This is a genomic window from Curtobacterium sp. PhB172 (assembly GCF_003752545.1).
Classification (GTDB): domain Bacteria; phylum Actinomycetota; class Actinomycetes; order Actinomycetales; family Microbacteriaceae; genus Curtobacterium.
The window spans coordinates 1-54,680 of record NZ_RKIF01000005.1; the positions used below are offsets into that span (position 1 = coordinate 1).

The window sequence follows — 54,680 nt, forward strand, 5'->3', positions numbered from 1 at the left end:
TTCTCGTCGGTCGCGGCGAGCGTGCGCTCGACGATGGGACGGACGTTCTCCGCCTCGTCGTAGGTCGGGATGATGACCAGGGTCTCGCTCATGGTCGTTGGTCCGCGTTCACGCCAGGAAGAGTACCGGGCACACGCCTCAGTGCGACTGAGTGGATTCGGTGCGCGCAGGTGAGGGTTCGAGCACACCACCACGTTCCTGGAGAGCGCCGCCCTTCGGGATCCACACTTGCAGCTCGTCGACGGTGAAGTACTCGAGATCGTCACGGTGGGCACGGAGGAAAGAGGAGACGCCTGGTTTCATCGGGAAGCGGCTGTCGACGCCCTGGACGACGGCGGTGATGTCGTCGGCGTCGGGCTCCCAGGTGCCCCGCGGGAAGAAGTAGGGCTTCCACGCGACGAAGTTGTACCCGCCGAACAGGATGGTGCCGCCGTCGACTCCGCGGGCGCGCAGCTCCGCGTCGAGCCTTGCGATGCCAGCCGGACGGGCGTGGGCAACCGCGGCGCCGAGCCGGACCACCGGGGCGACGGCGAGGAGGAGCACCAGGCCCACGCCCGCGACCCGCAGGGTGGCCTGGCGCCGGCCGGGACTTCGCGCCGGCCAGCCCGCGCGACCGAAGCCGACACCGGCGAGGGCGATGAGGAGCGGCATCCAAGCGTAGTAGTAGTGGGCCAGCGCAACGTCGGACGAGGTCAGGAACGCGACTTGCGCGCCGAGGCCGATGCTCAAGTACGCCACCAGGCGGTCGGGTCGGAACACGAAGGCCGCGACGAGGCCGATGATCAGGACCAGCACGATCCAGCGGCTCGTGCCCTGCGAGAAGTACACGAAGTTCGCCCACCACGGGGCGAACTGGTACTCGCGCCCGAGCAGTTCGATCGTGTGGCCGGTTGTCGAGTGCTCCGTCTGGAACTGGAGCATGTGGAGGAAGCCTCGTTCGAACCCCACCGGCGCGTACAGCAGGACGAAGGCGATGACGAACGTCCCAGCGGCGATGAGCCCGCCGGTGAGCAGGTCCGACCACCGGCGGAACAGGATCGGCAACGCGATGATCGCGATCACGAGCACCGCCGAGGTCACCTTCGAGGTCACCGACAGCGCGAGCAGCAATCCGGACGCGCTGGCCCAGAACCACCGTCGGCGATCGGAACCGTTGATCCACCGCCACGCCGCGTACATCGCTGCCACGGCGAAGAACACCATGACCGGTTCGAGCAGGGCGGTGCGGTCCATCCTCGTCGCCACGCCGGAGCCCGGGTCTGACCAGGCGATCCCGTTCGCCCGCGGGGTGAGCCACCAGAGCGCAGCGGTGATCAGTGCCGCCCAGAACCCAACGGATCGCCGGAACCACAGGAAGAAGATGAGTCCGGTGCCGAACGAGGCAGTCGCGGCGACGTACCGCGGACCGAGCGGCCCCGGTGCCCCGAGCACGACTTCGGCGAGTCCGAACAGGTACTTCGCGGTCGGCGGGTGCTCGAGGTTCCGGATGAAGACGCCGTGCAGGTACTCCCACCCCGAGACCACGTACACGTCTTCGTCGACGTCCACGCGCTGCCGACCGACGTGCCAGTAGGCGAAGACCAATGCTGCGACGACCACGATGGTGAACGCGATGACGCGCACGGTCTGAGGACGGTCAAGCGATCGGCGAGCACCATGAGAGACCGTCACGGACGACAAGTCTCACACATGCGGTCCGCCGACGCCGTCAACCGTTGGGGCATCCACACCTGCAGCCCTGAGTCTTGCCGCACGAGGGAAGAGCGTGACCACCGTCATCATCGACGAAGGCCCCCGGGATGCTCCCGGGGGCCTTCGTCGTGGGGTTCACGAATCCCGAGAATGTCTTCATCGAGATCCGTGAATCGCCCTGTGGCGGTACCGGTGGGATTTGAACCCACGGTGGAGTTGCCCCCACACATGTTTTCGAGACATGATCCTTCGGCCGCTCGGACACGGTACCGGGAAAGAGTTTACACGATCCGGGAGGCCCGTCACGCCACCCGACGTCGGCTCGCCCTCCACAGGCGGTCACCTCCACGGCTCTTCCCACACCCACAGGCCGCCCACGTCGTCGACTCGGCCTGCGGGCGTACCGTCCACGACATGAAGACCCGCACGCTCATCGCACTCCTGACGTCCGTCCTCGGTGGGGCTGGTGTCCTCGGGGCAGCCGCCGTCGGGGCCCGGGCCGGCGTCAAGGGCCAGCGGGCGGCCGCGCAACGGGTGGTCGACATGCTGCCGATCCACGCCGACTGGTGGCACGAGCGACAGCAGCACGAGGGGCAGCTCCTGTACGTGGCGATCGGCGACTCGGCGGCCCAGGGCGTCGGCGCGACGGTGCCGTCGCGCGGGTACGTGGGTCTGTTGGCGCGCCGGATCCGGCATCGTTCCCACGAGTCGGTGCGGGTCGTGAACCTGAGCGTCTCGGGCTCGACGACCTGGGGTGCCAAGCGCGACCAGTTGCCGAAGCTCCGGCAGTACACGCCGGACATCTGCACGGTGTCGATCGGGGCGAACGACATCGCGGACTTCGACCCGGACAAGTTCGAGCGGAACATCCGGGCGATCTACGGCGCGGTGCCGTCGCACGCCGTGGTCGCCGAGCTGCCGTGCATGTTCGTGCCGGACCGTGAGCGCAAGGTGGCGGTGGCGAACGAGATCGTGCACCGGGTGGCCGCGGAGTTCGGGCTGACGGTGGCGCCGCTGCACACCATCACGAAGCGGGTCGGGGTCCGCCGCACGTTCTTCAACAGCTACGGCGACCTGTTCCACCCGAACGATCGGGGGTACGAGGTCTGGGCGAGCGCGTTCGAGCCTGCGGTGGACGCCCGGGTCGACACAGTGGCGGCGATCCGGCACTACCTGTCCGCGCGTGAGGCGGAGAACCTCGGGCGAGAGGCCGGCGCCGTCGCGAACGCCCGGGCTGAGCAGGACACCGACGGCGCCGAGGCACTCGACCACGCCAACCGACCGAGTCCCGTCGAACGGATCCGCAACCGGATGACGGGGTCGATCGCCCTGCCCGACGAGCCGGTGCACCGCTCCGGCGATGTCGGCGGCACGGCCTAGCCTCGACGACATGGCGCGCCCGCAGTCCCTCTACCGATGCACCGAGTGCGGCTGGACCAGTGTCAAGTGGGTCGGCCGGTGCGGCGAGTGCCAGACCTGGGGCACGGTCGAGGACTCCTCGGCGGTCTCGGCGAGTACTCGTGGCACCGCGGCCGTGGCCGTCACCGGTGCCCGAGCGGCGCGGCCCATCACCGAAGCCCGCGGCACGACGGTGCAGCGGTGGCAGACCGGCATCGGCGAGTTCGACCGCGTGCTCGGCGGCGGGGTGGTGCCCGGTGCCGCGGTCCTGCTGTCCGGCGAACCCGGCGTCGGCAAGTCCACGCTCCTGCTCGAGGTCGCTTCACGGGCGGCAGCTTCCGGCAAGCGTGTTCTCTACGTCAGTGCGGAAGAGTCCGTCGACCAGGTCCGGCTGCGTGCCGAGCGCACCGGCGCGATGCACGACGACCTCTACCTGGCGAGCGAGGTCGACCTCGGCGTCATCATCGGCCAGATCGACCAGGTCAAGCCGGACTTGCTCATCGCCGACTCCGTGCAGACCATCTCGTCGAGCTCGATCGACGGCATCGCAGGTGGGACGTCGCAGGTGCGCGAGGTCGCCTCGACCCTGATCCGGATCGCGAAGGACCGCGCCCTCCCAGTCCTGATCGTCGGCCACGTCACCAAGGACGGCACGATCGCCGGGCCGCGTCTCCTCGAGCACCTGGTCGACGTCGTCTGCCACTTCGAGGGCGACCGGCAGACCGCGCTCCGCTTCGTCCGGGCGTTGAAGAACCGGTTCGGTCCCACGGACGAGGTCGGGTGCTTCGACATGGGCGGGGACGGCATCCACGAGGTCCCGGACCCGAGCGGCCTCTTCATGTCGAAGAACGCGACTCCGGTCTCCGGCACGTGCGTGACCGTCGCGCTCGAGGGGCGCCGGGCGCTCCCGGTCGAGGTCCAGGCGCTCATCGTCCCGAGCTCGGCACCGCAGCCCCGCCGGGTCGTGAACGGCGTCGATGCGTCACGCGTGGCGATGCTGCTCGCGGTGCTCGAACGCCGAGCCGGTCTCAAGCTCTCCGATGCCGACGTCTACGTCTCCACGGTGGGCGGCATGAAGCTGACCGAGCCTGGCGCCGATCTGGCGATCGCCCTGGCCCTGGCGAGCGCGGCACGGGACCGTCCGTACCCGCACACGCTCGCGGCCGTGGGCGAGATCAGTCTGGCGGGCGAGATCCGTCCGGCCACGGGGACCAAGCAGCGGGTGAACGAGGCGAGCCGACTCGGCTTCACGACCGTCCTCGGCGCCGACTCCGGGCATCTGCGCGAAGCACTCCGAGTGGCGTTCTCGATGACGCAGTCCGCCCGCGAGCGCGAACTCGACCGCGCGTTCTGATCGACTAAGCGCGCAATGCGGCCAGCAGGTCCTCCGGCGTCGCCTGCATGGTGTTCGGCCCGGCGATGTCGAAGAACACGCCCTCGAGCATGTCGAGGTGGGCGGCCAGGAACTCTTCGAGTCGCGGTCCGTCGTAGACCATGACCTGCCGGATCTTCTCGTCCGGCACCATCGCCGTGTAGGCGTCCGCCGACGAGAACAGCAGCAGGATGCGCTGTTCAGAGCCTTCGCGCCCGAAGACCCGCACCTGCATGTCCTTCTTGCCGGTCACGAGCCGGGGGACGATCACGATGTCGTTGCGCAGCGCGAACGCCACCGCAGCGACGTCCTGCTTCGCGAGGGCTTCCTCGAGTTGTTCACTCCGGAAGCGCTGTTCCTTGTCTGCCATCTGAGCAATTCCACCAGATTTTCGTCGTTCAGTGACGCACGGGTAGCCAGTCGGCCCAGAGCACGCTAGCCTGATGGAACCGCTTCGGCGGCGCTCAACGTTCGAGCGAGGTGGTTTGCCCCTCAACTCGGACTACCAGGGTCACTGGCCATCAGGCCTGACCCCGAACCCGTCCCGCCGGCACCTGCCCGCGTGGCGCATCACCCCCGTCGACGTACGTCGGGGCTCCGCAGGTGCGATCGCACCATGGCGGAACGCAAGAAAGCTAAGGAAACGCCATCATGGCATCTACCGGTACCGTCAAGTGGTTCAACAACGAAAAGGGCTTCGGCTTCATCGCCCCGGACGACGGAAGCGCTGACGTCTTCGCGCACTTCTCCGCGATCGCCGGCAACGGCTACAAGTCGCTGGAGGAGAACCAGAAGGTGGAGTTCGACATCACCGAGGGCCGCAAGGGCCCGCAGGCGGAGAACATCACCGTCCTCGGCTGATCACATCAGCTTCGAACGGCCCCGTCGTCCACTGGACGGCGGGGCCGTTTGCTGTCCACTGATATGTTGGACCGGTGCGCAGTGGATACATCGTCTACGTCGACGAAAGCGGAGATCACAGTCTCACGCGCATCAATCCGGACTACCCGATGTTCGTGCTCGCGTTCTGCATCTTCCCCGTCGACGTCTACGTCGACCGGATCGTTCCGCTCGTCCAACGCCTCAAGTTCGACTTCTTCAACCACGACATGGTCGTCCTCCACGAGCGGGAGATGCGTCAGTCAGCTCCGCCGTTCGACATCCTCCTGAACGCCTCCGTCCGCAGCGACTTCATGGCAAGAGTCGACGCCGTGTTCGATGAGCGCTTCGGGGTGGTTGCATCCGCCATCCGGAAGCACGAGTTCGTCCGCCGGGTCGGGGAGGACACGAGTCCGTACCACGTCGCGCTCGAGTTCGGGCTCGAACGGGTCTTCTTGCAGCTCCAGGATCGAGGAGCGTCCCGGTGCGAGACGTTCGTGGTCTTCAAGAGTCGGGGCCGCTCCGAGGACCGGGAGCTGGAGGCCGAGTTCGACCGAATCATGAGCACCACGAAGATGCGCGGGATGGCCGAGACCTTCCGTTTCAAGATCGCGAGCAAGCAGACGAACAGTGCCGGGCTCCAGATCGCCGATCTCGACGCTCGTCCGATCGGCACACATCTCCTCAAGCCCGAGCAGCCCAACCGCGCGTGGGACCGGATCCTCGAGCGCATGCCGAAGTCGCCGTCTGGTTCGGTGAAGTGGGGCCTGAAGGTGTACCCGTGAAAGCGAGAACCCCCGGGGGTTCCGGGGGTTCGACGCCGATCGGGCATTCCCAATCCACTTGGATCGAGGCTACCAGCCCGCGCGACGCCCGGGCTACTGCAGGATGAACTGCACCGAGGCCTTCGACTCGAGGTTCCCCACCTCGACCTGCAGGTGGTAGCTCGCCCCGTCGGCCGACACCGCCGGGCGGGACGCATCGCACGTCGTGGTGGACGACCGGGTGCGGTCCCAGGCGATCGCGGGCGTGGTCAGGGTCTGCCCGGACTTGATCGTGACGTCCTGGTTCGTGCCGCCGGTCTGGCAGTCCTTCGACGACCAGTACTGTTCCTCGCCCGAGCTGATCGTCAGCACCTGCTGCGCTGACCCGAGGTCGAGGTGGCACGAGTTCGTGCCGGTGTTCTTGATCGACATGGCGATCTTCGGGTCCTCGGTGGGGCCGTACGCCTCCTTGTCGAGCACGGGCGTCAGGACGACCTGGTCCTTGCTGCACGTCGACCCGTCGGCAGCGCCCGACGCAGACGCCGACGCAGATGCCGACGCCGAACGGGACGGGGCAGCGGACGACGCACCACCGGCCGAAGCCGAAGCCGAAGCGGACGGCGAGGACGTGGGCGCTGCCGTCGGGGTCGACGCGCTCCCCCGTCCGACGACGATGAGCACGATCACCACGACGATGATCACGAGTGCGCCGAGCACGGCTGCACGACGGCGCCAGTACACGACCGGCTTCTCGGGCCCGACGGGGTGACGCAACGACGACATGCGCACAGGGTAGACAACCGCGGATGCCCGGTGCGGGACCCCCGCCGGCCGCGCGAAAGCGTCAGAGGATCTTCAGCATGCGGGTGTTGCCGAGGGTGTTCGGCTTGACCCGGGCGAGGTCGAGGAACTCCGCGACCCCTTCGTCCGACGACCGCACCAGCTCGGCGTAGACCGCCGGTTCGACGACCTGCTCGCCGATCTCCAGGTACCCGTGCTTCGCGAAGAAGTCGACCTCGAACGTCAGGCAGAAGATCCGCGCGACGCCGAGTTCGCGGCCGTCGTGTTCGAGCGCCTCGAGCATCCGGTGTCCGACGCGCTTGTGGATCCAGTCGGCGTCGAGGGCGAGCGTGCGCACCTCGGCGATGTCGTCCCAGAAGACGGCGAGGGCACCGCAGCCGATCGGGACGCCGTCGGGACCCTCGGCGATCCGGAACTGCTGGATCGAGCCGTACAGCGCGACGTTCTCCTTGCCGAGCAGGATGCGCCGGTCGACGTAGGGGGCGATGAGCCGCTGGATGTGCGGGACGTCCGAGGCAAGTGCCGGACGCACCAGGATCCCGTGCTCGTCACGTTCGTGGAACGCGTGCTTCCCGTGCTCTGTCATCCCGACAACCATAGCCGGGCGCGGACGAGCGGCACCCGACCGCTCCGGGGGACACCCCGCTGTGCTGCGCCCAGGCGTGGCCGCCTACCGTCCACACCATGCCTCAGATCATCGAAACCGTCGACGTCAACGTCCCCGTCTCAGCAGCGTACGGTCAGTGGACCCGCTTCGAGGAGTTCCCGCACTTCCTCGACGAGGTCGAGAAGATCGTCCAGGTCGACGACAAGACCACCGACTGGACCGTGAAGGTCGCCGGCCAGGAGCGCGAGTTCCGCGCCGTCATCACCGAGCAGCACCCCGACGAGCGGGTCGCCTGGGCCGTGAAGGACGGCGAGACCGACCACGCCGGCGTCGTCACCTTCCACAAGCTGTCCGACAACGAGACGCGCGTGACCGCGCAGATCGACTGGGAGCCCTCCGGCTTCCTCGAGAAGCTCGGCGCTGCGGTCGGCGTCGGTGGCCACGCCATCAAGAAGGACCTGCAGAACTACAAGGAGCGCGTCGAGTCGGCTCCGACCGACACGGGCTGGCGCGGCGACGTGCAGGCGTGATCACGGCCTGACACGTCCGCACACGGACAGACGGGAGGCCCGGTGCCAGCTGGCACCGGGCCTCCCGTCTGTCTGGTGTCGGGTCCTAGGACTCGATCTCACCCTGGGGCGCGTCGGTCGCGGTCTCGACCGCGGCTGCGCCAGCGAGGACCTCTTCGCGGCCCGGCTGACGCCCGGTCTCGAAGTGGAACGCACCGTCGACGAAGTCGACCTTCACGTGGTCACCGGCGGTGAGCTCACCCTGCAGGATGTGCTCGGACAGCTGGTCCTCGACCTCGTGCTGCATCGCGCGACGCAGCGGGCGTGCACCGAGGGACGGGTCGAACCCGACCTTGATGAGCTGCTCCTTGGCGGGGAGGGTGAGCTCCACCGTCATGTCACGGTCGAGCAGACGGTCGGCCAGGCGCTTCACGAACAGGTCCACGATCTGCAGCAGCTCGGGCTGCGACAGCTGCGGGAACACGATCGTGTCGTCGACGCGGTTCAGGAACTCCGGCTTGAAGTGCTTCTTGAGCTCCTCGTTGACCTTGCCGCGCATGCGGTCGTAGCCGACGGCCGAGTCACCCTCGACCTGGAAGCCCACCGGGCCACCGGCGATGCCCTGCGAACCGAGGTTCGTGGTCATGATGATGACGGTGTTCTTGAAGTCGACCACGCGGCCCTGACCGTCGGTGAGACGGCCTTCCTCGAGCACCTGCAGCAGCGAGTTGAAGATGTCCGGGTGGGCCTTCTCGATCTCGTCGAACAAGACCACGGAGAACGGCTTGCGGCGCACCTTCTCGGTGAGCTGGCCGCCCTCTTCGAAGCCGACGAACCCGGGAGGGGCACCGAACAGACGCGAAACGGTGTGCTTCTCACCGAACTCCGACATGTCGAGGGAGATCAGTGCGCCCTCGTCGTCGAACAGGAACTCGGCGAGCGCCTTGGCGAGCTCGGTCTTGCCGACGCCCGTGGGCCCGGCGAAGATGAACGAGCCCGAGGGGCGGTTCGGGTCCTTCAGACCGGCACGGGTCCGGCGGATGGTCTTGGACAGGGCCGAGATGGCCTCTTCCTGACCGATGACCCGCTGGTGCAGTGCCTTCTCCATGAAGACGAGACGCGAGGTCTCCTCTTCGGTGAGCTTGAACACCGGGATGCCCGTGGCCTGCGCCAGGACCTCGGCGATGATGCCCTCGTCGACGGTGCCGGACGCGGCGACGTCACCGGCACGCCACTGCTTCTCGAGGCGGAGACGCTCACCCAGGAGCTTCTTCTCCTCGTCACGCAGGCTGGCGGCCTTCTCGAAGTCCTGCTCCTCGATGGCGGCTTCCTTCGATCCGCGGACCGTCGAGATCTTCTCGTCGAACTCGCGGAGCTCCGGGGGCGCCGACAGGATCGAGAGGCGCAGGCGTGCGCCGGCCTCGTCGATCAGGTCGATGGCCTTGTCCGGCAGGAAGCGGTCCTGCACGTAGCGGTCCGCCAGGTTGGCGGCCGAGACGATCGCACCGTCGGTGATGGACACCTTGTGGAACGCCTCGTACTTGTCGCGCAGGCCCTTGAGGATGTTGATCGTGTGCGGCAGCGACGGCTCGTTGACCTGCACCGACTGGAAGCGACGCTCGAGTGCTGCGTCCTTCTCGAAGTGCTTGCGGTACTCGTCGAGCGTGGTGGCACCGATGGTCTGGAGCTCACCGCGGGCGAGGAGGGGCTTGAGGATCGACGCGGCGTCGATCGCACCTTCGGCAGCACCGGCACCGACGAGCGTGTGGATCTCGTCGATGAAGACGATGATGTCGCCGCGGGTGCGGATCTCCTTCGTGACCTTCTTCAGGCGCTCCTCGAAGTCACCGCGGTAGCGCGACCCGGCGATGAGCGAGCCGAGGTCGAGCGAGTAGAGCTGCTTGTCCTTCAGCGTCTCGGGCACGTCGCCCTTGACGATCGCCTGGGCGAGGCCCTCGACGACGGCGGTCTTGCCGACGCCGGGCTCACCGATCAGGACGGGGTTGTTCTTCGAACGGCGGGAGAGGATCTGCATGACCCGCTCCATCTCCTTCTCGCGCCCGATGACGGGGTCGAGCTTGCCGTCGCGCGCGGCCTGGGTGAGGTTCCGACCGAACTGGTCGAGGACCTGCGAACCCTGCTGCGCGTTCTGCTGCTGCTCGCCGCCGACGGCGACCGCTTCCTTGCCCTGGTAGCCGGACAGGAGCTGGATGACCTGCTGGCGGACCCGGTTGAGGTCGGCGCCGAGCTTCACGAGAACCTGGGCTGCGACGCCCTCGCCCTCGCGGATCAGGCCGAGCAGGATGTGCTCGGTACCGATGTAGTTGTGGCCGAGCTGCAGCGCTTCGCGCAGGGACAGCTCGAGCACCTTCTTGGCACGCGGCGTGAACGGGATGTGCCCGGTCGGCTGCTGCTGACCCTGGCCGATGATGTCCTGGACCTGCTCGCGGACGGCGTCGAGCGAGATGCCGAGCGACTCCAGCGCCTTGGCAGCAACGCCCTCGCCCTCGTGGATCAGGCCGAGGAGGATGTGCTCGGTGCCGATGTAGTTGTGGTTGAGCATCTTCGCTTCTTCTTGAGCGAGGACGACAACACGACGGGCTCGGTCGGTGAATCTCTCGAACATGTGCTCTCCCTTGGCCCTTTCTGACGGAGCCGACAGCTGGTCCGGTCTCGTCTGAGTCCGGTCACGTACTCCGAGAGTAACCAGCGCTCCCCGTGCGGGCTGCCCCTGTTCGCCGTGGGCGTGACCTCACTGCGCGATGTGCGCAGTGAGCGAACGGAACAGACGACGGGAGGCCCGTGGCGGCGTCCGCCACGGGCCTCCCGATCGCTCCTGGGTCGCGTGTCAGGCGCGGCGCGCTGCCCGGCGCAGGGCACGCCGGAAGCGGCGCGGCTCAACGCCCAGGGCGTCGAGGACGTCGTGCGCCGACCCCATGAAGGGGTCGTCGACGCCGGCGAGGACGGCCAGCACGACGTGGACCGGGCGGACACGTTCGGCCGGACCAGCGAGGACGGCTGCTCGTGCGAGGACCCGGGCGGCCGCCGGTGTGCAGGCGACCCGATCGTGCTCGTCGGGGCACGCCGCCCGCGCACCGACGAAGACGCTGATCTCGGAGCGGACGGCTTCGGGGCTGACCCCGTGCGCCTCGAGGACCGGGCGGAACCGGGGCATCCCGTTGCAGAGGGTGACGGCGGCGAGCAGGAGGTGCTCCGCGTCGACGAAGCCGAAGCCGGTCTCGTGGGACTCGAGGTCGGCGAGCAGCACGATCTCGCGACCCTGCCGGACGGTGGGGAGGGCGACGGACAGCTGAGCGATCTGCATGTATTCAGAATATCGCATGCGATGGCAATTGAACAGCCCTCGGTTCAGCGCGGCTCGGTACCATCCGGTCATGGATCAGCCCGTCGTCGGCCTCGTCGTCCACCCGACCAAGAACGTGCAGGAGTCCGTCACGACCTTGCAGCGATGGAACGCGTCCGGCCGGGGCGAGCTCGTCGCCCGCCGAGCCGATGCACAGCGGATCGGCGGGGGCATCACCGCGGTGGAGGACGACGACTTCACCGCACGCGTCGACCTCGTCGTGGCCCTCGGCGGCGACGGCACCATGCTCGGCGCCATGCGACTCGTGGCGAAGCGCCCGGTCCCGGTGCTCGGCGTGAACTACGGCAACGTCGGGTTCCTGGTGGAGATCGAGCCGCCCGAGCTCGAGGCAGCGCTCGACCGACTGTCGGCCGGCGAGTACCAGCTCGAGCCGCACCACGCGCTCGAGGCCCGGCTGTCCTGGAGCGGCGCACGCACGGACTACCTGGCGTTCAACGACCTGACGATCGTGCGGCGCCCCGGTTCCGGTCAGGTGTCGGCGGACCTCAGTGTCGGCGGGCTCGGCTACGGCTACTACCGCGCCGACGCCATCGTCGCCGCGACCCCGGCCGGCTCCACCGCGTACAACTACGCCGCGGGTGGCCCGGTGCTCTCCCCCGCACTCTCCGGGTCCGTCGTCACCCCGGTCGCCCCGATGGCGGGCATCGACCGCGCCGTGGTGCTCGCCGCGCGCGAGCGCTACCGGTTCGACATCGCCGAGGGCACCAGGAGCGCCGCACTCGAGGTCGACGGGCTCGTCGTCGGCGAGGTCGCCACCGGCGCGCAGATCGACGTCCGACTCCGCAAGGACGCCGGCAGCGTCGTCCGACTCGACGCCGAGCGGCACGGACGCACCGGTCGGGTGAAGCTGAGCCTGCTCGACCTGCCGGTCCGGCCCGACCAGCTCATCGAGCTGATCCCGAGCGACCTGCGGCAGAAGCTCGGGCGCGAACTCGACCAGTAGCGGTCCGGCCGGCGTCCGGCGCCCACGAACGTGAATGGCCCGCTCGAGCAGTGCTCGAGCGGGCCTTCCCATCACCCCACCGGATCGTCTTCCCACAGACCGACCCGGGTTCCCCTGCCGACGCGAGCGCCGGCCGAAGCCTGCTGACCTCAGTCGGTCAGGTACAGCTGCATGTCCTGCGAGACCGCCTTGGCGAACAGGCGCAGCTTGGCGCGCGACTCCACCCGGCTGACGGCCTGGCGGGTCGTGTGCACGATCTTCGAGATCTCGTCGAGCGTCATCGGCTTGTCGTCGTCGAGGCCGTAGCGCATGCGGATCACGTTGGCTTCCTCGCTCGGCAGCTCGGCGACGATCGAACGGATGTCGCGGTGCAGGAGCGTGGTCTCGGTGAGCTCGTTCGGGGACGCAGCGTCCTCGTCCTCGATGAAGTCACCGAGCTCGCTGTCGTCCGAGTCGCCGACCACGGTGTGGATCGAGACCGGCTCGTGCGAGCGACCCTTGAGGTCGACGAGCTCTTCCACCGTCATGCTCAGCTCGGCGGCGACCTCGTCGGGCATCGGCGCGCGGCCGAGGTCGACGGTCAGGTCGCGCTCGGTGCGGGAGATCTTGTTGATCAGCTCGACGGTGTGGACCGGGATGCGGATCGTGCGGGCCTTGTCGGCGAGACCACGCGAGATCGCCTGGCGGATCCACCAGGTGGCGTAGGTCGAGAACTTGTAGCCCTGCGTGAAGTCGAACTTCTCGACCGCACGGACCAGGCCGAGGTTGCCCTCCTGGATGACGTCCATGAACGGCAGGCCACGCTGCGAGTAGCGCTTCGCGATGCTGACGACCAGGCGGAGGTTCGAGGTGATCATGCGCTCCTTGGCGCGCTCACCGTCGCGGACGAGCCAGCGGAGTTCACGCTGCAGGGTCTTCGCGAGGCCCTTCTCGGTCGCGAGCTTCTCTTCCGCGAACAGGCCGACCTCGATGCGACGGGCGATCTGCGCTTCTTCCTCGGCGGTGAGGAGCGAGAGGCGACCGATGTGGCGCAGGTAGTCGCCGACCTGGTCGACGGAGGCACCGCGGACGCCGGCGAGCTGCTCGTCGGCCTCGACCTCGGTGTCGAGGGAGGTCGTCGTGGACTCGGCGGCCTGGGTCTTCGATGCCGCTGCCTTCTTCGTGGTGGCGCGGCGGGTGGTGCTCGGTGCAGCCGGTGCGATCGTCATGGTGTTGCTCCCTGCGTTCGGCGGTGATGGCTTCGTGCGGTGGTGCTGGGGGTGTTGCTGGGGGTGTTGATGAGTAAAGCGGTCCGGAGGTGTACCCCACAAACCGATCGGAATGATTCTCAGGCTTCTCCGTGCTTCGTCATCGAAACCGTCCCCCGTGGGGTACAGCGATGCTGCCAGTGTGGTGCCCCGAACTGCCGCGGATCAAGGGTGTGACGTGATGTTTCCGGCGTTGCAGGAGTGTTTCTCACGCGTTTCCGAACCTGTACCCCGTGCCGCCGCGCCTTCCGGACATGCAAAAGGGGTACGTCCGGCCGGATCGATGCGATCCGGCGGTCGTACCCCGAAAACCGAGTGGGTGGGGGTCACCAGGAGGGTTCGAGCCACCCGTCCCGGCGCTTGGACGCCTCGAGGTCGGCGTCTCGGTCGAACTCGTCGTACTCGCTCTCGATGTCACCGACGAGGCTGCGGCCCGTGAAGGGATGTGTGGTTGCCATGCGGACGATGCTCACCCCGGCGCGCGACGGCGAGGTGAACGGGGCGTGACGGGTCGAGGGCGCACAGCCGTCGAGCGGGCACAGCCGTCGAGGGGGCGCGAACGATGAAGGCCGCCGTCCGCGGTGCGGACGACGGCCTTCGGACGGTACGTGGGTCGGGCGGCGCTACTCGGCCGAGGCCGGCGCTGGCGCGGGGACGCCGTGCTCCCGCTCGAACCGGGCACGCTCCTCGGCCTCGACCTTGGCGTACGCGGCACGCTCGGTGCGGTCGGCCCGCATGATGGCGCGCATCACGAACCAGAAGATGAGGCCGACGACGATGGTCGGCGTCAGGGCGAAGATGATCCCGGTCACGACTCCATGCGGCACCGGAGCATCGTACCCCGGGGAGCCGGGACTTACTTGACCAGGGGGAACAGGATCGTCTCGCGGATGCCGAGGCCGGTGATCGCCATGAGCAGGCGGTCGACGCCCATGCCCATGCCACCCGACGGGGGCATCGCGTGCTCGAGGGCTCGCAGGAACTCCTCGTCGACGCGCATCGCCTCGGGGTCGCCGCCGGCTGCGAGCTTCGCCTGCTCGACGAAGCGCTCCCGCTGCACGACCGGGTCGACGAGCTCGGAGTACGCCGTCGCGAGCTCGAAGCCGCGGACGTACAGGTCCCACTTCTCGACGATGCCCGGACGGGTGCGGTGCTCGCGGGTGAGCGGCGAGGTGTCGACAGGGAAGTTCATCACGAACGTCGGGCGGTCGAGCGAGTCGATGACGAAGTGCTCCCAGAGTTCTTCGACGTACTTGCCGTGCGTGGCGTGCGCGACCTCGACGCCCTCGGCAGCGGCGAGCTCCTGCAGCTCGGACAGCGGGGTCTCCGGGGTGATGTCGCGACCGGCAGCCTCGGACAGCGAGCCGTACATGTCGATGCGCGGCCACTCGCCGCCCAGGTCGTACGTGCTGCCGTCGGGCAGGGTGACCTCGAGCGAGCCGCCGGTCACGGCCCGCGCAGCGCGCTGCACGAGCTCCTGCGTCAGGTCGGCCATCTGCTCGTAGTTGCCGTACGCCTGGTACGCCTCGACCATCGCGAACTCGGGCGAGTGCGACGAGTCGGCACCCTCGTTGCGGAAGTTCCGGTTGATCTCGAACACCCGGTCGATGCCGCCGACGACGGCGCGCTTCAGGAAGAGCTCGGGCGCGATGCGCAGGAAGAGCTCGGTGTCGAAGGCGTTCGAGTGGGTCACGAACGGACGAGCCGAGGCGCCACCGTGCTGGGTCTGCAGCATCGGCGTCTCGACCTCGAGGTACTCGTGCTCGGTGAAGGTCTGGCGGAGCGAGGACATCACGGCGGCACGCGCGCGGACGGTGGCGCGTGCTTCGTCGCGGACGATGAGGTCGAGGTAGCGCTGGCGGACCCGCGTCTCCTCGTTCAGTTCGTTGTGCAGGTTCGGCAGCGGCAGGATCGCCTTCGCCGCGATCGCCCACTCGTCGACCATGATCGACAGCTCACCGCGGCGCGAGGAGATCACACGGCCGTGCACGAACACGTGGTCGCCGAGGTCGACGAACTCCTTCCAGCGCGCGAGGGACTCGTCTCCGACCTCGGCGAGGGACACCATCGCCTGGATGCGGGACCCGTCGCCGGACTGCAACGACGCGAAGCAGAGCTTCCCGGTGTTGCGCGAGAACACGATGCGGCCGGCGACACCGACGACGTCCTGCGTCTCCTCGCCGGTCTCGAGGTGCGCGTACCGGTCGCGGACCGCCGGGATCGTCGTCGTGATCGGGAGCTCGGCGGGGTACGCCTCGATGCCGGACTCGAGCAGCTTCGCGCGCTTGTCGAGCCGGACCTGTCGCTGCTCGCTGGTCTCCTGCTCGGCCAGTGCGGCGGCGTCGGCGATCGCGGTGTCGGTGGTGGCGGTCTCGTCGGTCATGCGGGTGCGGCTCCGATGGTCGTGGGGGTCGGGGGAAATGCTACCCGCGACGCGCGCCCGCCCCCGAACCGGCGGCCACCCTCGCTACAGCGTGGACTGCCCGTCGGCGGCCGTCAGTGCGTTGTCGACGGCGGAGCGGACGAGCGCACCGAGCACCCGGCCGGGGTGGTCGACGCCGATGCCGGAGAGCGTGCCCGCCGACTGGTCCACGATCGCGGTCGAGAAGCTCACGGCGGCGCGGACGGCGTCGGCGTAGGCGGACCGGTCCCCCTCGGCGATGACGAACGGCTCGGCGCCCATCTCGACCACCAGGGCCTGCGCGATGGGCAGCACGGGTGAGGGAGCGGTGACCGCGCAGTAGGCGTCACGGAGCCGCGACAGGTCGACGCTGGTGCCGGTGAACGCCATCGCGGGGTGGATGGCGAGCGGGATCGCGCCGGCCGCCATCGCGGGGGCGAGGATGCCGACGCCGTGGTCCGGGCTGGTGTGCACGACGAGTTGTCCGGGCTGCCAGATGCCGGCGTCCGCCAGGCCCTGCACGAGCGAGGCCAGCTGGTCGTCCGGCACGGCGAGCAGCACGAGTTCGCTCCGCTCGACCAGGTCCGGCGTCGCGAGCACGGGAGCGCCGGGCAGCATCGCCTCGGCACGGTCACGGCTCTCGGCGGACACGGCGGTCACCCCGACGACCGCGTGTTCCGCGTTCGCGAGTGCGGCGCCGAGCACGGGTCCGACCCGTCCGGCACCGACGACGCCGACGCCGAGGCGCCCGGCCCTCATCGGACGGCCCCGGTGGGCGGGACGTCGCTCCACCCCGGGCCGGGAGGCACGGTGCCGGGCCGGTGGTCGGCGTCGGGCCCGGCAGGGGCTCCGGTCCCGGGCCACGGCACGTCCGCAGCGTGCCTGGCGGACGCGGGACGGGCCTCCCGTTCGCGCCACCGGTGGGACGTGTCGACCGCAGCGGCCTCGACGGCGCGCTGGGTCGTCTCGGACCACAGCCGCTGCGCGTCCCGCGCGTCGAGCGCACCGACGCGGGCCGAGACCGGCCCGGCGACGGTGTGCACGTGGACGGCGGCGAGCCGCAGGGCACGCTCGAGCGGACCCTGCTCGACCTTGACGCTCTGCACCCGGGGCAGCGGCACGATGACGAGCGACCGCCAGACGGCGCCGAGCCGGAGCAGCACCGCGCCCTGCACGAACCGGTACCCGTTGCGCCGGAACGCGAACGGGCGGAGCCACGCACCGCGGCGCGGGGAGTGCACGAAGCCGCCCTCGTCGCCGCTCGTGGTGAGGCTGTCGTCGACGACGCTGACGGCCTCGGCGGAGCCTTCCCGCAGGGCCTCCTGCGAGGCCTCGGGGCCCGCGACGGCAGTGCCGACCAGGCCGGGCAGGATGATGTCGAGGACCTCGCGGACGTCGGCCGCGGTGCCGACGGGCAGCACGATGGCGGAGGCCTGCTGGTTGCTCGATGCCCCGTTGCCGGCGTTCGTCGCACGGTTGATCCGGACGTCCCACCAGCCGAACGGTCGCCAGAGCAGCGGCTGCGCGACCTTGACGGCGTGGATGCGGCCCGGGGGCAGCGTCTCGTTCGAGGTCGACACGAGCCCGAACCCGATCCGGATGCCGTCACGGGTCTCGGCGATCGTGTACTGCAGCGACCGCGAGAACTTGCGGACGTAGTAGCTGCCCGCACCGATCACGGCGGGGAACAGACCGAACAGGATCCCGTACTCGCCGGTGAGCGCGACACTGACGATCATCGCCGCCACGGCCAGGAGGATGAAGACGGTGGTGCCGGAGAGCAGCATCGACGCGATCAGCCGGCCGGGCTTCACCTTGACGATCCGGGTGGCCTGCACCGCGGCGGGGTCGAGCTCGGGCGAGAACATCTCGTCGACGCGGTCCTGCAGCACACCGTTCGACGCGCGCGCCGGACCACTGCCACGGTCGTCGTCCTTCGCACCCGAGGCGAGCACGAGGATGCGCAGCCGCAGGTCGTCGGCGGCCTTCACCCCGAGGTACGCGAGCTGCACGTTGGCGTCGTTGCCGGCCTGGGCGATCTCGAGCTTCGCCGTGCCGAACACCCGCGGGATGAGCGGACGCGAGATGTTGATGCCCTGGATCCGGTCGAGCCGGGCCTTGCGGTGGTTCCGGAACAGCACGCCCGAGCGGACTTCGACGATCTCGCCAGTGACCCGGAACTCGTGCATGCGCCAGGACAGGTAGAAGAGCCCGATGAGCACGAGCAGGAACACCGCGACGCCGAGCAGCACCCAGCCGACGACGCCGTGCTCGTAGACGTAGCGGACGGGGTCGCCGTCCTGCTGCTCGCCGCCGGGGATGAAGAACTCGACGAGCTGGTCGCGCAGGCTGTTCAGCACGTAGCCGAGGATGACGATCAGGAAGATCCCGCCCTTGAGCAGCGGGGTCAGCGGGTGCAGGCGGTGCCACTCGCCGTCGGTCAGGGGCGCTGCGGCAGCGGCGTTCCCGCGCGTCGGCGGGGCGGGCGGCGGCGGGCCGGGTCGGAAGGTCACCGCGACCCCCTACAGCCCGGCGCGGCGGGACTCGGCGAGCTCGACGAGCCGGTCGCGCAGTTCGTCGGCGTCGGTCGCGGGGATACCGGGGATGCGGACGTTCGTGGCGGCCGCGGCAGTCACGAACTTCAGCTCGCTCATGCCGAGCGCCCGGTCGAGCGGACCGCGCGCCACGTCGACGAGCTGCATGCGCCCGTACGGCACCGCCGTGAAGCGCTGCCACATCAGGCCGCGGCGGACCACCAGGTCGTCGTCACGCAGGGCGTAGCCGATCGCACGGACCCGGCGGGGCGTCAGCGCCGCGGTGACGAGCGTGATGACGAGCACCACGATGCCGATGAGCAGCCAGACGGTGCCGGCGCCCGAGCCGAAGCCGTCGTTCACGATCCCGATCAGGACCAGGCCGGCGGTCACCACGAGGCCGATCACGAGGGTCGTGATGAGTTCGGTCCACACGAGCTTCGCGGACACCCTGGTCCAGTCGATGCCGGTCAGGCCGAGGCCCGGCTCGTCGAGTCGTTCACGCGCCATCGCGGGCCTCCAGTGGGTGTGCTCGGGTCAGTTCGCCGTCGTGCCGTTCCGGGGGTCGCCCGGCTCGTCGTCGTCGCTCGGAGGAGCGATGCACATGCGCTCTGCCACGAGTGCGCAGACCGTCAGCACGATCCCGCCCCCGACGGCGACCACGTTCGACAGGGTCGAGCCTAGCGAAGGCGTCACCGAGCGGGTCAGGAGGTACACGACCAGCCCGATCGCGAAGCCGCCGAACAGGACGCCGCAGATGCTCGAGGCCTTCGCCAGCACCACGACACGCGTGGCGTAGAGCGGGTCGACCGGGCGCTGCCGGCCCGCGCCCTCGCGGGCGTGCCGGCGGACGGGTCGCGCCATGAGCACGACGGCGACGCCGATGAACGCGAGCGTGATGCCGAGCGGCACGGCGAGCAGCAGCGTCGGCGACTGTCGCGACGCGAGCACCGCGTCGAACGCGAAGCCCGCCACCGCGGTCACGACGGCGATGCTGAGCAGGGTGGAGGGACGGGTCGGCTTCACGGCTGGGTCACGTTCCCTTCGGTGGTGGCCCGGGAGGCGCGGGGCACGTCCGCGAACAGGCGCGGCTCGTCGACGCGCTCGGTGTCGTCCCCCACGGCGGCGAGCAGGTCGGCCACCGGTCCGGCGCCGGGCAGGACGGCCGCGGGGTCGGCGTCGAGCCACGGTGCGAGCACGAACGCGCGCTCGGCGGCACGGGGGTGCGGCACGGTGAGCGTGGCGGTGTCGATGCGCAGGTCGTCGATGGCGACGACGTCGAGGTCGATGGTCCGGTCGCCCCAGCGGACGTCGCGGGTGCGGCCGTGCTCGTCCTCGATGCCGTGCAGTGCGTCGAGGAACGCCTGCGGCTCGAGGTCGGTGTCGACGACCACGACGGCGTTGCGGTACCGCGGCTTGGTGTCGTCGCGGCCGTCCAGGGTGACGGCGACCGACTCGACCTCGTGGCTCGACGCCACCGGGTGGACCCCGGGCAGCGCGGCGACCGCTCGGGCAGCGGCGCGGAGGGTGCTCCCCCGGTCGCCGAGGTTGGCGCCGAGCGCGACGACGACGCGGCTCACTCTTCTTCCTCGTCCGGCACGGTCGCCCCGCGGGCACGGCGGATGGTGATCGAGACGTCGGTGAACGGCACGGTGATGGGCGCCTGCGGCTTGTGCACGGTGACCTCGGTCGCCAGGGCCGCACGGTGGGTGAGCACCGCGGCCGCGATGCGCTCCGCGAGGGTCTCGATCAGGTCCACCGGGTCGCGTTCGATCTCGGCGACGACCTGCTCGGCGAGGACGCCGTAGTGCACGGTGGCGTCGAGGTCGTCGCTGCCCGAGGCCGCGCGGGCGTCGAGCTCCACGGCGACGTCGACGACGAAGTCCTGACCGTCGGCACGTTCGTGGTCGAAGACGCCGTGGTGGCCGCGCGCGCGGACCCCGACGAGGCGGATGGTGTCGTTCACGAGCGAGCTGCCCTCCAGGCGTCCCAGACGTCGAGCACGGCACGGGTCGGTGCCGGGTCGTGCACGCGCACCCCCCACGCACCGCGTTCGGCGGCGAGCAGGCTGATGGCGGCGGTGGCGAGGTCGCGGTCCTTCGGCGGGGCACCCTCGGGGCTGCCCACTCCGTCCAGGAACCGCTTGCGTGATGCGGCGACGAGCACCGGCAGGCCGATCGAGGCGAACCGTTCGTAGCCGGCCAGGATCTCCCAGTTCTGCACGCCCTGCTTGGCGAAGCCGAGGCCCGGGTCGATCACGACCTGTTCCTGGCGCACCCCGAGGACGATGAGCTCGGCGACCCGCATCTCGACCTCGCGCCGGACCTCGTCGACGGCGTGCACGTACTCGGCGTTGCGGTACATCCGGTCGCTGTGGCCACGCCAGTGCATGACCACGAACCCGACCCCGGTCGACGCGACCACGCGGGCCATGTCCGGGTCGGCCAGGCCGCCGGACACGTCGTTGACGATCGCGGCGCCGAGTTCGACGGCCCGTTCGGCGGTCGAGGCGTTCATCGTGTCGACGCTCACCGGGATGCCCTCGGCGAAGAGCTGCCGGACGACCGGCAGCACACGCTCCTGCTCGACCGGCACCGGCACGCGCTCCGAGCCCGGCCGGGTCGACTCCCCACCGACGTCGATGATGTCGGCACCCGCGGCGACGAGGTCACGCGCGTGCTGCACGGCGGCGTCGTAGGCCTGGTGCAGCCCGCCGTCGCTGAACGAGTCCGGCGTCACGTTGAGGATGCCCAACACCCGCGTGCGGTCCGGTGTCGGACCGCCGCGGGTGTCGAGCCGACGAGCACGTCTCGTCGGCAGGTCGGTCATGCCGGCCCCCTACGCCGGGGCGATACCCGGGTTGCCGAAGGGGCGACGACGGGGCTTCGAGGTCGACTCGCTGTCCGACTGGTCCGCTGCGGTGGCGGCGGCCTGCCCGGGCACGTCGATCGCGGGCAGGTTGCTCACCGGACGCTTGTCGCTGGAGAGCCACTGCGGGCGCTCCGGCAGCTTGCGGACGTCCTTGAAGATCTCCACGAGCTCCGGGGCGTCGAGCGTCTCCTTCTCGAGGAGCTCACCGGCCAGGCGGTCGAGGATGTCGCGGTTGTCGTTGAGCACCTGGTAGGCCTCGTTGTGCGCGGCCTCGAGCAGCGCACGGGTCTCGGCGTCGACCGTCTGGGCGATGTTCTCCGAGTAGTCGCGCCCGGTACCACCGCTCATGTCACGGCCGACGAACGGCTCGCTCGACCCGGAACCGAGCTTGACGGACCCAACGGCCTGGCTCATGCCGTACTCGGTGACCATCTTGCGGGCGGTGCCGGTGGCCTTCTCGATGTCGTTCGAGGCGCCGGTGGTGGGGTCGTGGAACACGATCTCCTCGGCGACGCGTCCACCCATGGCGTAGGTGAGCTGGTCGAGCAGCTCGTTGCGGGTGACCGAGTACTTGTCCTCGAGCGGGAGCACCATCGTGTACCCGAGGGCACGGCCGCGCGGCAGGATCGTGATCTTCGTGACCGGGTCGGTGTGCCGCATCGCCGCTGCCGCCAGGGCGTGGCCGCCCTCGTGGTACGCGGTGATCAGGCGTTCCTGGTCGGACATGATCCGGGTCCGACGCTGCGGGCCCGCCATGACACGGTCGACGGCCTCGTCCAGCGCGCGGTTGTCGATGAGCTGCGCGTTCGACCGGGCGGTGAGCAGCGCGGCCTCGTTCAGGACGTTCGCCAGGTCGGCGCCGGTGAAGCCCGGCGTCTTGCGGGCGAGCAGCTCGAGGTCGACGCTCGCGGCGAGCGGCTTGCCCTTCGCGTGCACCTCGAGGATCTGCTTGCGGCCGGCCATGCCCGGGGCGTCGACACCGATCTGGCGGTCGAAGCGGCCCGGACGCAGGAGCGCGGGGTCGAGCACGTCGGGGCGGTTCGTCGCGGCGATGAGGATGACGTTCGTCTTGCCGTCGAAGCCGTCCATCTCGACGAGCAGCTGGTTGAGCGTCTGCTCGCGCTCGTCGTTGCCGCCGCCGATGCCGGCACCACGGTGACGACCGACGGCGTCGATCTCGTCGATGAAGACGATGGCCGGCGAGTTCGCCTTGGCCTGCTCGAAGAGGTCACGGACACGGCTCGCACCGACACCGACGAACATCTCGACGAAGTCCGAACCGGAGATCGAGTAGAACGGCACACCCGCTTCGCCGGCGACGGCGCGGGCGAGCAGGGTCTTGCCGGTTCCGGGAGGGCCGTACAGCAGCACGCCCTTCGGGATCTTGGCGCCGACGGCCTGGAACTTCGCCGGCTCCTTCAGGAACTCCTTGATCTCGTGGAGTTCCTCGATCGCCTCGTCGGAGCCCGCGACGTCGGCGAACGACACCTGCGGGTTCTCCTTGTTGTTGATCTTGGCCTTCGACTTGCCGAACTGCATGACCTTCGAGCCGCCGCCCTGGGCGCTCGAGAGCAGGAACCAGAACAGGGCACCGATGATCAGGAAGGGGAGCAGGACGCCGAGGAGCGACAGGAACCAGTTGCCCGTGTTCACGTGGTCGTCGTAGCCCTTGGGCAGGTTGGCGTCGTTGACGGCCTGGATGACCTCTTCGCCACGGGGCGTGGAGTAGTAGAACTGCTCCTGCTTGTCGCCGTCGCGGGTGATCATGTCCACCCGCTGCTCGGTGGAGTTGACGATGACGGACGAGATCTTGCCGTCGGCGAGCTGCTCGAGGCCCTTCTGGGTGCTGACCTCGGTCGTGCTGCCCTGGCTGATGACGCTCCAGCCGATGAAGATGCCCGCCAGCGCGATCAGCACGTAGAGGTACGGGCCGCGGAAGATGCGCTTGAAGTTCATGTGATCCGGGCGCGAGTGCCCGACACCTTTCTCTGCCGAAGTTGCGTGCAGGTCAGCATACGGCCGCGATTCTGTGGCGAGAATGGGTGTCCTCTGCGGGCGAACTCCACCCGAGGCATGTACCCCCTGGACGGGTTACGAGTACACGTGCGGCGCCAGGACGCCGACACCGCGCAGGTTCCGGTAGCGCTCGTCGTAGTCGAGGCCGTACCCGACCACGAACTCGTCGGGGATGTCGAAGCCCACGTACTTGACGTCGACCTCGACCTTGGCGGCCTCGGGCTTGCGCAGCAGGGCGACGATCTCGACGCTCGCGGCACCGCGGGACTGCAGGTTCTGCTTGAGCCAGGACAGCGTCAGACCGGAGTCGATGATGTCCTCGACGATGAGGACGTCGCGGCCGTGCAGGTCGGTGTCGAGGTCCTTGAGGATCCGCACCACACCGGACGACTTCGTGCCGGAGCCGTAGGACGACACCGCCATCCAGTCCATCCGCGCCTGCATCTTGAGGTGCCGCGAGAAGTCCGCCATCACCATGACGGCACCCTTCAGGACACCGACGAGCAGGGGGTCGCGGCCTGCGTAGTCGGCGTCGACGACCGCCGCGAGTTCGGCGAGCTTGTCGTCGATCTGCTCGGGGGTGAAGAGGACTTCGGACAGGTCTGCCTGGACGTCGGAGAGTTCCACCGGTCCAGCCTAACCGGCACTGAACGACAGGCGGTCACCGGATCGCGACGCCCGGACGCCCGGCAGGTCGATCGGCCCCTGTCCGCTCCAGTCCGTGACGAGCCGGCAGACCTCGAGCGTCTGCACGCGCGACAGCGTCACGCCGAACTCGCTCTCCACCGCCAGGCGCACGAGTCGCTGCCGGAGCGCCGGCGGGTTCGCCCCGAGCGCCCGGACGGACAGCGAGATGCCGGCCTCGGAGTGCTCGGCGATGTCCTCCGCCAGTTCCTCGGCGAAGTGGTCGAGTGCCGCCGAGTCCTCGCGCAGCTGGTCGGCCGTCCGCGCCAGCGCCTCGGGCACCCCGGCTCCGAGCTCGCGTTCGAGCACCGGCATGAGCGCGTTCCGGACCCGCACCCGGGTGTACGCCGGGTCGTCGTTCTGCGGGTCGTGCCACGGCGCCAGCCCGGCGGCGGCGCACGCCTGCCGCGTGGCGTGCCGACGCACGGTGAGCAGCGGGCGGCCGTAGGCCGGCCCCTGGTCGCGCCGTGCGAGCGGCAGCATGCCGGACAGGCTGTCCGGCCCGCTGCCGCGCAGCAGGCCCAGCAGCACCGTCTCGGCCTGGTCGTCCAGGGTGTGCCCCAGCAGCACGAGACGCGACCCGGTGGCGGAGGCGACCTCGGCGATCGACGCGTGGCGGGCCTCCCGGGCGGCGCCCTCCGGACCGCCGTCGGAGCCGACCGCGACCCTGCGGACCTCGACCGGGTCCAGACCCAGCTCGGATGCCTGCCGGGAGGCGCGGCTCGCGACCGCCTCGGAGCCCGCCTGGAGCGCGTGGTCGACGACCACTGCCCCGGCTCGGAGCCCCTGCTTGCCCGCCTCGAACGCGGTGGCCGCGGCGAGCGCGAGCGAGTCCGGTCCGCCGCTCAGCGCGACCAGCACGAGGTCACCCGCGGTGACGACGCCGTCGTCGAGCGCGGTGGCGAGCAGGTCGCGGACCGCCAGGCGGGTCTCGGCGATGGCAGGGTCCAGCCGGGGACGCGGAGAGTTCACCCGGTAACGTTAGCCGCGCTCTCGGGACCACCGACAGCCCCACCGACACACCAGGAGTACAGACATGGCCGCGTACGACGTCGTCGTCGAGATCCCCAAGGGCAGCCGCAACAAGTACGAGGTGGACCACGAGACCGGTCGTGTCTACCTCGACCGCGTGCTGTTCACGTCGTTCGTCTACCCGACCGACTACGGCTTCTTCGAGAAGACCCTGGCTGACGACGGCGACCCCGTGGACGCGCTGCTGCTCCTCGAGTTCCCGACGTTCCCCGGCGTGGGCGTCAAGGTCCGTCCGGTCGGCGTCTTCAAGATGAGCGACGAGGCCGGCAAGGACGAGAAGGTCCTCGTGGTTCCCGCGAAGGACCCGCGCTGGACGCACATCCAGGACATCTCGGACGTCGACGAGCAGACGAAGGCCGAGATCGCGCACTTCTTCGAGCGCTACAAGGACCTCGAGCCGAACAAGTGGGTCAAGGCCGAGGGCTGGGGCGACGCCGCCGAGGCCGAGGCGATCGTGCAGGCCGGCCAGGCCGCGTACGTGCCCGCTGGTCACTGACGCTCCGCACATACTCGAACGGCGCCCGCTCTCCATCCGGAGGGCGGGCGCCGTTCTGTGTTCGTGGGGGCGCGCCGTGTGGGTTCGGGCGGTGGGGGGCTTGCTGTGCCGTGCGGGTTCGGGCGTACCTGGTGGGAACGGGCGTACCTGCTGCTCTGATCCGGGCAGGTATGCCCGATCCCGCTTGCTACCGCAGCCGTTCTGGGAACGATCGGGCACACCGGGAAGGGGCTACAGGGAGCCGCTCGGGCGGGCGACGTAGGGCAGGAGCTGACTCGGCGTCCAGACCGCCCGCTCGACCACGCCGACGCCCGGTCTGGCTGCTTCGACCATCATCCCGTTGCCGGTGTAGATCGAGTCGTGGTAACCGCCTGAAGCGGTTCCGTTCGACGAGTAGAAGAGGATGTCGCCGGGCTGGCGCTGCGAAAGCGGCACGAGGCGACCGATCGAGCCGAAGTAGTTGTACTGCCAGACGACGTTGTGGCCGCCGGTCGCGATGCCCTGCGAGCTGTACGCCATCATCACGAGGCCGGAGCAGTCCCAGGTGCTCGGGCCGGCACCACCGAGGACGTAGGGCTTGCCGAGCTGCCCGCGGGCGTACGAGATCGCACCGGCGGCCTTCGAGGGGCTGCTCGGGGCGGGTGCCGGAGTGCTGGGCGCCGGGGTGCTCGGCTTCGACGGCGTCGGCGTGCTCGGCTTGGCGGGAGCCGGGGCGGGCGCGGGAGCGGGCGCCGCCGGCGTGCTCGGCTTCGACGGGGTGCTCGGGCGCGACGGGGTGGTCGTGCCACTGCCGCTACCGCCGCCGGCGCTCGGGTTGGTGGTCGAGGTGTTGCCGTTGCTGCTGCCACCGCTGGTGCCGTTGTCGGTGCTGGTGCCGCTCGCGCCGCTGCCGGTGGCCGTGCCGGTGCCGCTGCTGCTCGTCTGGGCCGCCAGGGCGGTCTCGGCCGCCTTGGCCTGCTGCGCACTCCAGTAGGCGCTCTCCGTCGCGACGCTCGTGCCCTTGAGGTACGCGAGCTGACGGAGGACCTCGTCCTGCTGGTCCTGCTGCTTCTGCACCCGGGCCTGGGCGTCGGCGGAGACGTCGTTGGCGGTGGCGAAGGCGGTCTTCGTCGCTTCGGTCGCCTTGCTCAGCGCCGTCGTGGCGACGGCCTGCTGGTCGGCGAGCGAGTCCACGGTCTTCTGGTCGGAGCGGGCCTGGGCCAGGATCGTCGCCGACCGCTCGGACAGGTGCGACATCGTGCCGACGCGGTAGAGCAGGTCGCCGGAGTCCGAGGCGTCCGTGAGCATCGTCGTCGACAGGTCGCCGCCGCCCGTGCGGGACAGCTCGACGACGAGCGCGGCCACCTGGCCCGCGGAGTCGTCCGCCTTGCCCTTGGCCCGCTTCGACTGCGCGGACAGGTCGGCGAGGGTGTCCTTCGCCTCCTGCTGCTGCGAGGCGGCGAGGGCGTACGCCTGCCCGGCCTGCTGCTCGACGATGCCGGCGCGGTCCGCGGCGGCCTGCAGCGAGGTCAGCCGGTCGCTCAGCTCGTCCACCGTCTGCTGCGCGTCGGCGGCATCCGACTTCGCGGCCTTGACGTCGTCCCAGGACGGCGCCGACGGCGCGGCCTGGGCAGGTCCTGCGACGACGACCGACAGTCCGATGCCGAGCACGGCGACGGTGGCGATCCCGCAGGAGAACGAGCGAGCGGACAGGGTCATGGCGGGGTCAACGCATCCCGGCTGCGCTGATGCTCATACCGAGATCCCCCGCGCTGCCATGAAGGGGACCGGGTCGACGGCAGCACCGTTGACCCGGGTCTCGAAGTGGAGGTGGCACCCGGTCGACCAGCCGGTCGAACCGATCTTGGCGATCTGCTGCCCGGCGGAGACGTGCTGGCCGTTCGCGACCATGATCCCGCCGTCGACGATGTGTCCGTAGGCGGTCGAGATGCCGCCGCCGTTGTCCAGGATGACCTCGTTGCCGTAGCCGCCGCCGTTGCCCGCGAAGGTCACGGTGCCGTCGTGGGCCGCGTAGATCGGGGCGTAGCAGGCGGGAGCGAGGTCGACCCCGGCGTGCAGTGCCGTGGAGTGCGTGTACGGGTCGACGCGGATGCCGTAGCCGCTGGTCTGGAAGCCACCGGCCGGACGGACCCACCCGGCAGAGTTGGCCGTCCCGCCGCCGGTGCCGCCCTGGCTCGTCGCCGCGGCCTTCGCGGCTGCCTTGGCCGCAGCAGCGGCGATGCGCGCCTGTCGGGCCTTCTCGGCGGCGACGCCCTTGCGGTAGTCAGCCTCGACACCGCGCTGCTTGGTGGTGAGGGCGGTCAGCTGGGCCTCGAGCCGCGACTCGTTGTCGTTCTGGGCGTCGACGGCGGTCTGTGCCGCGTCGGCGGCACCCTGCGCCTGCTGCATCTTCGACTGGGCTGCTTCGGCGAGGTCGCCCAACGCCGCCTTGGCCTTGTCCGCCTTGTCGGCCTGGGCTTGCGCGGTACCCCGGTCCTGCGACGCCTGCGAGTAGATGCCGTCGGCCTGCTCGCTGAGCTTCGACATTGCGCCGAGCTCGTAGAGCAGGTCACCGGAGTCCGAGGGGTGCGTGAGGATGTCGGTCGTCACGTCGTTGGCACTGGCCCGACCGAGCTGCGCGGCGAGCTGACCGGCCTGCTCCTCGGACTGTGCGGCGGTCTGCTCGGCGTCGTCCGCCTGGGACTGGAGCGTCTTCTGCTCGAGGGTCGCCTCGTCGTACTTGTTCTGTGCAGCCTGGTAGGCCTCGCCGGCTGCCTGTGCGGCCTTCTGCTTCGCCGCGGCCTCGGACTTCAGGGTCGAGATGAGCGACTTGATCTCAGAGACCTTCGCCTGCTGCGCACTCGTCGAGGACTTGGCCTTCTGCACCTCGGACCAGCTCGGGTAGCTCGCGGCGCTGGCCGAGGTCGCCGGGGCGAGGACCGCGAGGGTGCTGCCAGCGAGCGCGATGGCGACCGCAGCGGCGACGAGGCGGCTGCGGTTGCGGAGGGAGAGCGAAGGTGAGGTCGACATGTATCTCGATTTCGTAACAGCGCGGCAAGGCTCACGCACGTAACACTGTTAACAGACGCAACAGTAACAACAGGTGTCGCAGCCCCACAGCCCCTCGGACGAGGGGCGTGGAGCCGACGACGATGCTCGCACCGCAACCTCGACACCCGGTGCCGGGAGGGCGCGACACGCCGGGGATTCCGCGGGAACGCGGCCCGATTTGCGAACCCCCGGGGGCATCCGTATGCTTGTCCATCGGTAGCGCGAAGCACCACTTGCGGCCCTATCGTTTAGTGGCCTAGGACACCGCCCTTTCACGGCGGCAGCACGGGTTCGAATCCCGTTGGGGTCACTCTCCGAGTGAGCGAGCAAGTAGTACTGAGCAACACCACAGCAATTCAACATGGCCCTGTAGCGCAGCTGGTTAGCGTGCCGCCCTGTCACGGCGGAGGTCGCGGGTTCAAGTCCCGTCAGGGTCGCCACGGCTGGATAGCTCAGTTGGTAGAGCGTTCGACTGAAAATCGAAAGGTCCACGGATCGATGCCGTGTCCAGCCACCGGTGAAGGCCCCCTGCTCCGGCAGGGGGCCTTTTCCGTTGTCTGAGCCGTCTGGCCCGGGTCGGCGCTAGGCCTCGCGGGTCTTCGGGCTGCTGTCGTTCGTCTTCGCCGGGTCACGCTCGACCACGGCACCGAGGGCATCGTCGATCCGGCTGAGCAGCTCCGCGGGGATCGTGACACCGGCAGCGCCGGCGTTGTCGTGCACCTGCTCCGGACGCGACGCCCCGATGATGGCACTCGCGACGTTCTCGTTCTGCAGTACCCAGGCGACGGCGAGCTGTGCCATCGACAGGTCGAGCTCCTTCGCGATCGGCTCGAGCTCCTGCACCGAGGACAGCACCTCGTCGCGCATGAACCGCTTGATCATGTCCGCGCCGCCCTTGTCGTCGGTGGCGCGTGAACCCTCGGGCAGCGGCTGACCCGGCTTGTACTTGCCGGTCAGGACCCCCTGCGCGATCGGGGACCAGACGATCTGCGAGATGCCGAGCTCCTTCGAGGTCGGCACCACCTCTTCTTCGATGACCCGCCACAGCGCCGAGTACTGCGGCTGGTTCGAGATGAGCTGGAAGCCGAGGTCCTTCGCGAGCGCGGCGCCCGCACGCAACTGCTCGGCGGTCCACTCGCTCACGCCGACGTACAGGACCTTGCCCTGGCGCACGATGTCAGCGAAGGCCTGCATCGTCTCCTCGAGCGGGGTCTCGTGGTCGAAGCGGTGCGCCTGGTACAGGTCGACGTAGTCCGTCTGCAGCCGGCCGAGCGAGCCGTCGATCGACTCGAGGATGTGCTTGCGGGACAGCCCGGTGTCGTTGTGCCCCTTCGGCCCGGTCGGCCCGAACACCTTCGTGGCGATCTCGAGCGACTGGCGCCGCTCCCCCTTGAGGGCTTCGCCGAGGACGGTCTCCGCGCCGGTGTTGGCGTAGACGTCGGCGGTGTCGAACGTCGAGATGCCCACCTCGAGGGCGGCCTTGACGCAGGCGATGGCCGCGTCGTTCTCGACCTGGGATGCGTGGGTGAGCCAGTTGCCGTAGGTGATCTCGGAGACCTTGAGGCCCGAGTTGCCGAGGTAGCGGTACTCCATGTGCGTGTCACTCCTGTCGTGGGGCGCGTCGGTGCGACCCGACCCGTGACGGTAGTCGGCCGGGACGGTGCAGGATCACATGGGACGACGGCGCAGGGCTGCGCCGCGGAGAGCGAGGGAGCATCCATGACCGGAGCGAGCGTGTTGTTCATCGGCGGGAGCGGCGTAATCAGCGCCTCCTGTGTGCGGGAGGCGACCGAACAGGGCCACGACGTCACGGTCCTGAACCGGGGGACCACCGGGGGCAGGCCGATCCCGCAGGGTGTGACGCGCCTCCAGGCCGACGTGTCGGACCGCAGCGACCTGGCGGACGCACTCGGCGACCGTCACTTCGACGTGGTCGTGAACTGGGTCGCCTTCACGCCGGACCAGGTGCAGGCCGACATCGACTTCTTCGCCGGACGGACGCGGCAGTACGTCTTCATCAGCTCGGCCTCGGCGTACCAGACGCCGGCGACGCACCTGCCGATCACGGAGTCGACGCCGCTGAAGAACCCCTACTGGCAGTACTCGCGCGACAAGATCGCTTGCGAGGAACTGCTGATGGAGGCGTACCGGGAGCAGGACTTCCCGGTGACGATCGTGCGGCCGTCGCACACCTACGACGAGACGAAGCTGCCGCTCACCGGCGGCTGGACCGCGGTGGCGCGGATGCGTGCTGGCAAGCCGATCATCATCACCGGTGACGGCACGTCGCTGTGGACGCTGACGCACAGCCGTGACTTCGCGGTCGGGTTCACCGGGCTGCTCGACAACGCGTCGGCGATCGGTGAGGCCTTCACGATCACGAGCGACGAGGCGCCGACGTGGAACGCCATCGCGCACGAGATCGCGGCGGCGGCGGGGGTGGAGGACCTGCGGATCGTGCACGTGCCGGCGGACGCGATCAACGCCGTGGACCCGGAGTGGGGTGCGGCGTTGCTCGGCGACAAGGCGAACAGCTCGGTGTTCGACAACAGCAAGGTCCGGTCGCTCGTGCCGTGGTACCGGCCGCGGACGCCGTACCGGCAGGGCGTGCGCGAGGTCATCGCCTGGTTCGAGGCCAACCCCGAGGCGCAGGTCGTCGACGAGCGCCTCGACGCGCTGATGGACGAGCTGGCGGCGCGCTGGGCGGTGTGAGCCGCACTTGGTGAGCAGAAATGGTCGGGTGCCGTGTGGCGACCCGACCATTTCTGCTCACGAAGCGCGCGCGGCGCCGAGCGCGCGGCTCAGGCGCGCGCGGCCAGGACCGACGCGAGCGCGCCGATCGCCCTGCGCAGTTCGTCGTCGGTGACGACGAGCGGCGGGGCGAAGCGGATCGTCGAACCGTGGGTGTCCTTCACGAGCAGCCCACGGTCGGCCAGGTCCTTCGAGATCTCCTTGCCGGTGCCGAGCGCCGGGTCGATGTCGATCCCCGCCCAAAGTCCGGCGACGCGGTGCGACACGACCCCCTTGCCGAGCAGGTCGTCGAGCAGCCCGCGCAGCATCGGTTCGCCGTCGAGGGCGCGCTGCTGGAACGTGCCCTCGCCGAGCATCGCCACGACCTCGGCGCCGACGGCCGCGGCGAGCGGGTTGCCACCGAAGGTCGAACCGTGCTCACCGGGACGCAGCATGCCGAGGACAGCGCGCGAGCCGACGACCGCGGACACCGGCACGATGCCGCCGCCGAGTGCCTTGCCGAGCGTGATGAGGTCGGGACGGACCCCGACGCGCTGCACGGCGAGGGTGTGGCCGGTGCGGCCGAGTCCGGACTGGATCTCGTCGGCGATGAACAGCGCACCGAACTCGTCGCAGACCGCCCGGACTTCCGGGAGGTACGACGCCGGCGGGATGACCACGCCGCCCTCGCCCTGGATGGGTTCGAGCAGCACGGCGACGACGGTGTCGTCCATCGCCGCGCGCAGGGCTTCGGCGTCGCCGTACGGCACGGTGCGGAAGCCCGGGGTGTACGGCCCGAAGTCGTTGCGCGCGTCGGGGTCGTCGGAGAACGAGATGATCGTGGTGGTGCGGCCGTGGAAGTTCCCGGACGCCACGATGATCGTCGCGCGGTCCGCGGGGACGCCCTTGACGCGGTAGCCCCAGGCGCGGGACACCTTGATCGCGGACTCGACGGCCTCGGCACCGGTGTTCATCGGCAGGACCATCTCGGTCTCCGTCAACGCTGCCAGTGCCGTGGCGAACGGCCCGAGCTGGTCGTTCACGAACGCACGACTCGTGAGCGTCACGCGGTCGAGCTGCGCCCGGGCGGCGTCGAGCAGCCGCGGGTTGCCGTGGCCGAAGTTCACCGCGGAGTACGCGGCGAGGCCGTCCAGGTACTGCTTGCCGTCGACGTCGGTGACGGTTGCTCCGGCACCCGACGCGATGACGACGGGCAGCGGGCTGTAGTTGTGCGCGAGGGCGCGGTCCTCGACGGCGAGCGCCGCCGCGGTGTTGACCCCGAGCGACGCTGCCGCCGACATCAGCTGACCCCGAGCGAACGCGCGACCGAGGTGCCGGTGCCGACCGGGTGCAGGTCGAGCGTGCAGCACTTCACGCCGCCACCGCCGAGCAGCAGCTCGGACAGGTCGACGCCGATCGGGTTGTACCCCTTCTCCCTGAGCTGTTCGGCGAACCGCACAGCCCGCGCGGCGATCACGACGTTGTACCCGTCGGAGTAGGAGTTCAGGCCGAGGATCGCGGCGTCTTCCTCGGTCGCGATGATCGCGTCGGGGAAGCGCTCGCGCAGGATCGCCAGCGACGGCTCGTCGAAGGCGCTCTCGAGGTACGCGATGTTCGACCGGCCGGAAGCGTCGGGCTCCGGGTCGAGCACGGCGATGGCGGTGTCGAGGTGGTAGAAGCTCGGGTTGATGAGCTTCAGGGTGACGACCTCACGGCCGTAGATCGTCGCGAGCTCGTCGTGCGAGGTGCTGTCCGACCGGAAGCCCGTGCCGGCGAAGATCGTGTTGCCGATGAGCAGGAAGTCACCCTCGCCCTCGTTGGTCTGCTCCGGCTCGGCGACGGTCAGGCCGGCCTGACGGAACCAGTCCATGTACGCCGGGCCCTCGGGCTGGCGCTCGGGGTACTGGAACTTCGCGCCGTAGGCGATGCCGTCGAGCACGAACCCGCCGTTGGCCGCGTAGACCATGTCCGGCAGGCCGTCGATGGGGTCGATGTACGAGATGTCGAAGCCGAGCTGCTCGTAGACGTCGACGAGCGTCTGCCACTGGGCGACGGCCTTCGACGTGTCGGTCGGCTCCTCCGGGTGCATCCACGGGTTGATCCGGTAGCTCACCGTGTAGAAGTCCGGCTTGCACATCAGGATCGTCCGCTTGGTGGCGGTACGGGCCGGTGCATCGGTGGTCGAGGGTGCGGTGTTCGACATCAGTCCTCCTGAGAAGGGACCGGGGCCCGAGCCTGCCAGGAACCGAAACGGAACGAAGGAGAGGTGCTCCGGCGAGATGCAGGCTCACTCGCCGTAGCGGACCAGGTCGACGCCACGTCGATCCTGACACAGACCGTCCGGCAAGTGCAGTACCGGGAGCGAAGCGCCGTGGCACCCGTTCGGGTGACGCACGTTTCGTGCGTCCGACCCGCCGACCTCGCAAGAAGTCCGCGTACGATGGGTGCAATGGATTCGCTCGACCACCGCATCCTGGATCAACTCCGGGACAACGCCCGCGCCGGCTACGGCGACATCGGGTCGGTGGTCGGACTCTCGGCATCGGCCGTCAAGCGCCGTGTCGACCGGCTCGTCGGCGACGGCGTCATCCAGGGCTTCACGATCAAGGTCGACCCCGCCGTCGAGGACCGCGGCACCGAGGCCTGGGTCGAGCTGTACTGCCGCGGCACGGTCTCCCCCGACGAGCTCCGTGCGCTGCTCGACACCGTGCCCGAGGTCATCGACGCCGGCACGGTCACGGGGAGCGCCGACGCCGTCGTGCACATGCGCTCGAAGGACCTGTCCGCGCTGGAGGAGGCGCTCGACAAGGTCCGCCTCGCACCGCAGGTGGACCACACGCGCTCCGCGATCGTGCTCTCCAAGCTGGTCAGTCGCGACACCGCGTAACGTCCCACGCATGGGACGGAAAGCGGCCTGGAGGCGCGGCTCGGCACCCACGGGATCGCGACCGGCCCGGCAGCTGGTCACCGCTGCGAGCGTCGCCTACGTCGCGAACTGCCTCTGGGGCACGGCCGTCGCCGTCCGGTTGATCCGGACGAAGAAGCTCCGCGTCGTGCACCACGGCCTGTTCGTCGTGACGGCGACGCTCACCGGGGCCGCCGCGACGACGCCCGTGTGGACCCGTGACCGTTCGGCGCTGTTCCTGCTGCCCGCAGTCGTCCCGCTCGCGCTCGCGCCCCGCACGAACCCGCGCTCCGGAGCACACTGGAAGATCGCGGTGGCCGCCGCGCCGTCCTACCTGGGGGCGCTGTTGGTGCGGCGTCGACCGTGACGACGAGACACGAGGGGAAGCAGTGGAGCTCTTCGAGGCCATCCGACGCCGCCGGACCACGAACGGGGCGTTCCTGCCCGACCCGGTGTCCGAGGAGCACCAACGGCTGCTCATGGAGCTCGCCGGCCGGGCCCCGTCCCAGCTGAACAGCCAACCGTGGCGGTTCGTGCTGGTCGAGGAGCGCGACACGATCGACCGGGTCGCCGCGATCAGCGGCAGCTCGATGACGCGCACCATGGCCGAGGGGACGTTCTTCGAGCGGTACAAGCCGTACTTCCGGTTCTCGAAGGCCGAGATGGACGAGCGGCGCGACGGCATGCTGTTCGACAAGCTCCCCGGGCCGCTCCGGCCGTTCACGAAGCAGGTGTTCACGAAGCGCGGGCAGCTGCTCATGAACACCCTCCGCGTACCGCAGAGCCTGGGTGAGGAGAACCGGAAGCTCGTCGCCGGGTCGCCGCTGCTGCTCGGGGTGATGCTCGACCGCCACGAGTACCGGCAGCAGGAGCTGTCCGGCTTCTACTCGGTGTTCAGCATGGGCGCGGCGATGGAGAACATCTGGCTCGCGACGACCGAGCTCGGGCTGGGGATCCAGTTCGTGTCCTTCCCGATGGAGACGCCGGGCGCCTGGGCGGAGATCGAGGGGCTGCTCCGGGTGCCCGAGTCGCTCGAGCTCATGGCCGTCTACCGGATCGGGTACCTGCCGCCCGAACGGCGCCGCCCCGCGATCGACTGGACGTCGAGCGAGCGGAAGCGGCCATCGCAGTACGTGTTCCGCGGCACCTGCGACACCCCGCAGCAGGGGTGGGACGACGCGCCCGTCGCGGGCCACATCGAACCGGAGGCGAGCACATCGTGACCGACACCCGACCCACCCACGTCACCCCGGGCCTCCAGGCCGTCGCCCCCGGCCTGCCGGGCCGTCCCTGGATCTCGCAGGACTGGCTCGACGTCGTCTTCGCGCACTGGCGCGTCGACGTGTCGGCGGTGGCCCCGCTGCTGCCAGCCGCAACGCGACCCGACACGATGGCGCTCGACGGCAGCGACGACGGGGTGACCACCTGGGTGGGCCTCATCGCGTTCCGGTTCGAGGACACCCGGTTCCCGCCCCTCGGGGCGCTGGGGCGGACCGGCTCGATCGGCGACTTCGTCGAGGTGAACGTCCGTGTCTACACGGTCGACGAGCAGGGCCAGCACGGTGTCGTGTTCCTGTCGCTCGACGCCGGCAAGCTGCTGCCGACCCTCGGCGCACGCGTGGCCACCGGACTGGCCTACTGGTGGGCGGACGCCGAGTCGCGGAGCGGCGACGGCCGCGTCGGGTACGCGATGCGACGGCACGGGACGCACCTGCGGTCGATGCTCGACGTCCGCGTGGGCGAGGTACTGGACGAGCCAGGGCCGCTCGAGACGTTCCTGACCGCGCGGTGGGGCATGCACGTGCACCGGGCCGGGCGGACCCGGTTCTGGCCGAACGAGCACGACGCGTGGCCGTTGCACCGTGCCTCGGTGGTGTCGCTGCGGGACGACCTGATCGGTGCCGCCGGGCTGCCGTTCGGGTTGACCGAGCTCGAGCCGGACTCGGTGCTGTACTCGCCGGGGGTCACGACGCGGTTCGGTCGGGGGCGATGAGGCCGGACTCGGGCTCGTCGCGCGGTGCGCGGGCGGCTGCCCGGAACTGGTGAACGGCGACGACGGCACCGAACAACCCGAAGAAGGACCCGGCGACCCAGGCGACGGTCCGGTACTCCGGGAGGCCAGGCGCGGTGAACCCGATCACGGCGAGGGTCGTGCAGACCACCGCCACCGACGCCGAGGCCCACGCGACGACGAGGTGGTCGATGCGCGGGACGACGCGCGCGAACCGGAACGTCATCGGGATCCCGGCGATCGCGCCGAACACCAGGCCGGATGGAGTCCCGACCACCAGGCTCGCCACCGCGACGACCGCCGCGCTCGTCACTGCCACCACCACCCGGGTGACGTGGCAGCGCCACGAGGCCGCACGCGTCTGCTCGTCGTACGCGCGCCAGCCCGTCACGAGCAGCGCGACTGAACCGATCCCGAACACGACCGCAGCGGCGATGCCGACGACGAGTGCGAAGACGCCCCCGAAGGCGATACCGAGGGCGACGTGCGCGGCGGCGAGGAGCAGCTCGAGCACCGGGTAGAGCCAGACCTCGAGCAGCCGGTTCGGGGTGTTCAGGACCCAGCCGGGAGGGGCTTCCTCAGCGAGGTCGTCGCTCTCGGGGTCTCGGGTCTCCACGTGGCCATCATGGCCGGTCGGTGTGACCGTGGTTCGGTGCCCGCCGATCCGGGGGACACCGGCTGAGTGGTGCGCGGTCGGCCGCAGGTACAAGTGAGCCATGACTCGAGTGGCAGTGGTGACCGGTGGATCCGCAGGACTGGGGCGTGCGACCGTCCGGGAGCTCGCCGCGCGGGGGTGGGACGTCGCCGTCCTCGCCCGTGGACGGGACGGCGTCGACGCCGCGGTGGCCGAGGTCGAGGCCTCGGGGCGTCGCGGGCTGGCCCTGGTCGCCGACGTGTCCGACCGCGAGGCCGTCGAGGCCGCGGCCGACCGCGTCGAGCAGGAACTCGGGCCGATCGACCTGTGGGTGAACGGCGTGATGGTCGGGGTGTTCGGCAAGTTCCTGGACACCGCGCCCGAGGACTTCGAGCGGGCGCTCAACGTGACCTACCTCGGCTTCGTCAACGGGACCCGAGCAGCGCTCTCCCGGATGGTGCCCCGCGGGCAGGGGCACGTCGTCCAGGTCGGCTCAGCACTCGGCTTCCGGGGCATCCCGCTGCAGGCCGCGTACTGCGGCGCGAAGCACGCGATCGTCGGGTTCACCGAGTCCGTCGTCTCCGAGCTGCTCGAACAGGGCAGCAAGGTGAAGGTGTCGCGGGTCGACATGCCCGCCCTCAACACGATCCAGTTCGGGTGGGTGAAGTCGAAGCTGCCGCACCACCCGCAGCCGGTCGCCCCGATCTTCCAGCCCGAGGTCGGTGCCCGCGCGATCGCTGCCGTGGCCGAGCGGCCGCGCCGTCGCACCTGGGTCGGCGAGTCGACCGTCTACACGATCCTCGGCAACCGGATCAGCGGGCGTTTCGCCGACTGGTACGCCGCCAAGACGCTCGTCTCCGGGCAGCAGGCGCCGGACAAGGACGGGCAGGAGCTGCACGACAACCTGTACGAGCCGGTGCCGGGCGACCACGGCGCGCACGGTGTGTTCGACGAGTCCGCGCACGCCTGGTCACCGCAGACCTGGTGGGTGGAGCACCGCCGGATGGGCAACGGGATCATCGGGGCGGCACTCGGCGCGGTCGGGGCCGTCGCACTCGTGGCCGGACGACGACGATGAACCGCCGCGGATCGTCGGTGCGGGGTGCAGCCGTCGTCGAGCTGTGTCGGGCAGGACTCGGCCTGTGGCACCTCGGCCGAGCGGCTCGTGGCCACGACCAGGCCGTGCTGCACGGTGTGCTCGGCGTCCGGCAGCTCGTGCAGGCCGCCCTCGTCGCACGCACGGGCTCCGGGAACGCGCACACGCTGAGCGCCGCCGTCGACGCGGTGCACGGCGTGACGATGGTGCCGCTCGCCCTCGACCCACGGCGCCGCGGGTTCGCCCTGCAGCAGGTGTGGATCGCCACGGTGCTCACCGTCGCCGAGGTCGCCGTCGTCGGTCGGGCCGGCCGGCGCTGACGGCGGGCGGCGCTGACGGCGGGCGGCGCTGACGGCGCTGACGTCTGTCGGGGGTGCTCGGTAGCGTCCGGGGCATGGGTACCACCTACTCCGTCGCGTCCTCGCTGGACGGCTTCGTCGCTGCACCGGACGACGACCTCGACTGGCTGCTGCAGTTCGGCTTCGAGCCGTTCCAGGAGCACCACGACCGGTTCTTCGCGGGCATCGGCGCGATCGTCATGGGCTCGACGACGTACGAGTGGCTGCTCGAGCACGACGACACCTGGGCGTACCCGGACCTGGCGACGTGGGTGTTCACCACACGTTACCTGCCGGTGCCGGACGGCGCCGACGTGCACTTCGTGTCGGGCGAGGTCGCGGACCACCAGGCCGACCTCGAACGGGCAGCCGGCGAGCGCGACGTCTGGGTCGTCGGCGGCGGACTGCTCGCGGCGCAGTACCAGCAGGCCGGGCTGCTCGACGAGCTCCGCGTCACCGTGATGCCGGTGGCGCTCGGTGCCGGTGCGCCGCTGCTGCCGGTCGCGGCGCCGACCCCGGTGTTCGAGCTGGTCGGGACGACGCCGTTCACCGGCGGTGCCGTCGAGCTGCACTACCGGTCCGCAGCCACCCCGGCGTAGCGTCCGAGCCATGAGCGACAACGAGCAGACCGAGCCCGTCATGGACGGCGCCAACGAGGCCACGAACCACGAGAAGCTGCACGGCCTGATCGAACAGGTCGACCACGACCACCACGGCGAGGGCGCCGGAGCGATGGCCGACCACCTGCGTGACCGGATGGACGAGACCGGCGTCGAGGACGAAGAAGCAGGCGACACCGAGGACTGACCGAGCCGGCGCCACGCCGCACACTTCGTGAGCAGACATGGTCGGGACCGCCGCAGCGCACCCGACCATTTCTGCTCACCAAGCGGCCCGCTGTCAGACGCGCAGCTCCGAGAAGTCCGCGTCGACATCCCCGAACCGGTGAGCGGTGATCGAGACCGACTGTTCACGGATGAACGGGAGCATCTCGATCAACCCGGCCTCGACCACCGGCGCGTCGTGGATCGCGACGTCGATGCTCGCGCCGAGGGCTTCCTCGAGCGCCAGGGCATCGCCACCGATGAGCCGGATCCGTGCGCCGGGGCCGCCGAACGCCGTGTGCACGGGTCGGTCCTGTCCCTGCGCGAGCATGTCCCCGAGGGCGTCGGCGGGCTCGGCATCCTCATCGCTCGTCCAGTTCGCCTGGAACACGGCGCCGGACGACGCACGGGCGTGGAAGTCCTGGTCGGACTCGACCAGGTGGTCGACGACGTCCAGCGGCGACCGACTCGAGGCCAGCAGCTGACTGAGCGGACCGGGCAACGGGCGGGCGGTGCTGAGCAGGACGTGGGCGCGGGCAGCCGTGGCGGCGACGAGCGCCCGGACCAGGTCACCCGCCGAGGCGTCCTCGGCCTGCCGCACGATGACGGACTGCGGTCGGTGGCGCAGCACGTTCCGCTGCACCACGAGCCCCGCCAGGTCGTGCGACCCGCCGTACAGCTCCTCGCGCGCCCGGACGTCGCTGAGCGCACCGGCCCGCACCTGGTCGAACTCCTCGAACGACAGGCCGCTGCGTGCGGCCTCGATCACCGAGGTCACGCGCGGCGGGAGTCCGTGCAGCTGGATGCTCTTGTGCACCGTGCGCGGGACCGGCTCCCACCGGCCGAGCGTCGCGACGTACATCGGTCCGCCCGCCTTCGTGCCGGTGCCAACGGACGACCGCTTCCAGCCGCCGAACGGCTGCCGACCGACGACCGCACCGGTGATGCCGCGGTTCACGTACAGGTTGCCGGCGCGCACACTCGCCAGCCAGTCCGCCACCTCGTCGGCGTCGAGCGAGTGGATCCCCGCCGTCAGGCCGTAGTCGGTGCCGTTCTGGATCGCGATCGCCTGCTCGAGCGTCTCGGCGCGCATGATGCCGAGCACCGGGCCGAAGTACTCGGTCTGGTGGAAGTCGCTGCCCGGGCGGACGCCGTCACGGATGCCGGGTGACCAGAGCCGCCCGGAGTCGTCGAGGGCCGTCGGCTGCACGAGCCAGGACTCCCCCGGGCCGAGCTCGGTGAGCCCTTGCCGCAGCTTGCCCTCGGGCTCGGCGATGACCGGTCCGACCTGGGCGGTGGGGTCGTCGGGCCAGGCGACCCGGAGCGTGCGCGTGGCGTCGACGAGCTGCCGACGGAAGCGTTCGCTCTCACCGACCGTGCCGACCAGGACGACCAGGGACGCCGCCGAGCACTTCTGGCCGGCGTGGCCGAAGGCGGACTGCACGATGTCCTGCACCGCGAGGTCGATGTCGGCGCTCGGCGTGACGACGATCGCGTTCTTGCCGCTCGTCTCGGCGCTGAGCGGCAGACCGGCGCGCCACCACCGGAACGATCGCGCGGTGTCGGCCGAACCGGTCAGGATGATGCGGTCGACGGCGGGGTGCCCGACCAGGTCACGGCCGAGTTCGTCCTCGGCCAGGTCGACGAGCTGCAGCAACGAGTGCGGCACGCCGGCGTCCCAGAGCACGTCGGCCAGCAGCGCACCACTGCGCTTCGCCTCGGGTGCCGGCTTGAGCACGACTCCGCTGCCCGCGGCGAGCGCCGCCAACACGCCACCGGCGGGGATCGCCACGGGGAAGTTCCACGGCGGCACGACGACGGTCAGGCGCGGCGGGACGTAGCGGGCCCCCTCGACGTCGCCGAGACGGCGGGCGCGCTCGGCGTAGTAGTGGGCGGCGTCGACGGCTTCGGTGACCTCGGTGTCGGCCTCGGAGAAGGTCTTCCCGGTCTCCGCCGCCATCACCTCGATCAGGTCGGCGCGGCGGGTCTCGAGCTCGTGCCCGATCAGGTCGAGGAGCTCAGCACGGTCGGAGGGGTCCTGCCGCCCCCAGTTGACGCCGGCTTGGGCGGTGCGGGCCATGATGCGTTCGAGCTTGGAGCGGTCGGCCACCTTGGCTCCGCGGATCGTCTGCGCGCCGAGCTGCGAGCGCGGTACCCGGCGCAGGACGTCGAGCGCCCACGAACGGTTGGCGGGAACGGCGGGGTCGGTGTCCGCGGCGTTCCGGAACGCGTCGCGCAGGACGGGGTCGCCGAGTGCCAGGTGGCGGTCCTGGGTGCGGTGCGTCGTGTGCACCGGCTCGTCGAGGGCCGCGACCGACGCCAGGTACCGGCCGTGTTCGCGGTCGAACACGCTGGCGTCGTGGTCGATGTCGGACGCTGCGGCGATGAAGTTCTCGGGGCTCGAGCTCTCCTGCAGGCGGCGGGCGAGGTACGCGATCGCGGAGTCGAACTCGTCCGGCTGTACAACGGGCGTGTAGAGCAGGATCTGTCCGACGTCGGCTCGGACGGCGTCGGCGTGCGTCGATGCCATGCCGAGCAGCATCTCGACGTCGACCGCGTCGGTCACCCCGCGGCGCTGGGCGAGGACCCACGCGGTCGCCAGGTCGAACAGGTTGTGCCCGGCGACGCCGATGCGCACGGCGTCGGTGCGCTGCGGGGTCAACGCGGCGTCGAGCATCCGCAGGTAGGCGGTGTCGGTCTCGCGCTTGCTGCCCCAGGTGGCGAGCGGCCAGTCGTGCACGATCGCGTCGACGTGCTCCATCGCCAGGTTCGCGCCCTTGACGAGCCGCACCTTGATCGGTGCGCCGCCCCGGGCACGGCGTTCCTGCGCCCACGTCGTCAGCGACTCGAGCGCCCCTGCGGCGTCGGGCAGGTAGGCCTGCAGCACGATGCCGGCCTGCAGCCCCGCGAACTCGTCGCGGTCGAGCAGGGTCCGGAACACCGCGAGGGTGACGTCGAGGTCGCGGTACTCCTCCATGTCGAGGTTGATGAACTTGGCCTGGCCACCGGACGCCAGCGGAGCGGCCGCGAGCCGGTACAACGGCACGAGCCGGTCGACGACCCGCTCGACCGTCTGGTCGAACGCCCACATCGACATCTGCGGCACGACCGAGCTGACCTTGATCGACACGTAGTCGACGTCGTCGCGGGCGAGCAGGTCCATCGTCCCCTGCAGCCGACGGTCGCTCTCGGCGCTGCCGAGCACGGCTTCGCCGAGCAGGTTCACGTTGAGCCGGGTACCCGGCCCACCGACCTTGGCGAGCGCCGGACCGAGCTTCGCCGTGCTCGCGTCGATCACCAGGTGGCCGGTCATCCGGCGCAGGATCCGGCGAGCGGTGGGGATGACCGCCCACGGCGCCATCGTCGCGAACCCACCGCCGAGCGTCACCGCGCCGCGCAGGTACCAGGCGAGGAAGTCGGGGACGTCGCGGCTGACCTGTTCGAGGTTGCGGGCGGCGACCCGGGGGTCTTCGGGGCGGATGACCTTGTCGACGAAGCTGCGCGTGAAGTCGAGCCCGCGTTCGTCGCGCAGGGCCTCGGCGAGACGGGCGGCACCGGCGTCCGGCTTCGCCCCGGCGGACGCCGCCAGCCACTTGCGGACCAGCGCAACGGCGTCGTCGGTGCAGTCCTGGAGGCGGGCGCTCGGCATGCTCCGATCGTATGCCGCACCTCCGACCTCACCTTGGAGCGCGCCGCACGTCGGCCAGGAGTCATCCGGACGGATGAAAGACGCGGAGGCGGGGTCGGTCGGCCTCCACGGTGGATACGCTGGTCGGCATGTCGACGCAGGGCAACGATGGCCACGACTGGGCGACGTGGGACGCCTACCACGACGTCTGGCGACGCCTCGACCGAGCGCTCGACCAGGCCGTCCAGGCTGGCGCCGGCATCTCCATCCCCGAGTTCGAGATCCTGATCGGGCTGCAGCGTGAGCCGGACCACCGGCTGCGCGTCCGCGACATCGCCGCCGGCATCGGTTGGGAGAAGTCGCGCGTCAGTCACCAGGTCACACGGATGGTCTCCCGCGGCTTGGTCGGACGCGCCGACTGCCCGACCGATGGCCGCGGCAGCTGGGTGGAGATGACCCCCGATGGCCGCCGCGCGGTGCTCGCCGGCATCCGCGCGCACACCGGTGCGCTGGAAGACCTGTTCTGGAGGCCCGTGGGGACCGACGCGGACACCCTCCGGTCCGTCAGTGCGCGCGTCCAGGACGCGATCGGCCCCGACGTGTCGGACGAGGCCGCCTCGGGCTAGCCGCCCCCGCACGTCCGCCGAGGTTCCACGACTCGCCGCACGGGGAGCGCCGAGGTTCCACGAACGCCCCCTCACCGCGTCGAGGTTCCGAGATCTCGGAACCTCGGGACCCGGACTTGGTCGTCACACACCGCCGCTCCGCGCGCGCCGTTCAACACGGTTCCTGGCGATGGCTTTCCCGCGCACCTCCGCCGAGGTTCCACGACTCGCCGCACGGGGAGCGCCGAGGTTCCACGAGCGCCCCTGAGCTGCGCCCAGATGCCGAGATTTCGGAACCTCGGGGGCTCGGGGGCGGGGTCGGGCGGGGCTCGGGGTCGGGCGGGGCGCGGGGGCGGGGTCGGGCGGGGCGCGGGGGCGGGGGCGGGGGCGGGCGGGCGCTACAGGTCGACGACGGCGAGGGCTCCCTGTTCGCCGCGGAGCCGCACCTGCACGCTCGCGATGTCGTCGCGCGGGATGTCCGTCGACGCCGACAGTCCCTTCGCGTCCTCGCCCGCGGCCGTCCACGAGCCGACGATCTGCGCGGTGCCGTCGGACCGCACCACGACGAGGTCGTACATGACCGAGCCGTCCGCCGCCCACTCCTTGCCGCCGTACGAGCAACCCCAGTCGAAGCGGGTGCCCCACTGTTCGCCGCTGACGGCCAGGTCGACGTCGAGTCCCTGGGCGCCGGTCATGTCGTAGCGGTCCGCGGTCGCCGATGCCGAGACGTCACGTCCGGCCTGCACCGAGCCGCGGTCTCCCGCCGTGCCGACGGCGAGTCCGCCCAGGACGGCAGCGACCACCGCGAGCCCTGCGGTGGCGGCGACCCAGACCCGGCGACGACGGCGACGGTGTCGAACGCGGTGCGCGACGGAGGCGAGGGTGCTCTCGGAACCGGTGTCGGGCCTCCCGTCCGGTTCGGCGATATCGATCGCCTGGTCGGCCGGCAGCTTGGCGAGCAGACCGGGCAGGCCGACCAGCTCGGCGACGGCGGCCGTGCAACGGTCGCAGGTCTCCAGGTGCTGCTCGTACTCGAGCCGTTCGTCCGGGCTCAGGGACCCGAGCACGTACGCCGCGTCCCACTCTGCGTACTGGTCGTCGCTCATCGGGTCACTCCTCGTTCCTGCAGTGCGAGCCGCAGGGCTCGCAGCCCGTAGTGCAACCGCGACTTCGCGGTGCCCTCGGGGATGTCGTGTCGTCGTGCGATCTCCGGCACCGTGTGGCCGAGCCAGTAGGCGTCCACGACCACGCGGCGGTGGTCCGGCGAGAGCGATGCGAGCGCGTCGGCCACGACGATGCGGTCGAGCACGGCGTCGGTGCGGTCCGACTCGGCGCGGTCGACGGGGTGTTCGGTGCCGAACTCCCGGCGGTTCCGGGCGGACCGGGCGTCGTCGACGACCAGGTTCCGCGCGACCGTGAACAGCCAGGCGCGGGCGCTGTCCGGCGCGCGTTCCAGCACCGCCGGGCGCTGCCAGGCGCGGACCATGGTCTCCTGCACGACGTCCTCGACCGCCGAGCCGTCCCGCGTCAGGTGCCGGACGTACCGGGTGAGCGCGTCACCGTGCTCGCGGTACAGCGTCGCGAGCAGCTCGTCGGCGGAACGACTCGACACGGTCACTTCTGCAGGTCGAGGGAGAACTCGACGGAGCCCTTCCCGTCCACGGTGACGAAGCCGAGCGAGGGGGCCTGCACGCCGTAGTCGGCGAACGTGATCGGCACCGAGCCGGCGACCTGCACGGTGCCACCCGTGCCGACCGCCACCTGCGCGTCGGCGGTGACGGCCTTCGTGACGCCGTGCAGGTCCATCGTGCCGGTCAGGGTGACGTCCTGCGTGCTGCCGTCGAGCGCCTTCGAGACGTCGACGGGCTTGGTGAGCGTGAACGTCGCCGTCGGGAACTTGTCCGTCTCGAGCGCTGTGTCCCGGAAGTAGGCGTCGCGCGCGGACTCGGGGGTGGAGATCTTCGCGACCTGGACCGTGACCGTCGCCGTCGCGAGGGAGCCGCCGTCGACCTCGGCGGTGCCCTCGACGTCCTTCGTGCGTCCGACCACGTTCACATCATTCCCCTGCAGGACCTCGTGCACCCGGTAGCCGGCGTACGAGGTCTTCGCGCTGGTCCAGGTGCCGTCGGCGTCCGCCGCGTCGAGGCTGGCGGACGACGTCGCCTGCAGCGAGGGTGCGGCGGCGGCCTGTCCGTTGACGGTGTTCGCGTAGATGGACGGACCGGCGATGACGGCGGCGGCCGCGATGACCACGACGCCGGTGGAGATGCCGATGATGACCTTGGTGCGTGTGCGGAGTCCCATACCCGGTCAACGAGGTGGTGGGGCGGATCGTTCACCCGGAACGATCCGGCTGCCGGATGCGTTCGGATCTGTCAGGCTGTTCATCCACCTCTGTCAGGCTGTTCATCCACCCGATCCCCCGCAGCCAGGAAGGCCGCAATGCCCGAACTCCCCGTCGTGTTCGAAGTCGGCTCGCTGATCGCGATCGTCGCGATCCTGCTCGCCGACCTGCTCATTGTCGCGCGCCGACCGCACGTGCCGACGCTGCGCGAGTCGGCGACGTGGGTGGGCGTCTACGTGGGGCTCGCGCTGGTCTTCGCGGTCCTGATGCTCGTGTTCGCTGGCGGCGACTCGGCGGGTGAGTTCCTGGCAGGTTGGCTCACCGAGTACAGCCTGAGCATCGACAACCTGTTCGTCTTCGTCATCATCATGGCGCGGTTCTCGGTGCCGAAGAAGATCCAGCAAGAGGTGCTGATGCTCGGCATCATCATCGCGCTCGTGCTGCGCGGCATCTTCATCCTCGTCGGTGCCCAGCTCATCGAGAACTTCTCGTGGATCTTCTACATCTTCGGCGCCTGGCTGATCTGGACGGCGATCCAGCAGCTCCGCGGCGAGGACGATGCCGACGACCAGAAGGACAGCTTCATCGTCCGGCTGCTCCGCCGTCGCGTGCGCCTCACCGACACGTTCGACGGCATGAAGTTCCGGACCACCCACGACGGCGTGCGGCACTTCACCCCGTTGCTCATCGTGCTGATCGCGATCGGGACCACCGACCTGCTGTTCGCCCTCGACTCGATCCCCGCGATCTTCGGCATCACCGAGAGCCCGTTCATCGTGTTCACCGCGAACGTCTTCGCCCTGATGGGCCTGCGGCAGCTGTACTTCCTGCTCGGCGGCCTGCTGGAGCGGCTCGTCTACCTGAAGTACGGCATCGCGGTGATCCTCGCGTTCATCGGCGTGAAGCTCGTCCTGCACGCACTGCACGACAACGAGCTGCCGTTCCTGAACGGTGGCGACCACATCGAGTGGGCGCCGGAGATCAACACGTGGGTCTCCTTGATCGTGATCATCGCCGCGATGGCGCTGTCGACCCTGGCCAGCGTCGTGCGGATGCGCCACGACGGCGTCGAGGCGAAGGACGAAGAACCCGCTCGCACCTCGGACTGAGCGGCGATCAGATGTCGGCACTCGAGACGGAGCGGTTGCGCCTGCGGCCGTGGCGGAGCACCGACGCCGCGTTCCACCGTCGGCTCTGGGCCGAACGGGATCCACGCGTGCCGCCGCATCGACGGCTCTCGGCCGACGGACACCCCACCGTGTCCGATCTCGAGGAGTGGGCGCGCGGGTACGACCAGACGCCGGCGCCCGGTCTGCTCGTCGTCGAGCGCCGGGACACCGGTGCCGCCGTCGGCTACTGCGGCCTCGTCGCGAACAGCGTCGGTGCGCCCGACGAACCCGAGCTGGCGTACGAGTTCCTGCAGGCGTCGTGGAACCACGGGTACGCCACGGAAGCATCCGGCGCGGTGATCAGTGCGGCACGCGAGCTCGGGTACCGCCACCTGGTGTCCACGGTCCGCGACTGGAACACCGCGTCGCTCCGGGTGCTCGGCAAGCTGGGCTTCGTCGACACCGGGCAGCGTGAGCGCGACCAGGAGCACGGCGACTCCGTGCTGCTGCGGAAGGTGCTCTGAGCGGCAGCAGGCCGGGTGCGGGAGCGTCCACCAGGTGTCCGTGCCAAGGTCGACGGGTGCACAACAACGACACCGTCGTGATCGCCGGCTGCGGCGACCTCGGGACCGAGGCCGGTCTCCGCTTCGCGCGCCGGGGACACCACGTGATCGGCCTCCGACGCCGCGCCGAACTGGTCCCGGCCCCGATCACCGGCCGCAGCACCGACCTGCGGCACGAGGTCCCCGAGATCCCCGCCGACACCTCCGTCGTCGTCGTGGCCTTCGCCGCGGGCAGCCGTGACGTCGACGAGTACCGCGCCACCTACGTCGACGGCCTGCGGAACGTGCTCGACGGCATCGATGCCTCGGACGCCGATCCACGCCTGCTCGTGGTGTCCTCGACCGCGGTGTACGACGTCGACGACGGCAGCGTGGTCGCCGAGGACACCCCGGCGCACGGTGCGACCCCGACCGCCGAGGTGCTGGTCGAGGCCGAAGCGCTGCTGCGCGACCGTGCTCCCGACGCCGTGCTCGTGCGGCTGTCCGGTGTCTACGGTCCGGGCCGCGAGCGCCTGATCGACCAGGTCCGCTCCGGTTCGGCCCGGTTGGCTCCGGGTCCCTCGCCGCACACGAACCGGATCCACCGCGACGACGCCGCCGCGGCGCTCGTGCACCTGGCGACCGTGGAGGACCCGGCGCCGACGTACCTCGGCACCGACGACGAACCGAGCCGGCTCGACGACGTGCTGCGGTTCCTGGCCGAGGAGCTCGGCGTTCCCGAGCCCGTCACCGGTGACGGCGGTGCCCGGCAGTCCGGTGGTGACAAGCGCTTGTCGAACGCGCTGCTCCGGTCGACCGGCTGGGCGCCGCAGTACCCGACGTTCCGCGAGGGCTACCGCGCCGTGCTGGCCGGCGAGGGCGTCCGCCACCCCTGACCCGGCGCGACACCGGTTCTCCGACACGACACCACGTGATCACCTGGTGTCGTGTCGCGAAACAGGTGCGGACCGCAGCGGGCCGCGCGCGACCGCTCAGTGCCCGCGGTGGTCCTGGATCGTGAGCCGCGGCCCGAACGACGGTTTCCGGAACCCCGAGCCGCCGATCAGCCGCACGACCCGCTCCCGGTGCCCCCGCCACGGTTCGAGCAGCTCGAGCATCCCGTCGTCGTCGACCGGTCCCCCGGTCAGCGCCCACCCGACCAGCGCGGGGACGTGGAAGTCCCCGACGCTCGGCGAATCGGGGTCGCCGTGGGAGCGCTGCGCGGTCTCGGCAGCCGTCCACTTCCCGATGCCGGGGATCGACTGGAGCCGCGCCGACACGACCGAACCGCCGCGACCGAGCGTCAGCGTCCGTTCGAGCGCCGGAGCCACACGCACCGCGCGCATCACCGTCGCCGACCGTCCGGGCTCGATGCCGGCTCGGTGCCACTCCCAGCTCGGGATCCGCGCCCACTCGTCGGCCGTCGGCGGCACGATGAGACCGTCCGGCGCGGGGCCCGGCGCGGGCGTGCCGTACCGACGGAGCAGGTACCGCCACGCACCCCATGCCTGCCGCGAGGTCACCTTCTGCTCCATGATCGCCGGCACGAGCATCGCGACGACGGTGTTCGTCCGGAGCAGCCGGAGTCCGGGCTGCCGGTGTCGGGCCGTCGCCAGGAACGCGTGGCCGGAGACGTCGAACCCGTCCCAGTCGTCGCCGCGACCGAGCATCTCCGGCGCGTGCTCGACCGCCCACGAAGCACCGTCACCCCACGCCGAGACCGCGATGGTGTCGCCGGCCGGCCGGATCGCGACGGCAGCGGGGCCGGTGGGTGTCCGCAGGGCGAGCCACACGACCGACCCGACCACCTTGTAGGCGGGGTCGCCGGTGCCGCGCTGCAGGGGCCGCAGGGTCGACGCGACGTTCACCGGGCCTCCCGGTCGGTACACGGTGTCGACGCGAGACGCATCGCCGGACGCAATGGGAGCACCAGACGCATCGACGGACGCACCGGCAGACGCGTCGCCGGACGCACCGGCGGACGACGAGGCGGAGTCGAGCAGGGTCACACCGGGATGGTAATGCGCAACCACCGTCAGTCATGATGGTCGCAGTCCCCCACGACCCCCACCCGCACCACCCGACGACGGAGTTCCCATGCGCATCGGCATCCTCACCTCCGGAGGCGACTGCCCCGGCCTGAACGCGGTCATCCGCGCGGTCGTCCTCAAGGGCATCGCCATCCACGGCCACGAGTTCGTCGGGTTCCGGGACGGCTGGCGCGGCGTCGTCGACGGCGACATCGTCCCGCTCGGCCGCAAGGACATCCAGGGCATCGCCAAGCAGGGCGGCACGATCCTCGGCACCAGCCGCACGAACCCCTTCGAGGGCCCCAACGGCGGCGTGGAGAACATCTCGAAGACCCTGGACCGCCACGGCATCGACGCCATCGTCGCGATCGGTGGCGAAGGCACGCTCGCCGCGGCGAAGCGCCTGACCGACGCCGGGCTGAAGATCGTCGGCGTCCCGAAGACGGTCGACAACGACCTGGGCGCCACCGACTACACGTTCGGTTTCGACACCGCCGTCGCGATCGCGACCGAGGCGATGGACCGCCTCCGCACCACCGGCGAGTCGCACTCCCGCTGCATGGTCGCCGAGGTCATGGGGCGGCACGTGGGCTGGATCGCCCTGCACTCCGGCATGGCCGCGGGTGCGCACGCGATCCTGATCCCGGAGCAGAAGACGAGCATGGAACAGATCGCGAAGTGGGTGCGTGCCGCCTACGACCGAGGTCGTGCACCGCTCGTCGTGGTGGCCGAGGGCTTCGTCCCCGACCACGAGGACAACGCGCACACCGAGCGCGGGCTCGACGCCTTCGGGCGTCCGCGGCTCGGTGGCATCGGTGAGCGGCTCGCGCCCCTCATCGAGGAGATGACGGGCATCGAGACGCGCGCCACGACCCTCGGGCACATCCAACGCGGTGGCACGCCGACCGCGTACGACCGGGTGCTGTCGACGCGGCTCGGCCTGGCGGCCATCGACTCGGTGGTCGAGGAACGATGGGGCCGGATGGTCGCCCTGAAGGGCACCGACATCGTGCACGTCTCGTTCGACGAGGCGCTCGGCGAGCTGAAGACCGTGCCGCAGGCGCGGTTCGACGAAGCCGCCATCATGTTCGGATGAGCGCTGGCCGGTGAGCGCTCGCCGGAGCGCTGGCCGAGGGCGTACCTGACCGTTTCGGGCGTACCTGGTCGTTTTTTCCGACCCGGTACGCCCGATTCCGCCAGGGATCGCGCGCGTTCTGGGAAAGAACGGACCGCTGGCCGGGAGGCCCGGGGTAGCGTCCGGCGCATGACCCGCGCCGTAGTCGTGTCCAGTTCAGCCCCGCCCACCGTCGCCGACGTCGACCTGCCTGATCCGACCGAGGGCGAAGCCCTCGTCGACGTCACGTACTCGAGCGTCAACTACAAGGACGGCCTCGCCCTCGCCAGGAACCCCGGCGTCGCGCGGGTCGACCCGCTCGTGCCCGGCATCGACGTCGTCGGCACCGTGTCGGCGCTCGGACCGGGCGTGCACGACGTGGCGATCGGCGACCGAATCGTGCTGAACGGTGCCGGACTCGGCGAGACCCGGCACGGTGGCTGGGCCCAGCACGCCGTGGTGCCGTCCGGTTCCCTCGTGGTCCTGCCCGCGGCGATCGAGGACTCGTTCGCGGCGGCGATCGGCACGGCGGGGTTCACGGCGATGCTCAGCGTCCTCGCGCTCGAACGGTTCGTCGAACCGGGTGCCGGGCGGGTGCTCGTCACGGGTGCGTCCGGCGGGGTGGGGACGGTGGCGATCGCCCTGCTCGACGCGCGCGGGTACGAGGTGACCGCGTCGACCGGACGGAGCACCAACGAGGCCTCGCTCCGACGCCTCGGCGCGACCGAGGTCGTGGACCGGGGTGCCCTGTCCGAGCCCGGCAAGCCGATGCAGCGTGCCGCGTGGGCCGGCGCCGTGGACAGCGTCGGCGGGGCCACCCTGGCGAACGTGCTGGCCGGCACCCGGTGGGGTGGAGCCGTCACGGCGTGCGGGCTCGCGCAGGACTCCGCGCTGCCCACGACGGTGCTGCCGTTCATCCTGCGTGCGGTGTCGCTGCTCGGCATCAACTCGGTGGACGCCCCGTCCGAACTCCGGCACCGGGCGTGGGAGCGGTTGGCGACCGATCTCGACCCGGCGCTGCTGGCGGGTGTCACCCGGACCGTCACCCCGGAGCAGGCGATCGAGATCGGCGTCGAGGTGGTCGCCGGTCGGGTGCACGGACGCACTGTGGTCGACGTGCGTGGCTGATGTTCTGGGATGCTGTTATTCCGCAAGCGATTGCATATTGACACGTTAGGGTTTGGATACCAAACGTCCGTGACACGAGGAGTCCGTCATGCCGGTACCCAAGTCGACCGTCGAGAACTCGCCGCGCAAGCTGCTCCGCGACGTGGTCCTCGAGAAGATGTTGGCCGCGATCCAGGACGGCACGCTGCAGGCCGGCGAACGGCTCAACGACGACGAGCTGGTCCAGTGGCTCGGGGTCAGTCGCACGCCCATCCGTGAGGCGATCGCCAAGCTCGTCGACTACGGCTTGGTCGAGATGGAGGCGAACCGGTACACCCGGGTCGCGTCGCCCACCGCCAAGCAGTTCGACGACACCATCCAGGTGCTCGCCGGTGTCACGGAGCTCGCGGCCCGCTGGGCCGTCCCGAAGCTCGACGACGCTGCGGCCACGCGCCTCGTCGACACGCTGGAAGCCCTGCGCACAGCCGCCGAGCAGGAGCGGGCCGGCGACGTCTCGACACAGGTCGGCGCGGTCGTCACCCAGTTGATCGGTGCGGCGGACAACGACCTGCTGGTCCAGCTGTCGACCTCGCTGCTGCCCCGCGCGAACTTCCTCGCCCTGACCCACCAGAGCGGCATGTTCTGGGACGTCAAGCACTTCGTCGACCCGCTCCGTGCGGCGATCTCGAAGCGCGACGGCGAAGCAGCGGCCGCGGTGATCCGTTCGCTCAGCAGCACCGTCGAGGAGCACACCGTGCAGGCCCGCGCGTTCGTCGCCGAGGGCGGCGCCCTGGCGGACGGCACCGAACGGCGCTGACGTCGGCCACGATGGAGTCGTGACCGACACCGACCAGTCCCGCGCCGCGGGCGTCCAGTTCCGCGCAGACGGCGTCCTGCTCCGTGCCGAGGGCGTCCGTGTGACGCGCTCCGGCCGCGACCTGCTGCACGACGTCGACCTGACCGTCCGCCGCGGTGAGCACTGGGCGCTCCTCGGACCGAACGGCGCCGGCAAGTCGACGCTGCTCGCGGTCCTCGGCGCGACGGGCCACCCGACCGCGGGCTCGGTCGAGGTGCTCGGCCGGCGCCTCGGACGCGTCGACGTCCGCGAACTCCGTGAGCACATCGGCCACGTCGACCCGCGGCACCGGATGCTCTCCCCGCTCACCGTGCTCGAGACGGTGCTGACCGGCCTGACCGGCACCACCGACCTCATGATGCGGTGGGAGCCCACGGCCGCGCAGGTCGCACTCGCCGAGCAGCACATCGCCGACGTCGGGCTCGCCGCACGACGCGACGCACGCTGGCCCGTGCTGTCCCAGGGCGAACGCGGACGGACCCTCATCGCACGGGCGCTGATGTCCGAGCCGCAGTTGCTGCTGCTCGACGAACCGGCGACCGGACTCGACGTCGCCGCGCGCGAGCACCTGCTCGAGACCGTCGACACGCTGCGGCACCGACACCCCGAGCTCGGCAGCGTCATGGTCACGCACCACCTCGAGGACCTGCCGGTGTCGACCTCGCACGCGATGCTGCTCCGTGACGGTGCCGTGGTGGCACAGGGCACGGCGGACGAGGTCATCACGTCGTCGGCGGTGTCGCACGCGTTCGACTTCCCGCTCGCGATCCTGCGCTCCGAGGGCCGCTGGGCTGCACGCCGTTCCGCCTGAGACGGCGCGGGGGTCGGACAGGCGCGTTGCGGCGCCCCGGCCTGTGCTTGGATGGTCGCTCAGGTGACTGCGGCCCGTGTCGGGGAGGGACCCGGCGCCGGACGACGGTGTCAGGCCGCGCACTGCAACGAGGGGGAACACCATGACGACCACACCGCCGCCCTACCCGGGGTCCGAGCCGCAGCCGAACGCCGGCCCGCAGCAGCCCGGCCCGCAGCAGCCCGGCCAGCAGCAGCCCGGCCAGCAGCCCTGGGCGCAGCAGCAGCCCGGCCAGCAGCCGTACGCGCAGCCCGCTCCCGCCGGAGCCCCGTACGCCCCGCCGCCCAAGCAGTCCCGTGGCAAGCGCGTCCTGATCTCGCTGCTCGGCGTCGTCGTCGCCGTGGTCGTCGCGTTCCTGGTCCGCCAGGCGCTCACCGCCGCGTTCAGCGACTCGACGGAGGAGAAGGTCTCGAAGGCCGTCGTGCAGATCCGCGAGCAGAGCGACCTGCCGAAGCAGGTCGACTCGGTGACGTCGTGGACGGGCGTCGAGGCCGAGGGCAACGCGATCCACTACGACTACACGGTGTCGTCCAGCGTCGACCCGGCCTCGATCACCGAGAGCGCCATCCGCGATTCGGTCGGCCCGACGCTCTGCTCGAACAGCGACACGAAGGACCTGCTCGATGAGGGCGTCGACATGCGCTACACCTACGCGTTCGACGGCACCTCGAAGACGCTCGACACGACCTTCACCAAGGCCGACTGCTCCTGACCCGTCGAGGGTGGGGCGGCGCTGTCCCCTGTCCCGCCCTCGTCGGTCCGGTCGGTACGCGGTTGTGCGTGGTGCGGTGTGCACCGTACCTGGTGCGCCGTACTGGGCTGCGATGTGCACGGCTCTCGCCATGGCGCTGCCCACTGCGCCGACAGGTGACCGGGTTGCCCGCCGGTCGTCGGGTCCGTACCCGCCCCGGTCCGTCTACCGACGCACCGCCCCGCTGCTCAGTCGACCAGGGTGACCTCCCAGTTGGTGCGCTGGACGACCGCGTCGAGTTCGCGGATCTCCTTCGCCAGGGCGTCGGCACGCGACCGGAGCTCGGCGGTCGGCAACGCGGCGAACGTGCGGAGTTCGCTGCGGAGCTGTCGGTACCCGCCGTTCGTGCCGGCCGTGGCGTCCGCCGCTCCGGTGACGAGCGCGTGCCGCAGCCGCAGGGCATCGCGTCGGGCGAGCAGCGCGGTGACGGTCTGCCCGGACGCCACGGTGGTGCTGGCGTTCGTCGCGTTGATGCGGGCGAGCAGGACCTCGAGCGCGTCGATCGACCGCTCGGCCTCGGCGAGGAGCTCGCGGGCGTCCTCGTC

At 70.4% G+C, this 54,680-nt stretch carries 57 protein-coding genes and 4 tRNA genes (1 of these 61 running past the window's edge); 28 read left to right on the top strand and 33 right to left on the bottom strand.

Features of this window, described 5'->3' with window-relative positions; genetic code table 11:
• Positions 1-138: 138 nt before the first annotated feature.
• Both EDF42_RS00925 and EDF42_RS00930 read right to left on the bottom strand, forming a co-directional pair.
• Positions 139-1,623, bottom strand: coding sequence for a phospholipid carrier-dependent glycosyltransferase (locus tag EDF42_RS00925; protein ID WP_123671223.1), 1,485 nt, complete (start codon positions 1,621-1,623; stop codon positions 139-141).
• A gap of 250 nt (positions 1,624-1,873) precedes the next feature.
• A tRNA-Ser gene (locus tag EDF42_RS00930) sits at positions 1,874-1,963 on the bottom strand.
• Between the two features lie 143 nt (positions 1,964-2,106).
• On the opposite strand from EDF42_RS00930, the gene EDF42_RS00935 reads away from it, so the two are divergent.
• Together EDF42_RS00935 and radA are read left to right on the top strand one after the other, a co-directional pair.
• Entirely contained in the window at positions 2,107-3,072 is a 966-nt protein-coding gene (locus EDF42_RS00935; RefSeq protein WP_185040703.1) for an SGNH/GDSL hydrolase family protein, read from the top strand.
• Positions 3,073-3,082: 10 nt separating this feature from the next.
• Positions 3,083-4,444 carry a DNA repair protein RadA gene (gene radA, locus EDF42_RS00940; RefSeq protein ID WP_185021261.1) on the top strand — a complete coding sequence of 454 codons (1,362 nt, stop codon included), beginning with the start codon at positions 3,083-3,085 and terminating at the stop codon, positions 4,442-4,444.
• Positions 4,445-4,448: 4 nt separating this feature from the next.
• Here radA and EDF42_RS00945 read toward each other — a convergent pair whose 3' ends face one another.
• Entirely contained in the window at positions 4,449-4,832 is a 384-nt protein-coding gene (locus EDF42_RS00945) for an SseB family protein (RefSeq protein WP_123671225.1), read from the bottom strand.
• Positions 4,833-5,113: 281 nt separating this feature from the next.
• Here EDF42_RS00945 and EDF42_RS00950 point away from each other — a divergent pair, with 281 nt between their 5' ends.
• Both EDF42_RS00950 and EDF42_RS00955 read left to right on the top strand, forming a co-directional pair.
• Positions 5,114-5,323 carry a cold-shock protein gene (locus EDF42_RS00950; protein ID WP_017887662.1) on the top strand — a complete coding sequence of 70 codons (210 nt, stop codon included), beginning with the start codon at positions 5,114-5,116 and terminating at the stop codon, positions 5,321-5,323.
• A 74-nt stretch (positions 5,324-5,397) separates the two neighbouring features.
• Positions 5,398-6,126: a DUF3800 domain-containing protein gene (locus EDF42_RS00955; protein WP_123671226.1), complete on the top strand. Its 729-nt coding sequence runs from the start codon at positions 5,398-5,400 to the stop codon at positions 6,124-6,126.
• A gap of 93 nt (positions 6,127-6,219) precedes the next feature.
• On the opposite strand, the gene EDF42_RS18595 is transcribed toward EDF42_RS00955, so the two are convergent.
• Positions 6,220-6,888, bottom strand: a complete 669-nt coding sequence (locus EDF42_RS18595; RefSeq protein WP_148067582.1) for a hypothetical protein — start codon at positions 6,886-6,888, stop codon at positions 6,220-6,222.
• A 61-nt stretch (positions 6,889-6,949) separates the two neighbouring features.
• On the bottom strand, positions 6,950-7,492 hold the full coding sequence (locus EDF42_RS00970) for an amino-acid N-acetyltransferase (protein ID WP_173170102.1): 543 nt from the start codon (positions 7,490-7,492) through the stop codon (positions 6,950-6,952).
• A gap of 98 nt (positions 7,493-7,590) precedes the next feature.
• Between EDF42_RS00970 and EDF42_RS00975 the strand changes: the two genes are divergently transcribed.
• Complete coding sequence (locus EDF42_RS00975; RefSeq protein WP_123339192.1) at positions 7,591-8,043, top strand: SRPBCC family protein; 453 nt, start codon at positions 7,591-7,593, stop codon at positions 8,041-8,043.
• Positions 8,044-8,128: 85 nt separating this feature from the next.
• Here EDF42_RS00975 and EDF42_RS00980 read toward each other — a convergent pair whose 3' ends face one another.
• Positions 8,129-10,648 carry an ATP-dependent Clp protease ATP-binding subunit gene (locus EDF42_RS00980; protein WP_123294552.1) on the bottom strand — a complete coding sequence of 840 codons (2,520 nt, stop codon included), beginning with the start codon at positions 10,646-10,648 and terminating at the stop codon, positions 8,129-8,131.
• Positions 10,649-10,870: 222 nt separating this feature from the next.
• Positions 10,871-11,347, bottom strand: coding sequence for a Clp protease N-terminal domain-containing protein (locus EDF42_RS00985; protein WP_185040705.1), 477 nt, complete (start codon positions 11,345-11,347; stop codon positions 10,871-10,873).
• Positions 11,348-11,417: 70 nt separating this feature from the next.
• Here EDF42_RS00985 and EDF42_RS00990 point away from each other — a divergent pair, with 70 nt between their 5' ends.
• Positions 11,418-12,350, top strand: coding sequence for an NAD(+)/NADH kinase (locus tag EDF42_RS00990; protein ID WP_111086944.1), 933 nt, complete (start codon positions 11,418-11,420; stop codon positions 12,348-12,350).
• A gap of 149 nt (positions 12,351-12,499) precedes the next feature.
• Here the strand turns inward: EDF42_RS00990 and EDF42_RS00995 are convergent, their stop codons facing one another.
• The 14 genes from EDF42_RS00995 to tilS form a co-directional block, all read right to left on the bottom strand.
• On the bottom strand, positions 12,500-13,558 hold the full coding sequence (locus tag EDF42_RS00995; protein WP_123671230.1) for a sigma-70 family RNA polymerase sigma factor: 1,059 nt from the start codon (positions 13,556-13,558) through the stop codon (positions 12,500-12,502).
• Between the two features lie 365 nt (positions 13,559-13,923).
• On the bottom strand, positions 13,924-14,055 hold the full coding sequence (locus EDF42_RS19160) for a hypothetical protein (protein ID WP_258373406.1): 132 nt from the start codon (positions 14,053-14,055) through the stop codon (positions 13,924-13,926).
• A 165-nt stretch (positions 14,056-14,220) separates the two neighbouring features.
• On the bottom strand, positions 14,221-14,424 hold the full coding sequence (locus EDF42_RS01000; protein ID WP_111086942.1) for a hypothetical protein: 204 nt from the start codon (positions 14,422-14,424) through the stop codon (positions 14,221-14,223).
• Between the two features lie 29 nt (positions 14,425-14,453).
• On the bottom strand, positions 14,454-15,980 hold the full coding sequence (gene lysS / locus EDF42_RS01005; RefSeq protein ID WP_123671231.1) for a lysine--tRNA ligase: 1,527 nt from the start codon (positions 15,978-15,980) through the stop codon (positions 14,454-14,456).
• An 84-nt stretch (positions 15,981-16,064) separates the two neighbouring features.
• On the bottom strand, positions 16,065-16,757 hold the full coding sequence (locus tag EDF42_RS01010) for a Rossmann-like and DUF2520 domain-containing protein (RefSeq protein ID WP_185040707.1): 693 nt from the start codon (positions 16,755-16,757) through the stop codon (positions 16,065-16,067).
• A complete protein-coding gene (locus EDF42_RS01015; protein ID WP_123671233.1) occupies positions 16,754-18,511 on the bottom strand; it encodes a PH domain-containing protein in 1,758 nt (585 codons plus the stop codon). The genes EDF42_RS01010 and EDF42_RS01015 overlap by 4 nt, the downstream gene beginning before the upstream one ends.
• Positions 18,512-18,520: 9 nt before the next feature.
• On the bottom strand, positions 18,521-19,042 hold the full coding sequence (locus EDF42_RS01020) for a PH domain-containing protein (protein WP_111086938.1): 522 nt from the start codon (positions 19,040-19,042) through the stop codon (positions 18,521-18,523).
• 27 nt (positions 19,043-19,069) lie between these two features.
• Positions 19,070-19,558, bottom strand: a complete 489-nt coding sequence (locus EDF42_RS01025) for a DUF3180 domain-containing protein (protein WP_123671234.1) — start codon at positions 19,556-19,558, stop codon at positions 19,070-19,072.
• Positions 19,555-20,112 (bottom strand): 2-amino-4-hydroxy-6-hydroxymethyldihydropteridine diphosphokinase, encoded by a 558-nt coding sequence (gene folK, locus EDF42_RS01030; protein ID WP_123671235.1) that lies wholly within the window; start codon positions 20,110-20,112, stop codon positions 19,555-19,557. Before folK ends, EDF42_RS01025 begins: the two co-directional genes overlap by 4 nt.
• Positions 20,109-20,498: a dihydroneopterin aldolase gene (folB, locus tag EDF42_RS01035; protein ID WP_123294543.1), complete on the bottom strand. Its 390-nt coding sequence runs from the start codon at positions 20,496-20,498 to the stop codon at positions 20,109-20,111. The genes folK and folB overlap by 4 nt, the downstream gene beginning before the upstream one ends.
• Positions 20,495-21,361, bottom strand: a complete 867-nt coding sequence (gene folP, locus EDF42_RS01040) for a dihydropteroate synthase (protein WP_221180992.1) — start codon at positions 21,359-21,361, stop codon at positions 20,495-20,497. The genes folB and folP overlap by 4 nt, the downstream gene beginning before the upstream one ends.
• A 9-nt stretch (positions 21,362-21,370) precedes the next feature.
• Entirely contained in the window at positions 21,371-23,359 is a 1,989-nt protein-coding gene (ftsH, locus tag EDF42_RS01045; RefSeq protein ID WP_123294542.1) for an ATP-dependent zinc metalloprotease FtsH, read from the bottom strand.
• Positions 23,360-23,494: 135 nt separating this feature from the next.
• Positions 23,495-24,046, bottom strand: a complete 552-nt coding sequence (hpt, locus tag EDF42_RS01050) for a hypoxanthine phosphoribosyltransferase (protein WP_111086933.1) — start codon at positions 24,044-24,046, stop codon at positions 23,495-23,497.
• 9 nt (positions 24,047-24,055) lie between these two features.
• Entirely contained in the window at positions 24,056-25,075 is a 1,020-nt protein-coding gene (tilS, locus tag EDF42_RS01055; RefSeq protein ID WP_123671236.1) for a tRNA lysidine(34) synthetase TilS, read from the bottom strand.
• Between the two features lie 64 nt (positions 25,076-25,139).
• Between tilS and EDF42_RS01060 the strand changes: the two genes are divergently transcribed.
• On the top strand, positions 25,140-25,631 hold the full coding sequence (locus tag EDF42_RS01060; protein ID WP_111086931.1) for an inorganic diphosphatase: 492 nt from the start codon (positions 25,140-25,142) through the stop codon (positions 25,629-25,631).
• Positions 25,632-25,862: 231 nt separating this feature from the next.
• Here the strand turns inward: EDF42_RS01060 and EDF42_RS01065 are convergent, their stop codons facing one another.
• Both EDF42_RS01065 and EDF42_RS01070 read right to left on the bottom strand, forming a co-directional pair.
• Positions 25,863-27,329, bottom strand: a complete 1,467-nt coding sequence (locus EDF42_RS01065; protein ID WP_123339203.1) for an NlpC/P60 family protein — start codon at positions 27,327-27,329, stop codon at positions 25,863-25,865.
• A 33-nt stretch (positions 27,330-27,362) separates the two neighbouring features.
• Positions 27,363-28,640, bottom strand: coding sequence for a M23 family metallopeptidase (locus EDF42_RS01070; protein WP_123339204.1), 1,278 nt, complete (start codon positions 28,638-28,640; stop codon positions 27,363-27,365).
• 258 nt (positions 28,641-28,898) lie between these two features.
• Here EDF42_RS01070 and EDF42_RS01075 point away from each other — a divergent pair.
• The 3 genes from EDF42_RS01075 (at position 28,899) to EDF42_RS01085 (ending at position 29,175) form a co-directional block, all read left to right on the top strand.
• Positions 28,899-28,971, top strand: a tRNA-Glu gene (locus EDF42_RS01075).
• Between the two features lie 53 nt (positions 28,972-29,024).
• A tRNA-Asp gene (locus tag EDF42_RS01080) sits at positions 29,025-29,101 on the top strand.
• Position 29,102: 1 nt separating this feature from the next.
• A tRNA-Phe gene (locus EDF42_RS01085) sits at positions 29,103-29,175 on the top strand.
• 68 nt (positions 29,176-29,243) lie between these two features.
• Here EDF42_RS01085 and EDF42_RS01090 read toward each other — a convergent pair.
• Positions 29,244-30,254 (bottom strand): aldo/keto reductase family protein, encoded by a 1,011-nt coding sequence (locus EDF42_RS01090; RefSeq protein WP_123339205.1) that lies wholly within the window; start codon positions 30,252-30,254, stop codon positions 29,244-29,246.
• Between the two features lie 126 nt (positions 30,255-30,380).
• Here EDF42_RS01090 and EDF42_RS01095 point away from each other — a divergent pair, with 126 nt between their 5' ends.
• Positions 30,381-31,373, top strand: a complete 993-nt coding sequence (locus EDF42_RS01095) for an SDR family oxidoreductase (RefSeq protein WP_123671237.1) — start codon at positions 30,381-30,383, stop codon at positions 31,371-31,373.
• Positions 31,374-31,462: 89 nt separating this feature from the next.
• On the opposite strand, the gene rocD is transcribed toward EDF42_RS01095, so the two are convergent.
• Together rocD and ddaH are read right to left on the bottom strand one after the other, a co-directional pair.
• On the bottom strand, positions 31,463-32,692 hold the full coding sequence (gene rocD, locus EDF42_RS01100; RefSeq protein WP_123671553.1) for an ornithine--oxo-acid transaminase: 1,230 nt from the start codon (positions 32,690-32,692) through the stop codon (positions 31,463-31,465).
• A complete protein-coding gene (gene ddaH, locus EDF42_RS01105; protein ID WP_123339207.1) occupies positions 32,692-33,594 on the bottom strand; it encodes a dimethylargininase in 903 nt (300 codons plus the stop codon). The genes rocD and ddaH overlap by 1 nt, the downstream gene beginning before the upstream one ends.
• A gap of 246 nt (positions 33,595-33,840) precedes the next feature.
• Between ddaH and EDF42_RS01110 the strand changes: the two genes are divergently transcribed.
• Genes EDF42_RS01110 through EDF42_RS01125 form a run of 4 tightly spaced genes read left to right on the top strand, consistent with a single transcriptional unit; the run spans position 33,841 to position 36,289 of the window.
• Positions 33,841-34,278, top strand: a complete 438-nt coding sequence (locus tag EDF42_RS01110) for an Lrp/AsnC family transcriptional regulator (protein WP_111083794.1) — start codon at positions 33,841-33,843, stop codon at positions 34,276-34,278.
• A gap of 10 nt (positions 34,279-34,288) precedes the next feature.
• Positions 34,289-34,663: a hypothetical protein gene (locus EDF42_RS01115; RefSeq protein WP_123671238.1), complete on the top strand. Its 375-nt coding sequence runs from the start codon at positions 34,289-34,291 to the stop codon at positions 34,661-34,663.
• Between the two features lie 22 nt (positions 34,664-34,685).
• Complete coding sequence (locus tag EDF42_RS01120; protein WP_123671239.1) at positions 34,686-35,519, top strand: nitroreductase family protein; 834 nt, start codon at positions 34,686-34,688, stop codon at positions 35,517-35,519.
• The gene (locus tag EDF42_RS01125) at positions 35,516-36,289 is read left to right on the top strand and encodes a YqjF family protein (protein WP_221180993.1); all 774 of its coding nucleotides are present in this window, start codon (positions 35,516-35,518) and stop codon (positions 36,287-36,289) included. Before EDF42_RS01120 ends, EDF42_RS01125 begins: the two co-directional genes overlap by 4 nt.
• Here the strand turns inward: EDF42_RS01125 and EDF42_RS01130 are convergent.
• A complete protein-coding gene (locus tag EDF42_RS01130) occupies positions 36,261-36,923 on the bottom strand; it encodes a hypothetical protein (RefSeq protein ID WP_148067584.1) in 663 nt (220 codons plus the stop codon). The two genes, EDF42_RS01125 and EDF42_RS01130, sit on opposite strands and share 29 nt — an antisense overlap.
• Before the next feature lie 100 nt (positions 36,924-37,023).
• Here EDF42_RS01130 and EDF42_RS01140 point away from each other — a divergent pair, with 100 nt between their 5' ends.
• The 4 genes from EDF42_RS01140 to EDF42_RS01155 all read left to right on the top strand — a co-directional run bounded on the left by EDF42_RS01140 (position 37,024) and on the right by EDF42_RS01155 (position 39,182).
• Positions 37,024-38,019, top strand: coding sequence for an SDR family oxidoreductase (locus EDF42_RS01140; protein ID WP_123671242.1), 996 nt, complete (start codon positions 37,024-37,026; stop codon positions 38,017-38,019).
• Positions 38,016-38,357 (top strand): hypothetical protein, encoded by a 342-nt coding sequence (locus EDF42_RS01145; protein WP_123671243.1) that lies wholly within the window; start codon positions 38,016-38,018, stop codon positions 38,355-38,357. The genes EDF42_RS01140 and EDF42_RS01145 overlap by 4 nt, the downstream gene beginning before the upstream one ends.
• A 74-nt stretch (positions 38,358-38,431) precedes the next feature.
• The gene (locus tag EDF42_RS01150; RefSeq protein ID WP_123671244.1) at positions 38,432-38,974 is read left to right on the top strand and encodes a dihydrofolate reductase family protein; all 543 of its coding nucleotides are present in this window, start codon (positions 38,432-38,434) and stop codon (positions 38,972-38,974) included.
• 10 nt (positions 38,975-38,984) lie between these two features.
• The gene (locus EDF42_RS01155) at positions 38,985-39,182 is read left to right on the top strand and encodes a hypothetical protein (RefSeq protein ID WP_123339214.1); all 198 of its coding nucleotides are present in this window, start codon (positions 38,985-38,987) and stop codon (positions 39,180-39,182) included.
• A gap of 93 nt (positions 39,183-39,275) precedes the next feature.
• Here EDF42_RS01155 and EDF42_RS01160 read toward each other — a convergent pair whose 3' ends face one another.
• Positions 39,276-42,848: a bifunctional proline dehydrogenase/L-glutamate gamma-semialdehyde dehydrogenase gene (locus EDF42_RS01160; protein WP_123671245.1), complete on the bottom strand. Its 3,573-nt coding sequence runs from the start codon at positions 42,846-42,848 to the stop codon at positions 39,276-39,278.
• A gap of 128 nt (positions 42,849-42,976) precedes the next feature.
• On the opposite strand from EDF42_RS01160, the gene EDF42_RS01165 reads away from it, so the two are divergent.
• On the top strand, positions 42,977-43,453 hold the full coding sequence (locus tag EDF42_RS01165) for a MarR family winged helix-turn-helix transcriptional regulator (RefSeq protein WP_123339216.1): 477 nt from the start codon (positions 42,977-42,979) through the stop codon (positions 43,451-43,453).
• Positions 43,454-43,830: 377 nt separating this feature from the next.
• Here the strand turns inward: EDF42_RS01165 and EDF42_RS01170 are convergent, their stop codons facing one another.
• The 3 genes from EDF42_RS01170 to EDF42_RS01180 are packed head-to-tail and all read right to left on the bottom strand — an operon-like array spanning position 43,831 to position 45,736.
• Positions 43,831-44,538: a zf-HC2 domain-containing protein gene (locus EDF42_RS01170; RefSeq protein WP_123671246.1), complete on the bottom strand. Its 708-nt coding sequence runs from the start codon at positions 44,536-44,538 to the stop codon at positions 43,831-43,833.
• On the bottom strand, positions 44,535-45,050 hold the full coding sequence (locus tag EDF42_RS01175) for a sigma-70 family RNA polymerase sigma factor (protein WP_123294523.1): 516 nt from the start codon (positions 45,048-45,050) through the stop codon (positions 44,535-44,537). The genes EDF42_RS01170 and EDF42_RS01175 overlap by 4 nt, the downstream gene beginning before the upstream one ends.
• Positions 45,047-45,736, bottom strand: coding sequence for a YceI family protein (locus tag EDF42_RS01180; RefSeq protein WP_123339218.1), 690 nt, complete (start codon positions 45,734-45,736; stop codon positions 45,047-45,049). Before EDF42_RS01180 ends, EDF42_RS01175 begins: the two co-directional genes overlap by 4 nt.
• Positions 45,737-45,874: 138 nt before the next feature.
• Between EDF42_RS01180 and EDF42_RS01185 the strand changes: the two genes are divergently transcribed.
• The 3 genes from EDF42_RS01185 to EDF42_RS01195 are packed head-to-tail and all read left to right on the top strand — an operon-like array spanning position 45,875 to position 48,323.
• Positions 45,875-46,885, top strand: coding sequence for a TerC family protein (locus tag EDF42_RS01185; RefSeq protein ID WP_123339219.1), 1,011 nt, complete (start codon positions 45,875-45,877; stop codon positions 46,883-46,885).
• An 11-nt stretch (positions 46,886-46,896) separates the two neighbouring features.
• Positions 46,897-47,409: a GNAT family N-acetyltransferase gene (locus EDF42_RS01190; RefSeq protein WP_123339220.1), complete on the top strand. Its 513-nt coding sequence runs from the start codon at positions 46,897-46,899 to the stop codon at positions 47,407-47,409.
• Between the two features lie 56 nt (positions 47,410-47,465).
• On the top strand, positions 47,466-48,323 hold the full coding sequence (locus EDF42_RS01195; protein ID WP_123339221.1) for an NAD-dependent epimerase/dehydratase family protein: 858 nt from the start codon (positions 47,466-47,468) through the stop codon (positions 48,321-48,323).
• Between the two features lie 96 nt (positions 48,324-48,419).
• Here EDF42_RS01195 and EDF42_RS01200 read toward each other — a convergent pair whose 3' ends face one another.
• Entirely contained in the window at positions 48,420-49,349 is a 930-nt protein-coding gene (locus EDF42_RS01200) for a DNA-3-methyladenine glycosylase 2 family protein (protein ID WP_123671555.1), read from the bottom strand.
• Positions 49,350-49,524: 175 nt separating this feature from the next.
• On the opposite strand from EDF42_RS01200, the gene EDF42_RS01205 reads away from it, so the two are divergent.
• The 5 genes from EDF42_RS01205 to EDF42_RS01225 all read left to right on the top strand — a co-directional run bounded on the left by EDF42_RS01205 (position 49,525) and on the right by EDF42_RS01225 (position 54,096).
• Complete coding sequence (locus EDF42_RS01205) at positions 49,525-50,553, top strand: 6-phosphofructokinase (protein WP_123671247.1); 1,029 nt, start codon at positions 49,525-49,527, stop codon at positions 50,551-50,553.
• Between the two features lie 168 nt (positions 50,554-50,721).
• Positions 50,722-51,699, top strand: coding sequence for an acryloyl-CoA reductase (locus EDF42_RS01210; protein WP_123339222.1), 978 nt, complete (start codon positions 50,722-50,724; stop codon positions 51,697-51,699).
• Positions 51,700-51,787: 88 nt separating this feature from the next.
• Positions 51,788-52,495: a GntR family transcriptional regulator gene (locus tag EDF42_RS01215; RefSeq protein ID WP_123294516.1), complete on the top strand. Its 708-nt coding sequence runs from the start codon at positions 51,788-51,790 to the stop codon at positions 52,493-52,495.
• A 19-nt stretch (positions 52,496-52,514) separates the two neighbouring features.
• A complete protein-coding gene (locus EDF42_RS01220) occupies positions 52,515-53,345 on the top strand; it encodes an ABC transporter ATP-binding protein (protein ID WP_260212630.1) in 831 nt (276 codons plus the stop codon).
• A 142-nt stretch (positions 53,346-53,487) separates the two neighbouring features.
• A complete protein-coding gene (locus EDF42_RS01225; protein WP_123339223.1) occupies positions 53,488-54,096 on the top strand; it encodes a hypothetical protein in 609 nt (202 codons plus the stop codon).
• Positions 54,097-54,323: 227 nt separating this feature from the next.
• On the opposite strand, the gene EDF42_RS01230 is transcribed toward EDF42_RS01225, so the two are convergent.
• Positions 54,324-54,680, bottom strand: partial view of a DIP1984 family protein gene (locus tag EDF42_RS01230; protein WP_123339224.1) — the 3' portion only. 108 nt of this gene lie beyond the right edge of the window; 357 of the gene's 465 nt are visible here — the last part of the coding sequence; the start codon falls outside the window, past its right edge; its stop codon occupies positions 54,324-54,326.

Coding starts and splice junctions, on each gene's coding strand:
- EDF42_RS00935 (WP_185040703.1), top strand. CDS start 2,107: ATGAAGACCCGCACGCTCATCGCACTCCTGACGTCCGTCCTCGGTGGG.
- radA (WP_185021261.1), top strand. CDS start 3,083: ATGGCGCGCCCGCAGTCCCTCTACCGATGCACCGAGTGCGGCTGGACC.
- EDF42_RS00945 (WP_123671225.1), bottom strand. CDS start 4,832: ATGGCAGACAAGGAACAGCGCTTCCGGAGTGAACAACTCGAGGAAGCC.
- EDF42_RS00950 (WP_017887662.1), top strand. CDS start 5,114: ATGGCATCTACCGGTACCGTCAAGTGGTTCAACAACGAAAAGGGCTTC.
- EDF42_RS18595 (WP_148067582.1), bottom strand. CDS start 6,888: ATGTCGTCGTTGCGTCACCCCGTCGGGCCCGAGAAGCCGGTCGTGTAC.
- EDF42_RS00970 (WP_173170102.1), bottom strand. CDS start 7,492: ATGACAGAGCACGGGAAGCACGCGTTCCACGAACGTGACGAGCACGGG.
- EDF42_RS00975 (WP_123339192.1), top strand. CDS start 7,591: ATGCCTCAGATCATCGAAACCGTCGACGTCAACGTCCCCGTCTCAGCA.
- EDF42_RS00980 (WP_123294552.1), bottom strand. CDS start 10,648: ATGTTCGAGAGATTCACCGACCGAGCCCGTCGTGTTGTCGTCCTCGCT.
- EDF42_RS00985 (WP_185040705.1), bottom strand. CDS start 11,347: ATGCAGATCGCTCAGCTGTCCGTCGCCCTCCCCACCGTCCGGCAGGGT.
- EDF42_RS00990 (WP_111086944.1), top strand. CDS start 11,418: ATGGATCAGCCCGTCGTCGGCCTCGTCGTCCACCCGACCAAGAACGTG.
- EDF42_RS00995 (WP_123671230.1), bottom strand. CDS start 13,558: ATGACGATCGCACCGGCTGCACCGAGCACCACCCGCCGCGCCACCACG.
- EDF42_RS19160 (WP_258373406.1), bottom strand. CDS start 14,055: ATGGCAACCACACATCCCTTCACGGGCCGCAGCCTCGTCGGTGACATC.
- lysS (WP_123671231.1), bottom strand. CDS start 15,980: ATGACCGACGAGACCGCCACCACCGACACCGCGATCGCCGACGCCGCC.
- EDF42_RS01010 (WP_185040707.1), bottom strand. CDS start 16,757: ATGAGGGCCGGGCGCCTCGGCGTCGGCGTCGTCGGTGCCGGACGGGTC.
- EDF42_RS01020 (WP_111086938.1), bottom strand. CDS start 19,042: ATGGCGCGTGAACGACTCGACGAGCCGGGCCTCGGCCTGACCGGCATC.
- folP (WP_221180992.1), bottom strand. CDS start 21,361: ATGACCGACCTGCCGACGAGACGTGCTCGTCGGCTCGACACCCGCGGC.
- ftsH (WP_123294542.1), bottom strand. CDS start 23,359: ATGAACTTCAAGCGCATCTTCCGCGGCCCGTACCTCTACGTGCTGATC.
- EDF42_RS01060 (WP_111086931.1), top strand. CDS start 25,140: ATGGCCGCGTACGACGTCGTCGTCGAGATCCCCAAGGGCAGCCGCAAC.
- EDF42_RS01065 (WP_123339203.1), bottom strand. CDS start 27,329: ATGACCCTGTCCGCTCGCTCGTTCTCCTGCGGGATCGCCACCGTCGCC.
- EDF42_RS01070 (WP_123339204.1), bottom strand. CDS start 28,640: ATGTCGACCTCACCTTCGCTCTCCCTCCGCAACCGCAGCCGCCTCGTC.
- EDF42_RS01090 (WP_123339205.1), bottom strand. CDS start 30,254: ATGGAGTACCGCTACCTCGGCAACTCGGGCCTCAAGGTCTCCGAGATC.
- EDF42_RS01095 (WP_123671237.1), top strand. CDS start 30,381: ATGACCGGAGCGAGCGTGTTGTTCATCGGCGGGAGCGGCGTAATCAGC.
- rocD (WP_123671553.1), bottom strand. CDS start 32,692: ATGTCGGCGGCAGCGTCGCTCGGGGTCAACACCGCGGCGGCGCTCGCC.
- ddaH (WP_123339207.1), bottom strand. CDS start 33,594: ATGTCGAACACCGCACCCTCGACCACCGATGCACCGGCCCGTACCGCC.
- EDF42_RS01110 (WP_111083794.1), top strand. CDS start 33,841: ATGGATTCGCTCGACCACCGCATCCTGGATCAACTCCGGGACAACGCC.
- EDF42_RS01115 (WP_123671238.1), top strand. CDS start 34,289: ATGGGACGGAAAGCGGCCTGGAGGCGCGGCTCGGCACCCACGGGATCG.
- EDF42_RS01140 (WP_123671242.1), top strand. CDS start 37,024: ATGACTCGAGTGGCAGTGGTGACCGGTGGATCCGCAGGACTGGGGCGT.
- EDF42_RS01145 (WP_123671243.1), top strand. CDS start 38,016: ATGAACCGCCGCGGATCGTCGGTGCGGGGTGCAGCCGTCGTCGAGCTG.
- EDF42_RS01150 (WP_123671244.1), top strand. CDS start 38,432: ATGGGTACCACCTACTCCGTCGCGTCCTCGCTGGACGGCTTCGTCGCT.
- EDF42_RS01155 (WP_123339214.1), top strand. CDS start 38,985: ATGAGCGACAACGAGCAGACCGAGCCCGTCATGGACGGCGCCAACGAG.
- EDF42_RS01160 (WP_123671245.1), bottom strand. CDS start 42,848: ATGCCGAGCGCCCGCCTCCAGGACTGCACCGACGACGCCGTTGCGCTG.
- EDF42_RS01165 (WP_123339216.1), top strand. CDS start 42,977: ATGTCGACGCAGGGCAACGATGGCCACGACTGGGCGACGTGGGACGCC.
- EDF42_RS01170 (WP_123671246.1), bottom strand. CDS start 44,538: ATGAGCGACGACCAGTACGCAGAGTGGGACGCGGCGTACGTGCTCGGG.
- EDF42_RS01180 (WP_123339218.1), bottom strand. CDS start 45,736: ATGGGACTCCGCACACGCACCAAGGTCATCATCGGCATCTCCACCGGC.
- EDF42_RS01185 (WP_123339219.1), top strand. CDS start 45,875: ATGCCCGAACTCCCCGTCGTGTTCGAAGTCGGCTCGCTGATCGCGATC.
- EDF42_RS01190 (WP_123339220.1), top strand. CDS start 46,897: ATGTCGGCACTCGAGACGGAGCGGTTGCGCCTGCGGCCGTGGCGGAGC.
- EDF42_RS01205 (WP_123671247.1), top strand. CDS start 49,525: ATGCGCATCGGCATCCTCACCTCCGGAGGCGACTGCCCCGGCCTGAAC.
- EDF42_RS01210 (WP_123339222.1), top strand. CDS start 50,722: ATGACCCGCGCCGTAGTCGTGTCCAGTTCAGCCCCGCCCACCGTCGCC.
- EDF42_RS01215 (WP_123294516.1), top strand. CDS start 51,788: ATGCCGGTACCCAAGTCGACCGTCGAGAACTCGCCGCGCAAGCTGCTC.
- EDF42_RS01225 (WP_123339223.1), top strand. CDS start 53,488: ATGACGACCACACCGCCGCCCTACCCGGGGTCCGAGCCGCAGCCGAAC.